The sequence below is a fragment of the Polaromonas sp. CG_9.5 genome (assembly GCF_035984465.1).
GTDB lineage: Bacteria > Pseudomonadota > Gammaproteobacteria > Burkholderiales > Burkholderiaceae_C > Polaromonas.
The window spans coordinates 109,128-164,755 of sequence record NZ_JAXCHR010000008.1; the positions used below are offsets into that span (position 1 = coordinate 109,128).

The 55,628-nt window shown below is 59.1% G+C and carries 56 protein-coding genes and 1 tRNA gene (2 of these 57 cut by a window edge); 36 read left to right on the plus strand and 21 right to left on the minus strand.

The features are described from left to right. From RCH06_RS08475 to RCH06_RS08485, 3 genes are all read right to left on the minus strand, one after another. On the minus strand, positions 1–383 hold the 5' end (the start) of the coding sequence (locus RCH06_RS08475; RefSeq protein ID WP_327081012.1) for an inositol monophosphatase family protein. It extends 637 nt beyond the left edge of the window; the window shows 383 of its 1,020 coding nt (coding positions 1–383); it begins with the start codon at positions 381–383; its stop codon lies beyond the left edge, outside the window. A gap of 157 nt (positions 384–540) precedes the next feature. Next, positions 541–669, minus strand: a complete 129-nt coding sequence (locus tag RCH06_RS08480; RefSeq protein WP_327081013.1) for a hypothetical protein — start codon at positions 667–669, stop codon at positions 541–543. Further along, positions 624–1,526 (minus strand): DUF3829 domain-containing protein, encoded by a 903-nt coding sequence (locus tag RCH06_RS08485; RefSeq protein ID WP_327081014.1) that lies wholly within the window; start codon positions 1,524–1,526, stop codon positions 624–626. Before RCH06_RS08485 ends, RCH06_RS08480 begins: the two co-directional genes overlap by 46 nt. A 286-nt stretch (positions 1,527–1,812) precedes the next feature. Here RCH06_RS08485 and RCH06_RS08490 point away from each other — a divergent pair, with 286 nt between their 5' ends. Both RCH06_RS08490 and cysE read left to right on the plus strand, forming a co-directional pair. Continuing rightward, positions 1,813–2,640 (plus strand): RNA methyltransferase, encoded by an 828-nt coding sequence (locus tag RCH06_RS08490; RefSeq protein ID WP_327081015.1) that lies wholly within the window; start codon positions 1,813–1,815, stop codon positions 2,638–2,640. Positions 2,641–2,649: 9 nt separating this feature from the next. Then, positions 2,650–3,429, plus strand: coding sequence for a serine O-acetyltransferase (cysE, locus tag RCH06_RS08495; protein ID WP_327081016.1), 780 nt, complete (start codon positions 2,650–2,652; stop codon positions 3,427–3,429). Between the two features lie 28 nt (positions 3,430–3,457). Here cysE and RCH06_RS08500 read toward each other — a convergent pair whose 3' ends face one another. From RCH06_RS08500 to yjgA, 3 genes are all read right to left on the minus strand, one after another. Next, on the minus strand, positions 3,458–3,838 hold the full coding sequence (locus RCH06_RS08500) for an ABC transporter substrate-binding protein (protein ID WP_327081017.1): 381 nt from the start codon (positions 3,836–3,838) through the stop codon (positions 3,458–3,460). Positions 3,839–3,938: 100 nt separating this feature from the next. After that, the gene (mog, locus tag RCH06_RS08505) at positions 3,939–4,541 is read right to left on the minus strand and encodes a molybdopterin adenylyltransferase (protein ID WP_327081018.1); all 603 of its coding nucleotides are present in this window, start codon (positions 4,539–4,541) and stop codon (positions 3,939–3,941) included. Beyond that, positions 4,538–5,143, minus strand: a complete 606-nt coding sequence (gene yjgA, locus RCH06_RS08510; protein ID WP_327081019.1) for a ribosome biogenesis factor YjgA — start codon at positions 5,141–5,143, stop codon at positions 4,538–4,540. Before yjgA ends, mog begins: the two co-directional genes overlap by 4 nt. 25 nt (positions 5,144–5,168) lie before the next feature. On the opposite strand from yjgA, the gene pmbA reads away from it, so the two are divergent. Then, positions 5,169–6,578, plus strand: a complete 1,410-nt coding sequence (pmbA, locus tag RCH06_RS08515; protein ID WP_327081020.1) for a metalloprotease PmbA — start codon at positions 5,169–5,171, stop codon at positions 6,576–6,578. Between the two features lie 582 nt (positions 6,579–7,160). Beyond that, positions 7,161–7,703 carry a DUF4399 domain-containing protein gene (locus tag RCH06_RS08520; RefSeq protein ID WP_327081021.1) on the plus strand — a complete coding sequence of 181 codons (543 nt, stop codon included), beginning with the start codon at positions 7,161–7,163 and terminating at the stop codon, positions 7,701–7,703. A 51-nt stretch (positions 7,704–7,754) separates the two neighbouring features. Here RCH06_RS08520 and RCH06_RS08525 read toward each other — a convergent pair whose 3' ends face one another. The 6 genes from RCH06_RS08525 to RCH06_RS08550 form a co-directional block, all read right to left on the minus strand. Beyond that, the gene (locus RCH06_RS08525) at positions 7,755–8,216 is read right to left on the minus strand and encodes a GatB/YqeY domain-containing protein (protein ID WP_327081022.1); all 462 of its coding nucleotides are present in this window, start codon (positions 8,214–8,216) and stop codon (positions 7,755–7,757) included. Between the two features lie 112 nt (positions 8,217–8,328). After that, complete coding sequence (rpsU, locus tag RCH06_RS08530; RefSeq protein WP_327081023.1) at positions 8,329–8,541, minus strand: 30S ribosomal protein S21; 213 nt, start codon at positions 8,539–8,541, stop codon at positions 8,329–8,331. A gap of 229 nt (positions 8,542–8,770) precedes the next feature. Then, complete coding sequence (locus RCH06_RS08535; RefSeq protein WP_327081024.1) at positions 8,771–10,012, minus strand: NAD(P)/FAD-dependent oxidoreductase; 1,242 nt, start codon at positions 10,010–10,012, stop codon at positions 8,771–8,773. 132 nt (positions 10,013–10,144) lie between these two features. Beyond that, positions 10,145–10,936: a uroporphyrinogen-III C-methyltransferase gene (cobA, locus tag RCH06_RS08540; protein WP_327081025.1), complete on the minus strand. Its 792-nt coding sequence runs from the start codon at positions 10,934–10,936 to the stop codon at positions 10,145–10,147. Then, positions 10,933–11,838, minus strand: a complete 906-nt coding sequence (ybiB, locus tag RCH06_RS08545) for a DNA-binding protein YbiB (protein WP_327081026.1) — start codon at positions 11,836–11,838, stop codon at positions 10,933–10,935. Before ybiB (RCH06_RS08545) ends, cobA begins: the two co-directional genes overlap by 4 nt. Positions 11,839–11,873: 35 nt before the next feature. Then, positions 11,874–12,281 carry a hypothetical protein gene (locus RCH06_RS08550; RefSeq protein WP_327081027.1) on the minus strand — a complete coding sequence of 136 codons (408 nt, stop codon included), beginning with the start codon at positions 12,279–12,281 and terminating at the stop codon, positions 11,874–11,876. A gap of 77 nt (positions 12,282–12,358) precedes the next feature. Between RCH06_RS08550 and RCH06_RS08555 the strand changes: the two genes are divergently transcribed. Further along, complete coding sequence (locus RCH06_RS08555) at positions 12,359–13,441, plus strand: TRAP transporter substrate-binding protein (protein WP_327081028.1); 1,083 nt, start codon at positions 12,359–12,361, stop codon at positions 13,439–13,441. A 228-nt stretch (positions 13,442–13,669) separates the two neighbouring features. Here RCH06_RS08555 and RCH06_RS08560 read toward each other — a convergent pair whose 3' ends face one another. The 5 genes from RCH06_RS08560 to nirB form a co-directional block, all read right to left on the minus strand. Then, positions 13,670–13,840 (minus strand): hypothetical protein, encoded by a 171-nt coding sequence (locus RCH06_RS08560; protein ID WP_327081029.1) that lies wholly within the window; start codon positions 13,838–13,840, stop codon positions 13,670–13,672. Next, positions 13,837–14,742, minus strand: coding sequence for a DNA-binding protein YbiB (gene ybiB, locus RCH06_RS08565; RefSeq protein WP_327081026.1), 906 nt, complete (start codon positions 14,740–14,742; stop codon positions 13,837–13,839). The genes RCH06_RS08560 and ybiB (RCH06_RS08565) overlap by 4 nt, the downstream gene beginning before the upstream one ends. Before the next feature lie 43 nt (positions 14,743–14,785). Next, on the minus strand, positions 14,786–17,665 hold the full coding sequence (locus tag RCH06_RS08570) for a nitrate reductase (RefSeq protein ID WP_327081030.1): 2,880 nt from the start codon (positions 17,663–17,665) through the stop codon (positions 14,786–14,788). Between the two features lie 38 nt (positions 17,666–17,703). Further along, the gene (gene nirD / locus RCH06_RS08575; RefSeq protein WP_327081031.1) at positions 17,704–18,126 is read right to left on the minus strand and encodes a nitrite reductase small subunit NirD; all 423 of its coding nucleotides are present in this window, start codon (positions 18,124–18,126) and stop codon (positions 17,704–17,706) included. 62 nt (positions 18,127–18,188) lie between these two features. After that, the gene (nirB, locus tag RCH06_RS08580) at positions 18,189–20,636 is read right to left on the minus strand and encodes a nitrite reductase large subunit NirB (RefSeq protein WP_327081032.1); all 2,448 of its coding nucleotides are present in this window, start codon (positions 20,634–20,636) and stop codon (positions 18,189–18,191) included. Positions 20,637–21,101: 465 nt separating this feature from the next. On the opposite strand from nirB, the gene RCH06_RS08585 reads away from it, so the two are divergent. Together RCH06_RS08585 and RCH06_RS08590 are read left to right on the plus strand one after the other, a co-directional pair. Beyond that, on the plus strand, positions 21,102–21,740 hold the full coding sequence (locus RCH06_RS08585; RefSeq protein ID WP_327081033.1) for a DUF937 domain-containing protein: 639 nt from the start codon (positions 21,102–21,104) through the stop codon (positions 21,738–21,740). Positions 21,741–21,857: 117 nt separating this feature from the next. Continuing rightward, positions 21,858–22,298 carry a CBS domain-containing protein gene (locus RCH06_RS08590; RefSeq protein WP_327081034.1) on the plus strand — a complete coding sequence of 147 codons (441 nt, stop codon included), beginning with the start codon at positions 21,858–21,860 and terminating at the stop codon, positions 22,296–22,298. A gap of 179 nt (positions 22,299–22,477) precedes the next feature. Here RCH06_RS08590 and RCH06_RS08595 read toward each other — a convergent pair whose 3' ends face one another. From RCH06_RS08595 to RCH06_RS08610, 4 genes are all read right to left on the minus strand, one after another. Continuing rightward, positions 22,478–23,290 carry an ABC transporter ATP-binding protein gene (locus RCH06_RS08595; protein ID WP_327081035.1) on the minus strand — a complete coding sequence of 271 codons (813 nt, stop codon included), beginning with the start codon at positions 23,288–23,290 and terminating at the stop codon, positions 22,478–22,480. 28 nt (positions 23,291–23,318) lie between these two features. Further along, positions 23,319–24,269: a nitrate ABC transporter permease gene (gene ntrB, locus RCH06_RS08600; protein WP_327081036.1), complete on the minus strand. Its 951-nt coding sequence runs from the start codon at positions 24,267–24,269 to the stop codon at positions 23,319–23,321. 46 nt (positions 24,270–24,315) lie between these two features. Further along, entirely contained in the window at positions 24,316–25,560 is a 1,245-nt protein-coding gene (locus tag RCH06_RS08605; RefSeq protein ID WP_327081037.1) for a CmpA/NrtA family ABC transporter substrate-binding protein, read from the minus strand. A 343-nt stretch (positions 25,561–25,903) separates the two neighbouring features. After that, entirely contained in the window at positions 25,904–26,536 is a 633-nt protein-coding gene (locus RCH06_RS08610) for an ANTAR domain-containing response regulator (RefSeq protein WP_327081038.1), read from the minus strand. Positions 26,537–26,919: 383 nt separating this feature from the next. On the opposite strand from RCH06_RS08610, the gene RCH06_RS08615 reads away from it, so the two are divergent. From RCH06_RS08615 to nuoN, 29 genes are all read left to right on the plus strand, one after another. After that, the gene (locus RCH06_RS08615) at positions 26,920–28,038 is read left to right on the plus strand and encodes a LuxE/PaaK family acyltransferase (protein ID WP_327081039.1); all 1,119 of its coding nucleotides are present in this window, start codon (positions 26,920–26,922) and stop codon (positions 28,036–28,038) included. After that, positions 28,035–29,495 (plus strand): acyl-CoA reductase, encoded by a 1,461-nt coding sequence (locus RCH06_RS08620; RefSeq protein ID WP_327081040.1) that lies wholly within the window; start codon positions 28,035–28,037, stop codon positions 29,493–29,495. The genes RCH06_RS08615 and RCH06_RS08620 overlap by 4 nt, the downstream gene beginning before the upstream one ends. 30 nt (positions 29,496–29,525) lie before the next feature. Next, the gene (locus tag RCH06_RS08625) at positions 29,526–30,281 is read left to right on the plus strand and encodes an ABC transporter ATP-binding protein (protein ID WP_327081041.1); all 756 of its coding nucleotides are present in this window, start codon (positions 29,526–29,528) and stop codon (positions 30,279–30,281) included. Then, positions 30,278–31,057, plus strand: coding sequence for an ABC transporter permease (locus RCH06_RS08630; protein ID WP_327081042.1), 780 nt, complete (start codon positions 30,278–30,280; stop codon positions 31,055–31,057). Before RCH06_RS08625 ends, RCH06_RS08630 begins: the two co-directional genes overlap by 4 nt. Further along, positions 31,054–32,088 (plus strand): ABC transporter substrate-binding protein, encoded by a 1,035-nt coding sequence (locus RCH06_RS08635; RefSeq protein ID WP_327081043.1) that lies wholly within the window; start codon positions 31,054–31,056, stop codon positions 32,086–32,088. Before RCH06_RS08630 ends, RCH06_RS08635 begins: the two co-directional genes overlap by 4 nt. Then, positions 32,085–32,882: a 3-oxoacyl-ACP reductase gene (locus tag RCH06_RS08640; protein WP_327081044.1), complete on the plus strand. Its 798-nt coding sequence runs from the start codon at positions 32,085–32,087 to the stop codon at positions 32,880–32,882. The genes RCH06_RS08635 and RCH06_RS08640 overlap by 4 nt, the downstream gene beginning before the upstream one ends. Before the next feature lie 62 nt (positions 32,883–32,944). After that, on the plus strand, positions 32,945–34,006 hold the full coding sequence (tsaD, locus tag RCH06_RS08645) for a tRNA (adenosine(37)-N6)-threonylcarbamoyltransferase complex transferase subunit TsaD (protein WP_327081073.1): 1,062 nt from the start codon (positions 32,945–32,947) through the stop codon (positions 34,004–34,006). A gap of 85 nt (positions 34,007–34,091) precedes the next feature. After that, the gene (locus tag RCH06_RS08650; protein WP_327081045.1) at positions 34,092–35,357 is read left to right on the plus strand and encodes a branched-chain amino acid ABC transporter substrate-binding protein; all 1,266 of its coding nucleotides are present in this window, start codon (positions 34,092–34,094) and stop codon (positions 35,355–35,357) included. A 15-nt stretch (positions 35,358–35,372) separates the two neighbouring features. After that, entirely contained in the window at positions 35,373–36,593 is a 1,221-nt protein-coding gene (locus tag RCH06_RS08655) for a pyridoxal phosphate-dependent aminotransferase (RefSeq protein ID WP_327081074.1), read from the plus strand. Positions 36,594–36,731: 138 nt separating this feature from the next. After that, positions 36,732–36,998, plus strand: coding sequence for a 30S ribosomal protein S15 (gene rpsO / locus RCH06_RS08660; protein WP_327081046.1), 267 nt, complete (start codon positions 36,732–36,734; stop codon positions 36,996–36,998). Between the two features lie 275 nt (positions 36,999–37,273). Continuing rightward, positions 37,274–39,382, plus strand: a complete 2,109-nt coding sequence (gene pnp, locus RCH06_RS08665) for a polyribonucleotide nucleotidyltransferase (RefSeq protein ID WP_327081047.1) — start codon at positions 37,274–37,276, stop codon at positions 39,380–39,382. A 78-nt stretch (positions 39,383–39,460) separates the two neighbouring features. Further along, entirely contained in the window at positions 39,461–40,447 is a 987-nt protein-coding gene (locus RCH06_RS08670; protein ID WP_327081048.1) for an NAD(P)H-quinone oxidoreductase, read from the plus strand. Between the two features lie 24 nt (positions 40,448–40,471). Continuing rightward, a complete protein-coding gene (tpiA, locus tag RCH06_RS08675) occupies positions 40,472–41,230 on the plus strand; it encodes a triose-phosphate isomerase (protein ID WP_327081049.1) in 759 nt (252 codons plus the stop codon). 33 nt (positions 41,231–41,263) lie between these two features. Further along, complete coding sequence (secG, locus tag RCH06_RS08680; RefSeq protein WP_327081050.1) at positions 41,264–41,674, plus strand: preprotein translocase subunit SecG; 411 nt, start codon at positions 41,264–41,266, stop codon at positions 41,672–41,674. A gap of 116 nt (positions 41,675–41,790) precedes the next feature. Next, positions 41,791–41,875 (plus strand) — tRNA-Leu (locus RCH06_RS08685). Between the two features lie 124 nt (positions 41,876–41,999). Then, positions 42,000–42,359 carry an NADH-quinone oxidoreductase subunit A gene (locus tag RCH06_RS08690; RefSeq protein WP_327081051.1) on the plus strand — a complete coding sequence of 120 codons (360 nt, stop codon included), beginning with the start codon at positions 42,000–42,002 and terminating at the stop codon, positions 42,357–42,359. Positions 42,360–42,398: 39 nt separating this feature from the next. Then, on the plus strand, positions 42,399–42,878 hold the full coding sequence (locus RCH06_RS08695) for a NuoB/complex I 20 kDa subunit family protein (RefSeq protein ID WP_131418809.1): 480 nt from the start codon (positions 42,399–42,401) through the stop codon (positions 42,876–42,878). Continuing rightward, entirely contained in the window at positions 42,878–43,489 is a 612-nt protein-coding gene (locus tag RCH06_RS08700) for an NADH-quinone oxidoreductase subunit C (RefSeq protein WP_442799627.1), read from the plus strand. The genes RCH06_RS08695 and RCH06_RS08700 overlap by 1 nt, the downstream gene beginning before the upstream one ends. Before the next feature lie 26 nt (positions 43,490–43,515). After that, the gene (locus RCH06_RS08705) at positions 43,516–44,769 is read left to right on the plus strand and encodes an NADH-quinone oxidoreductase subunit D (protein ID WP_327081052.1); all 1,254 of its coding nucleotides are present in this window, start codon (positions 43,516–43,518) and stop codon (positions 44,767–44,769) included. A 16-nt stretch (positions 44,770–44,785) separates the two neighbouring features. Then, on the plus strand, positions 44,786–45,271 hold the full coding sequence (nuoE, locus tag RCH06_RS08710) for an NADH-quinone oxidoreductase subunit NuoE (protein WP_327081076.1): 486 nt from the start codon (positions 44,786–44,788) through the stop codon (positions 45,269–45,271). Between the two features lie 4 nt (positions 45,272–45,275). Then, entirely contained in the window at positions 45,276–46,697 is a 1,422-nt protein-coding gene (gene nuoF / locus RCH06_RS08715; RefSeq protein ID WP_327081053.1) for an NADH-quinone oxidoreductase subunit NuoF, read from the plus strand. 19 nt (positions 46,698–46,716) lie between these two features. Next, on the plus strand, positions 46,717–48,861 hold the full coding sequence (gene nuoG, locus RCH06_RS08720) for an NADH-quinone oxidoreductase subunit NuoG (RefSeq protein WP_327081054.1): 2,145 nt from the start codon (positions 46,717–46,719) through the stop codon (positions 48,859–48,861). Further along, positions 48,858–49,937, plus strand: coding sequence for an NADH-quinone oxidoreductase subunit NuoH (gene nuoH / locus RCH06_RS08725; protein WP_327081055.1), 1,080 nt, complete (start codon positions 48,858–48,860; stop codon positions 49,935–49,937). The genes nuoG and nuoH overlap by 4 nt, the downstream gene beginning before the upstream one ends. A gap of 126 nt (positions 49,938–50,063) precedes the next feature. Then, positions 50,064–50,561 (plus strand): NADH-quinone oxidoreductase subunit NuoI, encoded by a 498-nt coding sequence (gene nuoI / locus RCH06_RS08730; protein WP_327081056.1) that lies wholly within the window; start codon positions 50,064–50,066, stop codon positions 50,559–50,561. Positions 50,562–50,605: 44 nt separating this feature from the next. Further along, the gene (locus RCH06_RS08735; protein WP_327081057.1) at positions 50,606–51,271 is read left to right on the plus strand and encodes an NADH-quinone oxidoreductase subunit J; all 666 of its coding nucleotides are present in this window, start codon (positions 50,606–50,608) and stop codon (positions 51,269–51,271) included. Beyond that, positions 51,268–51,576: an NADH-quinone oxidoreductase subunit NuoK gene (gene nuoK / locus RCH06_RS08740; RefSeq protein ID WP_131418801.1), complete on the plus strand. Its 309-nt coding sequence runs from the start codon at positions 51,268–51,270 to the stop codon at positions 51,574–51,576. The genes RCH06_RS08735 and nuoK overlap by 4 nt, the downstream gene beginning before the upstream one ends. Before the next feature lie 7 nt (positions 51,577–51,583). Further along, the gene (gene nuoL / locus RCH06_RS08745) at positions 51,584–53,608 is read left to right on the plus strand and encodes an NADH-quinone oxidoreductase subunit L (protein WP_327081058.1); all 2,025 of its coding nucleotides are present in this window, start codon (positions 51,584–51,586) and stop codon (positions 53,606–53,608) included. A 30-nt stretch (positions 53,609–53,638) separates the two neighbouring features. Then, positions 53,639–55,114 carry an NADH-quinone oxidoreductase subunit M gene (locus RCH06_RS08750; protein WP_327081059.1) on the plus strand — a complete coding sequence of 492 codons (1,476 nt, stop codon included), beginning with the start codon at positions 53,639–53,641 and terminating at the stop codon, positions 55,112–55,114. 18 nt (positions 55,115–55,132) lie between these two features. Further along, positions 55,133–55,628 carry the beginning of an NADH-quinone oxidoreductase subunit NuoN gene (gene nuoN / locus RCH06_RS08755; RefSeq protein ID WP_327081060.1) on the plus strand. Its footprint extends 1,007 nt past the window's final position, so only the first 496 of its 1,503 coding nucleotides appear in the window; the start codon lies at positions 55,133–55,135; the stop codon falls past the right edge of the window.

Sequence of the window (55,628 nt, forward strand, 5' to 3'; positions counted from 1 at the left end):
TCGTTGCGCATCGGGTCATAGACCACGGCCTGCTCGATTTTTCCGCGCACCGACAGCGCAATGCTGACGCAGTAAAACGGAAAGCCGTGGATGAAGTTGGTGGTGCCGTCCAGCGGGTCGATGATCCAGACGAATTCGGAATCTTTCGCCCCATGCTCGCTGCCCGATTCTTCGGCCAGGATGCCGTGGCCGGGGTAGGCGGTGAGCAGCGTTTCGATGATCGCGGTTTCAGCGGCCTGATCGACTTCGGTGACGAAATCGTTGGTCTGCTTGAGCGAAACGCGAACCGCCTCAACATCAAGTGCAGCGCGGTTGATGAGGGCGCCGGCGGCGCGCGCAGCCTTGATGGCCACGTTAAGCATGGGGTGGAGATTGCTGGACATAAAAGGTAGTAAAGAGCGGCCAGGAAAAACAGCCAAGGCTGCTGCCCGGTAACCGGACAAGCAGAAAACCGGCTATTTTACCGGTTCACTGTCTGGCTGCAAAACGACAGGTTGCCGGCGGCGATGGCCTGGCTAACCCAGGCCGCGCCGGCACGGGTCAGTCGATGCCGTTGGCGCTTTCCACGGCCCGGTTGTATTCCTTGACCATGTCGTTGTAGTCTTCGGCCTTTTTGGACTGCTTCATGTCGCGGTAAGCGCCCACCAGCGACACCAGATTGGAGGCCATGCTTTCATGGCCGGAGTCGGGCCGGGGTTCTTGCCCTTGGCCGCCGCATACAGTTCGAGCTGCGCGGTGAGGGTTTTTTCAAGTTCCGCCACCAGCGCATCGCCCTCGGTGTATTTGGCAGCGCTCTTGATGTCGCTTTCAGTGTGGAAAAGGTTGATCAATTCCTCGCCTTGTCCCAGCGCCAGTTTGCTGTTGTAGCCCAGCAAGTCACCGCTGGCTTTCAGGCGGGCCAGCATTTCGGTATTACGCTTTTTCTGCTCCTGACTCAGCACTTCGTTGAACGATTTCATGGCCGACATGCTGGCTTCAAAATGGGTGCGCAGCGACGCATCTTCGGATTTGCCACGCGCCAGGTTGTCGTTTTTATAAGTCTTGGACTCGTAATAAATATTCAACGCCTTGAGCTGCACCACCAGCTTGTCCAGCGCGCCAATCAGCTGGTCAGCCGACTGGTTCAGCGCTTCCTGGCCACCTGATGCCAGCGCGCGGCCTTTTTTGAACTTGTCCAGCGCAATTTCTACCCAGCCGTCAGTAATGGAAATACTGTCGGTTGCGGTGCGTTTTGGAATGTTGTCTTTGAGGTAGCCCTCATACGTTTCGGGCAAGCCAAAAGTGCCAATCAGCTTGTTGTAGGCGTCGGTGTAGGCATTCATTTTCTGGCTGGCTTGCTGCTCGGTGTTGCCCGCTGGCTTGGCATTTGCCGCTGGCGCAGGTGCGCTGGCGACAACTGGGGCACTGGAGTTGCTGCCAGCGGCAGGGGTCTCAACGCCACTTTTTCCGCAGGCTGCCAGCAATACGGCGCTGGCTAGCAAGCTGCCCAACAGGGCGGGACGGTAAGTATTTCGGATCGGGCGCATGGACTATTTCCTGTTGTTGAATGTGATGCCAGCCGGGGCACGCTGCAAAGGGCGCCGCCCGGCCGGCAGAATCGAAAAGCTAACGGCTGATTTTTGTCCGATTCGTAGGATGAAACCGGATTGATGCGCTTGAAGCGTCGCGATTTGCCTGCGCTGTTTTGGCGCCTGTTTAGGCCGCAAAAAGACCGGCGACAATCAGCCTATGCCGCTTTGGCGCACCGCACATGCACCGGCCCGGCGAATGCCTGCCTGCCTTGTTTCCATTTTTTGAGTTGCTGTTTCCGCCATGAAAACCCGTTTTGTCCTGATCAACACCAGCCACGCCGGCAATGTGGGCGCCACCGCCCGCGCCATGAAAACCATGGGCTTTGACGACCTGGTGCTGGTCGCGCCGCGCTGGGCCAATGTGCTGCGGCGCGAGGAAACCATCCAGCGGGCCAGCGGTGCGCTTGATGTGTTAAACAACGCCCGCATCGTCGAAACGCTCGACGAGGCGCTGGACGGCATGGTGCATTTATGCGCCACGGCCATGACGCCGCGCGACTTCGGCCCGCCCACGCTGGCCCCCCGGCCGCATTTTGCCGAGCTGCTGGCGCGGCCCGAAGTGCTATCAGAACAGGAGCTTCTTGCGCCCGTCCATCAAGCGCTCAAGCCCGATTCGGTTGCTTTTTTGTTCGGTTCCGAGCGTTTTGGCATGCAAAACGACGATGTGTACCGCTGCCATGCAGCACTCAGCATTCCGACCGACCCCAAATTCGGCTCGCTCAATCTGGGCGCAGCCGTGCAGCTGATTGCCTACGACTGGCGCGAGGCGCTGGGCGGCTTTGGCGTGCAGGCGGCGACCACCGAACCCCGGCTGGCCGATGCAGCCGCCGTGGCCGGCATGCTCGGGCATTGGGAGCAGGCGCTGGCCGACATCGGCTTTCTGGATCCGGCGTCGCCCAAAAAACTCATGCCGCGCCTGAACCAGCTGTTTAACCGCGCGCAGCTCAGCCCCGAAGAAATTCACATCCTGCGCGGCGTGGCCAAGGCCATGATGCGGCATGCGCCGGATAAAACGTTGCCTGCTCCGGACAAAGCGTCCGCGCCAGCGAACACGCCTCTCACGCCATAAACTCCTTTTATGTTTTCCAGACTCCGCTCCGACATTCAGTGCATTCTTGAACGTGACCCCGCTGCCCGCACCCGCTGGGAGGTGCTGACGTGTTACCCCGGCCTGCATGCGCTGGTGCTGCACCGGCGTGCGCACTGGTGCTGGACGCATGATTTCAAATGGCTGGGGCGTTTTATCTCGCATATTTCGCGCTGGCTCACGGGCATTGAAATTCATCCGGGCGCACAAATCGCCGGCTGCGTGTTCATCGACCACGGCATGGGCGTGGTGATTGGCGAAACCGCTGAAATCGGTTCGGGTTGCACGATTTACCACGGCGTGACGCTGGGCGGAACGGCCCTGTACAAAGGCGCCAAGCGCCATCCGACATTGGGGAAAAATGTCGTGGTGGGCGCAGGTGCGCAAGTGTTGGGTGGATTTTTGGTCGGTGACGGCGCCAGAATCGGCTCCAATGCCGTGGTCGTCAAGCCCGTGCCCGCTGGGGCGACGGCAGTCGGCAACCCGGCCCGTGTCATCCAGGCGGGCGCCGATGTCAAGCGCGAAGAGGCCGCCAGCCAGATGGGGTTTTCAGCCTATGGCGTGACGCAAAACGACGACCCGCTGAGTCAGGCGTTGCGCGGCCTGATCGACAACGCTTCCGGTCAGGAACACCAGATTGCGCTGCTCTGGCAGGCGATTGAAAAGCTCTCGACCCTGCCGGCTGCACAGCACCGGGATTGCGTTCCCGAAGATGCTGCGCTCAAAGCCAACTTTGAAGCCGACAAGCTGAACCAGCTGGTCGGCAAATAGCCGGCTGACGCGCCGACCCTGATAAGGCTTATTTGGCGGCTGCGGGCGCGGAGGCCGCCGCTGCTGCTTTTTGCGCGGCGGCTTTTTGTTTTTCTTCCGGGTTCATCGCGCCGGCAATGGCGCTTCCGGCCATCGTTCCGACCACTGCACCCACGGCCATTGAACCCATGGTGCCCATCATGCCCGACCCGGCTGCTGCAGGAGCGGCAGCAGGCGCTGCTGCGACAGGCGCTGCGGCCGGAGCCGGTGCTGCGGCGGGAGGCGCTGCTTTGGCAGGCGCGGGGGCTGACGTGCGCGGCGCAGACTTCATGCCACCACCCATGCGTTTGGCATTAGCCAGTGAAGGCAGCGTCAGGGAAGCGACCGCCAGAGCGACGATGGAAAGGCTGGTGCGAAAAGAAGCGTTCATGAAATCACTCAGGTAAAAAAACCAAACAAAAATGCCAGAGTCATGGCGACTCGGCTTTTTCCGCTGCCTGCACGGTGTGCGCCTGCAGCGTTGTCGGCTTTTATACCGCGCGAAGTGCGTTCTTGGGCCTAAAGGCCTTGCAAACCGACGGGTCGGTTTCCAGATACGGGCCGCCAATCAGATCGATGCAGTAAGGCACGGCTGCAAAAATGCCGGCAACCACCGATTCGCCGGCCTCGTTCTTCAAGCCTTCCAGCGTTTCGGCGATGGCCTTGGGCTGGCCGGGTAGATTCAGGATCAGGCTCTGGCCGCGAATCACCGCGACCTGCCGCGACAAGATCGCCGTCGGAACAAATTTCAGGCTGATCTGCCGCATCTGTTCGCCAAAGCCTAGCATTTCCTTGTGCGCCACGGCCAGCGTGGCCTCCGGCGTCACGTCGCGCAGGGCCGGGCCGGTGCCGCCGGTGGTGAGCACCAGACAGCAGCCCGATTCGACCAATTCAATCAGCGCGGCGCTGATGCCCGCCTGCTCGTCGGGAATCAGCCGTTCTTCAAACGTGATCGGGTTGAGCAGCGCGCGTGTCAGCCAGTCTTTCAGGGCGGGCAGGCCCTTGTCTACGTAGACCCCGCTGGAGGCCCGGTCGCTGACCGAGACGATGCCGATTTTTACGCCATCGTGCGCTGTGGGGCGGGCGCTATTCATGCCTCGGGTTCCTTCGCCATCGTTTGCTTGACCAGCTGGAAAATTTCGCGATAGGCTTTGTTGTGACGTGGTGCTTCGCCCGGTGTTTCAGGCTTGGCGATGTCTTTGCGGGCCTGGCGAATCAGTGCGCGCAGCTGCTGCGAATCGGTGGCCGGGTATTCGTCGAGCCACTGGCTCAGCGCCTCGTCGGCAGCAATCAGCTTGTCGCGCCACTGTTCGGCCAGGTGCAGCGCCAGCGTCAAATCAGCGGAGCCGTTGGCCTGCTCGTCAATGGCCGCGCGAATGGGCGTCATGTCCAGCGGGCGCATCAGCTTGCCGATAAATTGCATCTGGCGACGCCGCCCTTCAAAGTTGGTGATGCGTTTGACCTGCGTCAGCGCATCGAGCAGCTTTTCGGGCAAGTCCAGACGCGCCATCAGGTCGGTGCGCAGGGTCAGCAAAGCTTCGCCGAGCGCTTGCTTTTCGTCGGCTTCGGCTTTGAGCTGGGTTTTGCTGGGCGGCCCCACTTCTTCGAGGGCGATTTCTTCGGGTTTCACGAACCGGCCGTTGGACCAGTAGCCTTTGATGGCCTTGGCGACAGGCTTTGTATTTTTGATGTTCATGGCAGTCAGTATCATAGCTACCCATATGACCCAAAAATCCACAGTCCGTCCATCCCGCACCACTTCGCGCACCAAAACCAGCCAGCCGGAAGCCGGTTTTAGTTACAGTCGCGGTTTTTTTGAAGAGCTGGTTGACACCGCACTGAGTCACGCCAAAAAGCTGGGCGCCACCGATGCCGCCGCCGAAGCGTCAGAAGGCTTCGGTTTGTCCGTCAGCGTGCGCAAGGGCGAACTGGAGACAGTTGAGCGCAACCGCGACAAATCGCTGGGCATTACCGTCTATGTCGGCAAAAAACGCGGCAATGCAGCCACCAGCGATTTTTCAAAAGCTGCCATCCAGCAGACCGTGAAAGCCGCCTACGACATTGCAAGTTTTACTGCAGAAGATGCCACCTCAGGCTTGCCTGACGAGCAGGACATTTCCCGCCATCATCCCGAGCTAAACCTGTTTCACCCGTGGGCCATCAACTCGGAAGAAGCCGCCCAGCTGGCGCTGCAATGCGAAGCCGCCGCCTTTGCCACTTCCAAGTTGATCACCAACAGCGAAGGCGCAGGCGTATCGGCGCAGCAAAGTCATTTTTTCAGCGCCCACAGCGGGGGGTTTCGTGGTGGTTATGCCAGTTCGCGCCACAGCATTTCAGTGGCACCGATTGCCGGCAAGGGCAAACAAATGCAGCGCGACGCCTGGTACAGCTCGATGCGTGACGCCAGCGAGCTGGCGCCTCCTGAAGCCGTTGGCCGCTATGCCGCTGAACGCGCACTGGCGCGCCTGAAAGGCCGGAAAATTCCGACCACCGAATGCCCGGTGCTGTTTGAGTCGCCGTTGGCGGCTGGCCTGTTGGGTGGGTTTGTGCAGGCGATCAGCGGCGGCGCGCTGTACCGAAAAAGCACCTTCCTAGCGAACAGCCTGGGCAAGATGGCATTCCCCAAACACATCGACATCCACGAAGACCCGCATTTGCTCAAGGGCAAGGGCAGTTCGCCGTTTGATGAAGAAGGCGTCAAGACCAGCGCCCGCCAGGTGGTGGAAGCCGGGCGCGTGGCCGGTTATTTCTTGAGCACCTATTCCGCCCGCAAGCTCGGCATGCGCACCACGGGCAATGCCGGCGGTTCGCACAATCTGGTGATGAGCAGCCGCAAGACGGGCGCGGGTGACGACCTCGAAGCCATGCTGCGCAAGCTGGGCCGGGGCTTGTTTGTCACGGAACTGATGGGCCAGGGCGTGAACTATGTGACGGGCGACTATTCGCGCGGCGCATCAGGGTTCTGGGTTGAAAACGGTGAAATCGCCTTTCCTGTAGAGGAAATCACGATTGCCGGTAATTTGAAAGACATGCTGATGGGCATTCAGGCCGTGGGCGCAGATGCCTACAACTACGGCGCCAAAACCGTAGGCTCCATTTTGGTGAACCGGATGAAGGTCGCTGGCAGCTGAAAATCTGTATTTTTAAAGGAATAGGTGCTTTTGCGCACGCCAGTTGTGCGCTAGCAGCTATTTAATTAATAGCAATTTGTAGCAGTGGCTGCATCAGTCAAAGCACTGTTTGCTGATGCTTCTTTTGAACATATTTGGAGTTCTCCGGCACATCAGATGCGCAGTCTGGAGCGGGTGACGACTTGAAATAACCCGTCAAATAGCCCAGTTATTGAAGCCGCTTTATTTTGCAAAAGTAAAAAAATGTAATCTCACCGCTTGCCTATCTTGGCGCTCACGAAGAGATTAAATTGTCAATAAAACACACACTGATTGCAGCGCTCGCAGGCTTGGCACCTTTGCTTTGCCTGGCGCAAGCCAGTCCGGCACCGGCTACCGCCAGCGCTTCCCCAAACAGCGCCCATACGCTGTTCAAGTGGCAGGCCAGTCCGGCTCGCCAGGGGGCCGAAGCGTATTTCACCAATCTTCAGAACGGCGCAAAAATTGAAACGCCTTTTCGGGCCACTTTTGGCCTGACCGGCGGCTGGGGGTCTGGCGCCGATCAGCGTGCCGCAGGACGGAAAAAGCGGCCACCACCATTTGTTGATCAATCGGGATCTTCCGCTCGACTTTAAAAAGGCCTTGCCTTTTGATGACCAGTACATGCACTTTGGCAAAGGCCAGATGGAAACGGTGTTGACGCTGGAGCCCGGCACCTACACCTTGCGACTGCTGCTGGCAGACAGCACCCACTTGCCGCATTTTGTGTACAGCAAGCCGCTCAAAATCACGGTGACGCGCAAGAACAAGGACACTGATCCGGCCACGCTGATCAAAAAAGGCATCAGCCTGCCCAATATTGCCGCCAATGCCGAGCTCAAGCCCCCGTTTACGGTGCAGTTTCAGGCGTCAGGCTTGAACGTCGCCCATCTGCAGCAAAAAGAAAAGGATACCGGCCATTTCCGCCTGACAGTGTCGCCGCAGGACGGAGGAAAACCGGTCGAAATGGACTTCACGAATGGCGAGACCGAGACGCTCCTGGCACCCCCCGCCGGGGCCTATGTGCTGAAGCTGGATTTCATGAACAACACGGCAGCAGGAAAAACGCTGGCTGAATCGGTTTCCACGCCGATACGCGTGCAGTAATCGGTACGGCTTGCCGCAGGCAGAAGGGCGTCCAAGCCGCCCTTGCTACGCTCAAGCTGCCAGCGCCGCTTTCACCGCGCTAGATACCTGGCCCATGTCGGCCTTGCCGGCCAGCCGGGTCTTGACGGCGCCCATGACCTTGCCCATGTCGCCGGGACCGACGGCGCGGCCCAGTTCAGCGGCCAGCGCAGCGACGATGGTTTTGACTTCAGCCGTGACTTCCTCAGCGCTCATGCGGGCGGGCAAGTAGGCCTGCAGCACCAGCATCTCGGATTTTTCCTTGTCGGCCAGCTCCTGACGTTGGGCTTTTTCAAACGCTTCGATGGAGTCCTTGCGCTGCTTGATCAGCTTGTCCACGATGGCGATGGCCATCACGTCATCAACCACCACGCGCTCGTCCACTTCCTTTTGCTTGATGGCCGCCAGCAGCAGCCGGATCGTGCCCAGGCGCTCGCTGTCCTTGGCACGCATGGCGGTTTTCATGTCTTCGGTGATTTGTTCTTTGAGGGTCATGGCGGTGGCTCCTGAAGGGTTTTGAATTGAAATTTGCAATGGATTGCGGAAAACAAAAAAGCCCGCAGAGCGTCCTCTTGCGGGCTTGAGCTGCCGTGAGGCAAGTACTGGATCAGTACAGCTTCTTGGGCAACTGCATGGCGCGAATGCGCTTGTAGTTACGCTTGACGGCGGCTGCCTTCTTGCGCTTGCGCACGGCGGTTGGCTTTTCGTAGAACTCTTTGGCGCGCAGTTCGGTCAGCAGGCCGAGTTTTTCGATGGTGCGCTTGAAGCGGCGCAGTGCCACGTCAAAGGGTTCGTTGTCTTTTACGCGAATGGTGGTCATTGATGAATCGATTCAAAAGATGCACTTTTCATTGATCTGATCAGGATCAGGCCAGGTGCGGGTTTGCTAGCAAAGCCTGCGATTATAGCAGGCGGTAAAAGGCCCCCACGGTCGTTCGCTTCGCGTAACTCCCTGCCCCCCGAGGGGGCCGCTGCGCCTGCGGTCTGGCAGAGCCAGTCCCGCGGCCCCCGCTGGCATGGAAAAGTGCATTCCGATAGTAGATTGCTTTTCAGCTGTTCACCCGTGCCGCCAGCGCCTGTGCGCAGGCAAAGCCGCTGGCCCAGGCCCACTGAAAGTTGTAGCCGCCCAGCCAGCCGGTTACGTCCACCACTTCGCCGATGAAATACAGCCCTGGCTGCTTCGATTCCAGGGTTTGCGACGACAGGTCGCGGGTGTCCACGCCGCCCAAAGTCACTTCGGCTTTTTTGTAGCCTTCCGAGCCGTTGGGCGTGAGTTGCCAGTCGCTCAACCGCTCTGCCAGCGCCAGCAGCGCCTTGTCGGGGATGTCGCTGATCGGGCGTTGCAAAGCGGCATCTTCGCTGACCCAGGCATCGGCCAGGCGGCCGGGCACCAGACTGGCCAGTTCGTTGGCGATCAGCTTTTTCGAGCTGGCCTTGGCGCGCAGCAGCAGGGCGGGCAAGTCCACGCCGGGTGCCAGATTGATGCGCACCGGCTGGCCTTCGCGCCAGAAGCTGGATATTTGCAGCACCGCCGGGCCGCTCAGGCCCCGGTGCGTGAACAGCAGGTCTTCAGCAAACACCACGGCTTTTTTGCGTTGCTTGGGGCTGGCGTCAATCGGGCCGGTTTCGATGCGCACCGGCAGCGCCAGACCGGCGAGTTGCGCGTAAGGCGTCCAGCCTGCGCCGTCAAAAGTCAGCGGCACCAGCCCGGCCCGGGGCTCCACCAGGCGCAGGCCGAACTGTTGGGCGATGCGGTAACCGAAATCGGTCGCGCCGATTTTGGGAATCGACAAACCGCCGGTGGCAATCACCACTTGCGCCGCTTCAATCAAGCCGTGACTGCTCTCGATTTGATAGCTGGTAACGCCCGCCTGTTCTGCATAAAGCACGCTTTTGATACGGCAAGGCTGCCAGCGTGTGACCTGGCCGGCATCGCATTCAGCCAGCAGCAGGTTGATGATGTCTTCCGCTGAACGGTCGCAAAACAGCTGGCCCTTGTGCTTTTCGTGGAAGGGCACGCCGTGGCGCTGCAGCAGTTCGATGAAATCCTGCGGCGTGTAGCGTGACAGGGCGGAGCGGCAAAAATGCGGGTTTTCGCTCAGGAACTGGGCGGGCGTGGCGTCACGGTTGGTGAAGTTGCAGCGGCCACCGCCCGAAATGCGGATTTTTTCGGCGACTTTCTCGCTGTGGTCAACCAGCAAGACCTTCAGGCCGCGCTGGCCCGCCTGGCCGGCGCAAAACAGGCCGGCAGCGCCCGCGCCAATCACCACTACATCGAATTTATGAGTCAAATCGGCCTCTTGCGCAGTCAGGATGGGCGCAATCAGCTATTAAAAATATAGCGTTTTGGTGCATGCTGCCGCTGCGTTTCATGAAACACGGGAGTGTAGCTGCGCCCGGGCGCGCAAGCCTGCCTGGCGTTTTCAGGCGCTGTGGCGCACCTCGGGATGCGCGGCGGCTTGTGCCAGGCCGCTGACGACATCGCCCACGACGATGACCGACGGGCTGGCGATACCAGATGTTTTGATCTGTTCGGCCAGCGCGCCCAGCGTGGTGGCGATGTGGCGCTGCGTGGCCAGCGAGGCGTTCTGGATCACGGCGACCGGCGTGGAGGCTGGCAAGCCGGTCAGCAACTCGTCCTGAATGTGGCCGGCGCCGCTGACACCCATATAGATCACCAGCGTCAGCCTGGCGCTGTAGGCGGTGGCGGCCAGGGCGCGCCAGTCGGTGCCGCTGTCGCCGGGTTTGGCGTGGCCGGTGATGAACACCACGCCGTGCGCATGCTGGCGGTGTGTCAGCGGCACGCCCAGCGAGGTCACGGCGGCCAGCCCGGCCGTGATGCCGTTGATCACCGCCACTTCAATGCCGGCTTCGCGCAAGTGCTCGACTTCTTCGCCGCCCCGGCCAAAGATAAACGGGTCGCCGCCCTTGAGCCGCACCACGGTTTCGCCTTCTTGCACGGCGGTCAGCATGAGTTTTTCAATGAACGACTGCGGTGTGGATTGGCAGCCGCCGCGCTTGCCGACCAGCACGATGCGCGCATCCGGCTGTGCAAAAGCCACAATTTCGTCGCTGACGAGGTCGTCGACAAACAGCACGGTGGCGCGCTGAATGGCTTTGAGGGCCTTGAGGGTGAGCAGTTCCGGGTCGCCGGGGCCAGCGCCGACCAGCGTGCAGGTTCCGTAGCCGGTGCGAGGGATGTTGTGGTGGTTCATAGGTGCTTGATCAGATGCACGATGTGTGCCACCTGCTGGGAAATCGAAGGCGGGATTGGGCTGCTGCCGGCCAGTACCGATTCAATATAGGCCGCTGTGCTGGCCGCATCAATGGCTTTGGGCAGATCGGGCACTGAAGGCAGCGTGCCCCTCAGGCCTTCTTCGTTCAGCACGCGCTGCCCGCCGATAAAGCCCTGCATCTGCGGCAAGCGGCGCGGATCGGCCACGCCTTCGCCTTCGGTGCCGCGCAGCAGCAGCGCATTGGCCTGCACGCGTTCAAACGTAGCGGCCATCGACACCGCATATTCCGGATGCGTGTAACTGCTGACCACCAGCGACTTGCCCTGCGCCGGGTTGATCAGCTTGACCAGGCTGTGCGCCGGATTGCGCAGGCCCAGCACGCGGCGCACGTCCAGCAAGCGCTTGAGCGCCGGGCTGAGCAGCTGGGTCGGCGCAAACACCACTTCGCCGGGCGCTATTTTTCTGATAGCTGCCAGCGCAGGCACACCCAGCACCGCCAGCACTTCGGATGAAAAAACCCGGCTCGATTCGGTCGGCGTGCCATGCACCAGCACGCTCAGGCCCTCACGCGCCAGCAGCAGCGCCAGCAGCGGCGTCAGCACCGGCAGCTTGCGCGCACCGTTGTAGCTGGGCAGCACCACCGTGGCACTGTCGCTGGCCGGCACGCGCTCGAGGCGCTGGTACACAGCGTCCATGAAGCCGGCCATTTCGTCAGGCGTTTCGCCCTTGATGCGCATGGCGATGCAAAAGCCGCCGACTTCCAGATCGCTGACCGTGCCGTCCAGCACCTGGCCCAGCAGGTCGGCCGCCTGTGATCGGGGCAGGGCGCGCGCGCCGTCTTTGCCGCGCCCGATTTCCTTGAGGTAGTGACTGATGCTCATGGCCGGCATTGTGCGTGAAGGCAGATAACTTGCCGTTATGAGCTTAAGCCTGCAGCTTGGCCCGGCGCGGCAACCGCTTGCTGCAGCGTATTGACAAAACTCGCCTTGCCTTCGGGCGCGGGGGAAATGCTGTTTTCATCCCGGCGTGCCTTGTCGGTGACTTGATCTTTCCAGCGCGGCCACTGGCGCATTGGCTGCTTCAGCAGGGCGCGGCGGATGCTGATGATGTTCAGGTCACGCCGCTGCGCCAGTTTGCGGTGCTTGTGTGAGCGAGCTTGTGACGTTGCACAGGCAGCCTGCATTCGCAAGCACTTATCGGCGCGCACGGGAGGGGTTGCGTTTTTTATCCCTCTACGGGTAAAAACCGGGCGGCTTGCGCTGCAAAACTGACAAAATGCAAAAGTCCCGCTGCCCGCAGTTCTGGTTAATGCCGAAGTCAGCATTTCAAGACATCTTGAAATGGCGGCAGGGCAGACTACGGCGAAACAGGCAATCGTTAACCTTTCAAGAGAGAAAATTTATGGATCGTCGATCACTCATCAAAAACGCCGGCATTGCTGGCGTACTGGCTGCCGGCATTGCGCCTGCGGTGCATGCCCAGACTACCGTTCGCTGGCGCATGGCGTCGAGCTTCCCCAAATCGCTCGACACCATTTTTGGCAGCGGCGAAAAGTTTGCCAAGACCGTCAAGGCCCTGTCCGGCGGCAAGTTTGAAGTGTCCGTGCATGCCGGCGGTGAATTGATGCCGCCGTTCGGCGTGGTCGATGCCATTCAAAACGGCACCGTTGAAATGGCCCAGACCGCGCCTTACTACTTTTCTGGCAAAGACCCGATCTTTACCTTTGGTTGCGCGGTGCCTTTTGGCCTGACCGCCCGCCAGATGGATGCCTGGATGGAGCATGGCAACGGCCGCAAGCTGATGGATGCGTTTTACGCCAAGTACAACATCAAGAGCCGCAGCGCCGGCAACACCGGCACCCAGATGGGCGGCTGGTATCGCAAGGAAATCAAGAGCGTTGCCGACCTGAAAGGCCTGAAAATGCGCATGGGCGGCGGCCTTTTCGGCGAAGCCATGCAAAAGCTGGGCGTGGTGCCGCAGAACATGCCCGCTGGCGATGTCTATCAGGCGCTTGAAAAAGGCACGCTGGACGCGGTGGAGTTTGTCGGCCCGTACGACGATGAAAAGCTCGGCTTCAACAAGGTGGCACCGTACTACTACTACCCCGGCTGGTGGGAGGGTGGTGCTGAACTGGAATTCTTCATCAACACCAAAGCCTACGCCGCCTTGAGCCCGGAGTTTCAGGCTATCGTCGATGCCGCTACTGACGTTGCCGCCCGTGACATGACCGCCAAGTACGATGCGGTCAACCCGATTGCCCTGAAGCGCCTGGTGGCTGCCAAGACCCAGCTCAAACCTTTCCCCAAAGAAATCATGGATGCGGGTTTTAAGGCGTCGATGGAAGTCTTTGCAGAACACGAAGCCAAGTCACCCGAGTTCAAGAAGATTCACCAGGACATGCGCGCTTTCCAGCGTGACCAGTTGCTCTGGGCGCGCTTCTCCGAGTTCCGTTTTGACAGCTACATGACTGGCGTCAAGCTGTAAATTTGTAGTGCAAGGGCTGCATGGCTTGCAGCCCGGCAGGGCAGGCGCAACCGGCGGCGCCTGCGCCAATTACCGTCACATCGAATTTATGAGTCAAATAAGGCTCTTGCGCAGGCAGGGAGAGCGCTGGAAGCTATTAAAAACATAGCGTCCGGCGCGCACTTCAGCTGTATTTCATGAAATACCGGACTGTAGCCGCGTCAAGGTGTCCAAGCGTGCCCCAATTTTTCAGGCGCTGTGACGCGCCTGGAAATGCGCGGCTGCTTGCGCCAGACCACTGACCATATCGCCCGTGAAGGTGACCGACGGGCTGGCGATGCCGGATGTTTTGATGGCTTGGGCCAGCGCACCCAGCGTGCAGGTTCCGTAGCCGGTGCGAGGGATGTTGTGGTGGTTCATAGGTGCTTGATCAGATGCACGATGTGTGCCACCTGCTGGGAAATCGAAGGCGGGATTGGGCTGCTGCCGGCCAGTACCGATTCAATATAGGCCGCTGTGCTGGCCGCATCAATGGCTTTGGGCAGATCGGGCACTGAAGGCAGCGTGCCCCTCAGGCCTTCTTCGTTCAGCACGCGCTGCCCGCCGATAAAGCCCTGCATCTGCGGCAAGCGGCGCGGATCGGCCACGCCTTCGCCTTCGGTGCCGCGCAGCAGCAGCGCATTGGCCTGCACGCGTTCAAACGTAGCGGCCATCGACACCGCATATTCCGGATGCGTGTAACTGCTGACCACCAGCGACTTGCCCTGCGCCGGGTTGATCAGCTTGACCAGGCTGTGCGCCGGATTGCGCAGGCCCAGCACGCGGCGCACGTCCAGCAAGCGCTTGAGCGCCGGGCTGAGCAGCTGGGTCGGCGCAAACACCACTTCGCCGGGCGCTATTTTTCTGATAGCTGCCAGCGCAGGCACACCCAGCACCGCCAGCACTTCGGATGAAAAAACCCGGCTCGATTCGGTCGGCGTGCCATGCACCAGCACGCTCAGGCCCTCACGCGCCAGCAGCAGCGCCAGCAGCGGCGTCAGCACCGGCAGCTTGCGCGCACCGTTGTAGCTGGGCAGCACCACCGTGGCACTGTCGCTGGCCGGCACGCGCTCGAGGCGCTGGTACACAGCGTCCATGAAGCCGGCCATTTCGTCAGGCGTTTCGCCCTTGATGCGCATGGCGATGCAAAAGCCGCCGACTTCCAGATCGCTGACCGTGCCGTCCAGCACCTGGCCCAGCAGGTCGGCCGCCTGTGATCGGGGCAGGGCGCGCGCGCCGTCTTTGCCGCGCCCGATTTCCTTGAGGTAGTGACTGATGCTCATGGCCGGCATTGTGCGTGAAGGCAGATAACTGGCTGTGATGCGCTCAAGCGTGGCGCTGGATTGGAAAGATGCGCCGAACGGGTGCATTTTGAGCCGGCGCTTCGGCTGGCTGGGAGCGGATGCGCCGCTTGAGTTCCGGAATGCACGAACCGCATTGCGTGCCGCATTTGAGCGTTTGCTGCAAAGATGCCAGTTGTGCTTCGGCGGTGCTTTGGGCCGTGTCTGCGTGCGGGTGGCAGGCGGCCAGATGCGCCTCAATGGCCAGGTCGGTGACCTGCAGGCAGCTGCAGACTGTTTTGCCGCGCGACTGCACGGCCACCGGCGGCTTGGCACCCGGCAGCAGCAACAGCCGGCCATAGGCCTGCGCGGGAAGTGCTTCCTTGAGCAGCGTAGCCATCCAGCTTTCGGCACTGGTGTCGCCGGCCATCACAAAGCCGGTCAGCTCGGCTTGACTGCCATGGCGGGCCAGCCGGACGGTGCGGTGCTGGCCTTTTTTGCGGTCGGCATAACGCAGGGAATAGCTGCCATCGAGACCCAGAATTTTTTCGATCTCCGCCAGCAGGGCCGTGGGCGGCGCTTCATGGCCGGCAGCGCGAAACAGCACGCCGGTGCGCGCAGGGCTGTCTGCCAGCGCGGCGCTGCTGGAAAACGGCACGCAACTGGTGAAGGCAAATGCAGCCATCAGCGGTTTGAGCTGTTCGCGGGCGGTCAGCGCATCGGCTTCGGGCAGCCAGGCCATCGCCAGCAGCGACCACGGCAATTCAGCCTTCAATATCTTGACGGCGGTGTGTTTGAGTTCGGGCTGTTTGGAGCTTGGGCAATAGGCTGACGTGCTCAAGGCATTGACGCCCGCCAGCGGCTGGCCAATGCTGGACAGACCGCCCAGGTATTCGCTGCCCCAGTGCATCGCCATGAACGCCTGGCTGAGCGCGACTTCAGGCGACGCCTGTACCGGCACCACAAGGGAGCCGCGTCTGGAGGTCACATGCACCAGATCACCCTCTTTGAGCAGCCGGCGCGCCATGTCTTGCACGTTCATCTGTACGCTGGCTTCCGCTACATGGCCGAACAGCCGGCCCAGCGTGCCGGTGCGGCTCATGCCGTGCCACTGGTCGCGCAGCCGGCCAGTGGTCAATGCGAACGGATAGCGCGATTCGCGGGGTTCGGCGACGGGCCGGTACACGGTATTGACGAAATTCGCGCGGCCATCAGGCGTGGGGAAGATGCCGTCTTCATACAGCCGGACTTTGCCCGCTGTTTCACCTTCCGGCATCGGCCATTGCAGCGGCGATTGTTCCAGCAAGGCGTAGCTCATGCCGGTGATGTCCAAATCACGGCCACGCGTCAACTCGCGGTGCTCGTTCCAGACGGTTTCGACGCCTTGGGCCGGGGCAGTGAGTGAATACGGGAAAAGGGCGACGGGGCTTTTTTTGGGCAAAAGCCGTTCGAGTTGTTGGGCAAATTCAGTCGCAATTGACCAGTCATGCCGCGTTTCACCGGGCGCGGCAATGGCGGGCCGCACGCGGCTGATGCGGCGTTCACTGTTGGTCACGGTGCCGGTTTTTTCGCCCCAGGTGGTGGCCGGCAGCAGCAAATCGGCAAACGCACAGGTCGCCGTGGTGGCAAAGGCTTCCTGCACGATGACCAGCTCGGCCCGCTGCAGCGCGCGCCGCACGGTGGCCTGGTCGGGCATCGACTGCGCCGGATTGGTGCACGCAATCCACAGCGCCTTGATTTCACCGTCGGCGGCGGCCTGAAACATCTCGACGGCGGTTTTTCCCGGTTTTTCGGGCACCTCTGGAACGCCCCAGTGCGCGGCGACTTCGGCGCGGTGCGCGGGGTTGCCCAGATCACGGTGGCCGCTGAGCAAATTGGCCATGCCGCCGACTTCGCGCCCGCCCATCGCATTGGGCTGGCCAGTCAGCGAAAACGGCCCGGCACCGGGTTTGCCGATCTGCGCGGTGGCCAGGTGCAGGTTGATGAGCGCGGCGTTCTTGGCCGTGCCGCTGCTGGATTGGTTCAGGCCCTGGCAATACAGGCTGAGCGTGGCGGGCGAAGTGGCAAACAGCCGGGCGGCTTCAAACAGGTCTTCTTTTTTGATGCCGCAGGTTTGCGCCACCAGGTCGGGCGTGCAGTCACGCACGGTGGCTTTGAGCGCCTCGAAGCCGCTGGTGTGGGCGGCCATCCAGGCGGCATCAAGCCAGCCTTCCCACAGCATGATATGCAGCATGCCGTTGAACAGCATCACATCGGTGCCGGGCTGAATGGGCAAAAACAGGTCGGCGATTTCGGCGGTGTCGGTGCGGCGCGGGTCTACATAAATGATGGTCAAAGCCGGGTTGGCGGCCTTGGCGTCTTCAATGCGCCGGAACAGCACCGGATGCGCATAGGCGGTGTTGCTGCCGACGATGAAGATGCACTGCGCGTGCTTCACGTCGTCATAGCAGCTGGGCGGCGCATCCGAACCCAGCGTTTGCTTGTAGCCGGCCACGGCGCTGCTCATGCACAGGCGCGAGTTGCTGTCGATGTTGTTGGTGCCAATCAAGCCTTTGGCCAGCTTGTTGAAGACGTAATAGTCTTCGGTCAACAGCTGGCCCGAGATGTAGAAACCGACGGCGTCGGGGCCGTGTTCGCGGATGATCTGCGCGAAGCGTGTGCTGGCAATATCCAGCGCGTTGCCCCAGGTGACGCGTTGGGGCGCGTCGCCCCGGTTTGCGCGCCGCATCGGATACAGCAGCCGCGTCTGCCGCGTGACGGCGCTTGATGCGGTCAGGTGCAGGGTTGAGCCCTTGGTGCACAGCCGCCCAAAATTGGCCGGATGGTCCGGGTCGCCGCGCACACCGGTGATGTCCCGGCCCTGCGACGCGATGATCACGCCACAGCCGACGCCGCAATAGGGACAGGTTGATCGCGTTTCAGTCATGGCGGCTCCTCGCAGGCGTGGGTCAAAAAAAGGCAGGTCTAGGCGCTGTGCGGGGCCTGCACGGCAAACGTCTGGTCGCCGACTGCGCCGGTCGAAGCTCCCGGCCCGGCCCGGGGCGGCAATAAATCAATCGCCAGTGTGGCCAGCTCGGCCGTGTCGAGGAATACCTGGCCGGCATCGACCTTGCAAGCGAACCGGGGCGTGCAGCCTTCGTCGGGCGCACGGGCGCAGCCGTCGGCCAGGCCGATGGTCATGTTGTGCAGCGGGCAAGCCACGGTTTCGCCAAAGACGATGCCCTGGCTCAGCGGGCCGCCCTTGTGCGGGCAGCGGTCAAGCAGCGCAAAGACCTTGTCTTCGCTGCTGCGGAACACGGCCACATCCATGCCCTGCGGGCGGGCCACCCGGCGCGCACCGAGCACCGGAATGTCGTTGACGCGGCAAATCGTTGTCCATTCAGTCATTGCTATTCCTTTTGTAGCTGGTGGTGTACGTGGAGCGTGCGCTGGAGGTGCTTTTCATTGAATTATTGGACGGCAATCGGCATGAACTGACGCGTGTCCACTGCCGCGTCCTTGAAGTCAAACCATGGATCGGGCTCGCCATCAAGCGCAAACTGGAGTTGCTCCCACAGCGCCTTGCGGCCCTCGTGGTCGTCGAGGATTTTTTTCTTCACATAGTCCAGGCCGACGCGGTTGACGTAATGCACGGTGCGCTCCAGGTACCAGCCTTCCTGGCGGTACAGCTCGCAAAACGCGCCGGTGTATTCGAGCACTTCGGCGGCGGTTTTGACCTTGACCAGAAAATGCGCCACCTCGGTCTTGATGCCGCCGTTGCCAGCCACGTACATTTCCCAGCCCGAATCGACGCCGATGATGCCGACATCCTTGATGCCCGATTCGGCGCAATTGCGCGGGCAGCCGCTGACGGCAAACTTGACCTTGTGCGGCGCGTACATGCGCCACATGGCGCGCTCCAGCATCTTGCCCATCTCGGTCGAATCCTGCGTGCCCATGCGGCACCATTCGCTGCCGACGCAGGTTTTGACTGTGCGCAGCGCCTTGGCATAGGCGTGGCCGCTGGGCATGCCGATGTCCTTCCAGACATTGACCAGGTCTTCTTTTTTCACGCCCAGCAAATCAATGCGCTGCCCGCCTGTGACCTTCACGGTCGGAATGTTGTATTTGTCCACTGCGTCAGCGATGCGGCGCAACTCGCTGGAGTTGGTTTCGCCGCCCCACATGCGCGGAATCACGCTGTAGGTGCCGTCTTTCTGGATGTTGGCGTGGCTGCGCTCGTTGATGGCGCGGCTTTGCGGGTCGTCTTTGGCTTCTTTGGGCCACGTGCTGGTGACGTAGTAATTGATGGCCGGGCGGCAGCTGGCGCAGCCGTTCGGTGTGCGCCATTCCATGAAGGCGTACACGTCGGCAATCGCCAGCAGTTTGTTGGCGCGAATCGCATCGCGCACCGCCTGGTGGCCGTGGTCGGTGCAGCCGCACATCGCCTTGAGCCGGGGCGTGGCCGAGTAGTCGCCGCCGGCGGTGAACATCAAAATCTGCTCGACCAGGCCGGTACACGAGCCGCAGCTGGCGCTGGCCTTGGTGTGCTTGCGCACTTCGTCAAGCGTGAACAGGCCTTTGTCCTTGATCGCCTTGCAGATCGCGCCCTTGGTCACGCCGTTGCAACCGCAGACCTCATCCGTATCCGCCATGGCGGCGGCTTTGCTGTGGCCTTCGTGGCCGGTGTCACCGATGTTGGATTCGCCGAACATCAGCTTGTCGCGGATGCCTTCGATGCTGCGGCCGTCGCGCAGCAGCTTGAAGTAGTAGCTGCCATCGACCGTGTCGCCGTACAGGCAAGCCCCGACCAGTTTGTCGTCCTTGATCACCAGCTTTTTGTACACGCCGCCAAACGGGTCGGACATGATGATTTCTTCCGCGCCGTCGCCGCCCATGAAGTTGCCGGCGCTGAACAGGTCGATGCCGGTGACTTTCAGTTTGGTCGAGGTGAGCGAGCCGGTGTAGCGGCCAATGCCGAACTGCGCCAGGTGGTTGGCCAGCACCTTGCCCTGCTCGAACAGCGGCGCGACCAGCCCATAGGCAATGCCCCGGTGCGCAGCGCATTCGCCCACCGCGTAAATGCGCGCATCGGTGGTGGTTTGCAGCGTGTCGCTGACGACGATGCCACGGTTCACATACAGGCGCATTTTTTCCGCTAAGGCAGTGTTGGGACGAATGCCGACGGCCATGCAGACCAGATCAGCGGGAATCTCCATGCCGTCCTTGAACTTGACGGCCTTGACGCGGCCGTCGCTTCCCCCGATCAGTTCCTGCGTCTGTGCGCCAATCAAAAACTTCATGCCGCGCTCGGCCAGCGACTTTTGCAGCAGCTTGCCTGCCACGTCGTCGAGCTGGCGCTCCATCAGCCAGTCGCCGACATGCACCACGGTGACTTCCATGCCGCGCTTCATCAGGCCATTGGCCGCTTCCAGGCCCAGCAGGCCGCCGCCGATGACGACCGCATGCTTGTACAGCGTGGCCGCGTCGATCATGGCCTGCGTGTCGGCGATGTCGCGGTAGGCCAGCACGCCTTTCAAATCCTTGCCCGGAATCGGCAGGATGAACGGGTTGGAGCCGGTCGCCATGATCAGCCGGTCGTAGTCGGCGCTGACGGTTTCGCCCGTGGCATTGACGGCATGCACCACGCGGCGCACGCGGTCGACGTGGGTCACCGTCCAGCCGGCGTGCAGCGTGATGTGGTTGTCCGTGTACCAGGACCAGTCGTTCAGCACGATTTCGTCCAGCGTCTGCTCGCCGGCCAGCACCGGCGACAGCAAGATGCGGTTGTAGTTCGGGTGCGGCTCGGCACCGAACACCGTGATGTCGTAGAGGTCGGGCGCAATCTTCAACAGTTCTTCCAGCGCACGCACGCCGGCCATGCCGTTGCCAATCATCACCAGTCTGGATTTTTTCATCGTGCTCTCCGCAGGCAGTTTGCAAAAACAAAAAAGGCGTCCGCACGGAGCAGCCAAGGCGCGGGGCCTGCTTATCCGTGGGGACGCCATCGTCCTGTCTGCCCAATCCGCCATTGCACCGGGCCTACACGCCGCCAACTTTGGCAGCGGTGTGGTTTACGCAAGGGTTGTGCCAGCTGTGGGAATGCTGTGAATTTAGATAAAAACAGCCGCTTGCGCACGGCAGCAGGGGACACGCAGCTATCAAAAGCAAAGCGAATTGCGAACCCGCCATCACCGTGTTGGTGCATTCGTGACTTGAAATTGTGCATTGCAGCATGCCGAATTTTTGCTGGCTGCCAGCGTCTCTAGCCATACACAAGGGGTTGAGCGCAGGCCACTTTTGCAATCATCGCCTTGCCATTACCATGACGGCTTGCCAGCAATGATTTAAAACCCTTGTCCCCCAACCCAAAGGATTGACCCATGCTTTCTTCTTCCTCTTCCCTTGTCGATGAACTGATGGCGCAGCTCCAGGGTGCGCCGCTGCAGCAACTGGCGCAGCAACTTGGCACCGGCACCGAGCAAGCCCAGGAGGCGGTCGGCGCTGCGCTGCCGCTGATGCTGGGTGCCATGAGTCACAACGCAGCCCAGCCGCAAGGTGCCGATGCCCTATTAGGCGCTCTGCAGCGCGACCACAGCGCGGGCGGCGGCCCGGACCTGGGTGGCCTGCTCGGCTCGCTGCTGGGCGGCGGCGCTTCGGCGGGCAATGCCGGTGCGGCCAGCGACGGCGCGGCCATCCTCGGGCATATTTTTGGCGGCAACCAGCAGCGCGCTGAAACCGGGCTGGGCCAGGCCACTGGCCTGGGTGGCAGCAATGCAGGCCAGTTGCTCAGGCTGCTGGCGCCCATCGTCATGGCTTTTCTGGCGCAGCGCATGAACGCAGGCGGCATGAATTCCGGCGACCTGGGCCAGACGCTGGGCCAGGAGCGCGAACGGACTCAGCAACGGGGCGGACTGGGCGGCGGTTTGCTGGGCAGCCTGCTCGACCAGGACGGCGACGGCCAGCTGGGCATGGGTGATTTGATCAAGGTCGGCGGCAGCCTGTTCGGTGGGCGGCGCTGAAAATCAACTGCGCATAATGAACTGCGACCAGAGCCCGGGCCTTGCCTTCGCGCCAAGCCTGGCCTGAAACTCATCTCACTGCCAAGTCCAGATCATTTCAAAGAAGGAGGTAAATCCATGACCGCTGTAGCCAAGATTCTCCAGACCAAGCTTGATAACACTGTCCATGCCATCGGGCCGGACGACTCGGTGTTCGATGCGCTCCAGCGCATGGCTGACAAGGGCATTGGTGCCCTGCTGGTCACCGAGGGCGATGCGGTGGTCGGCATCCTGACCGAGCGCGACTATGCCCGCAAGATTGCCCTGAAGGGCCGCAGCTCGGCGCTGACGCTGGTGCGCGATGTGATGACCACCTCGGTGATGTTCGTCAAGCCCAGCCAGACCAGCGAGGAATGCATGGCGCTGATGACCGACAATCGGCTGCGCCACCTGCCGGTGATGGAAGGCAACCGGCTGATGGGCTTGATTTCCATCGGCGACCTGGTGAAAGACATTATTTCCGAGCAGAAATTCGTCATTGAGCAGCTGGCGCAATACATCTCGGGCCAGCACAGCTGAAACGCCTCTGGGGCCGCGTTGCGACGCGGTTTTTATGCAAAAAGTGCTTGTTGTGCAAGCTGCGTGTGCGCTAGCAGCTATTTTTTAAGGAGCAAAAAATCCTTTCTCTAGGCGCAGGACAGTACTTTCAGCGGGCGCTGCAAGCACCGACGTGCTGCCCTGAAACCGGCCTTTAGGGGTCAGGCCACTTTTTCCACATGCGCCTGGCGCGTGTACAAAAAGTCGATCACCGCCTTTCGGTAGTGCAGGTATTGGGTGCTTTCAGCCAGTTCAACCCGACTGCGCGGGCGCGGCAAGTCCACGCTCAGCACCTCGCCAATCGTGGCCGACGGCCCGTTGGTCATCATCACGATCTTGTCGGACAGCAGCACCGCTTCATCGACATCGTGCGTCACCATCACCACCGTGCTCTGCGTGTTGGCAACGATCTGCAGCAGCTCGTCCTGCAGCTTGGCGCGAGTCAGCGCATCCAGCGCGCCGAAGGGCTCATCAAGCAGCAGCACTTTGGGCTCCATCGACAGCGCGCGCGCAATGCCGACGCGCTGCTTCATGCCGCCGGAGATTTCACCGGGCCGCTTTTGCGCCGCTGCACTCAAACCGACCATTGCCAGCACCGCATCGGTGCGATTTTTGAGCTGCGCCTTGCTTTCAGTCGCCGAAAACACCCGCTCGACTGCCAGATAGACGTTCTCAAAGCAGGTCAGCCAGGGCAGCAGCGAATGGTTCTGGAACACCACGGCACGCTCGGGGCCGGGGCCGGCGATTTCGCGGTTGGCGCACAGCAGCACACCTTGGCTCGGCTGGGTCAGGCCGGCAATCAGGTTGAGCAGGGTGGATTTGCCGCAGCCCGAGTGGCCGATGAGGGCCACGAATTCGCCCTTGGCGACTTTCAGGTTGACATTTTGCAGCGCGCAGAACGGGCCTTTTTGGGTCTTGAAGGTTTGTTCGACGCCCTGGATGTCGATGTAGGCGGGATTGACGGGGGTGTTCATGGTCGTGATCCTGGAGTGGGTTGGCAAATCAGCTCTTGACTTCTTCAAACGTAAACGCCGTGGCCAGCTTGATCAGCGCGTACTCCAGCATCAGGCCGACGATGCCAATCACGAAAATCGCGATGATGATGTTCTTGACGTTCAGGTTGTTCCACTCGTCCCAGACCCAAAAACCAATGCCGACGCCGCCGGTCAGCATCTCGGCAGCGACGATGACCAGCCATGCCGTGCCCACGGCCAGCCGCACGCCGGTCAGCATGTAGGGCAGCACCGAGGGGAACAGGATTTTGGTGACGATTTTCCATTCGGACAGGTTCAGGACGCGGGCCACGTTCATGTAGTCCTGCGGCACGCGCTGCACGCCGACGGCGGTGTTGATGACCATCGGCCAGATGGAGCAGATAAAAATCGTCCAGATGGCCGCCGGGTCAGCGCCCTTGAACACCAAGAGGCCAATCGGCAGCCAGGCCAGTGGCGACACCGGCCGCATCAGGCTGATGAGCGGGTTGAACATGCGGCTCAAGAAGGCGAAGCGGCCAATCAAAAATCCGGCCGGAATGCCGACGATGGCCGCCAGGCCAAAGCCCAGCGCCACGCGCTGGAGCGACGACAGCACGTTCCAGCCGACCCCCTGGTCGTTCGGCCCGTTGCGGTAGAACGGGTCGCTGAACAGCACGACCGCCTGCAAGAAGGTGTCTTTGGGCGACGGGATGCTGCCCTTGGTGGTCATGGACACCAGTTCCCAGACCAGCACCAGCAGTCCTAGCCCGAGCAGCGGCGGCAGGACGCGCAGCCACAGCGCCGAAAAATCCCGCCGGGGTTTTGCGGACAAGACTACAGCCGTCTTGTCAAGGTCTTTTACGGGCTTGGCGCTTGTTCCGTCTGCGCCTGCAGCTATCGAATGCGTAGCGCTTCGTTCCGCACCGAAAGCGACTGGCGGGGCGCTTTCGCGCGGACTGTGAAATACGGCACTGACCATGGCGTCACCTCTTCGTTGGGGTTTCAATGAAATTTCAGGAGCGGTTTCAGGCGTGAATCTTGAAGCTGTCGGCGTACTTTTTCGGGTCTTTGCCGTCCCAGACCGTGCCGTCGATGAGTTTGCTGGTGCGCATCACGTCTTTCGGAACATTCACCTTGGCGGCGCTGGCGGCCTGCTTGTAGATGTCGATCCGGTTGATCTGCTTGGCGACCGCCAGGTAGTCCGGGTGCTCCTTCATCAGGCCCCAGCGCTTGTGCTGCGTCAAAAACCACATGCCGTCGGACAGGTAGGGAAAGTTCACCGCGCCGTCGTTGAAGAACTTCATGTAGTTCGCATCCTCCCAGGTCTTGCCCATGCCGTTCTGGTAGCGGCCCAGGATGCGCTGGTTGATGGCGTCCACGCTGGTGTTGACGTAGGCTTTGCCTGCGATGGTTTCGGCCATCTTGTTTTTATTCGCCGCGCTGGCGTCAATCCATTTGCCGGCCTCCAGAATGGCGGCGGTCACGGCGCGGCAGGTGTTGGGATATTTCTGCGCGAAATCGGCGGTGGTGCCCAGTACCTTTTCAGGGTGGTCTTGCCAGATGTCCTGCGTGGTCACGGCGGTCACGCCAATGCCGTCCATGATGGCGCGCTGGTTCCACGGCTCGCCGACGCAAAAGCCGTCCATGCTGCCAATGCGCATGTTGGCCACCATCTGCGGCGGCGGCACGGTGATGACCTTGGCGTCTTTCATCGGGTTGATGCCGTTGGCGGCCAGCCAGTAGTACAGCCACATCGCATGCGTGCCCGTCGGGAAGGTCTGGGCAAAGGTGTATTCGCGCTTTTCACTGGCCATGAGTTTTGCCAAGCCGGCACCATCGACGGCGCCCTTGTCCGCGAGCTTTTTGCTCAGCGTGATGGCCTGGCCGTTGTTGTTCAGCGTCATCAAGACGGCCATGTCCTTCTTCGGGCCAGCGGTGCCCAAATGCACACCGTAGATCAGGCCGTAGAGCACATGGGCAAAGTCGAGTTCGCCGTTGACCAGCTTGTCGCGCACGCCGGCCCAGCTGGCTTCCTTGCTCGGGATGATGGTGACGCCATACTTTTTGTCGATGCCCAGCACCGACGCCATCACGACAGAGGCGCAGTCGGTCAGCGGAATGAAGCCAATCCTGACCTCCTTTTTCTCCGGCGCGTCCGAGCCTTGGGCATAAACGGCAGCGCGCAAGGCGGGGCTGACGCCCACGACACCGACGGTGGCAGCCTGCAGCACGCTGCGGCGGGTCAGGGAAGATTTGAGCAAGTCCGTCATGTCAGCAACTCCTGGAAATGAAAACTACAAAACAAAAAAAGGCGTTCGACCGGAGCCGTCACACGGGGGGTGTGAGGGCAGGGGACGAACGCCTTTGTTCTTGGACTTTGCGCTTCGCCGTTGAAGCGCAAAGTCCGGTGCTGGATTCATTGCAAAAGCTGTGCCAACCGGGGCTGATGGCTTGGCCAGAGCTTGAAATTTTCATCAAATCAGGCTGTAGTGCTTGTCCTGCTTGCGCAAACAGCTATTAAATAAATAGCATTTCGGATTTTTGGTGGATCAAAGGTTGATTGTCCTGGAGGCGCACTGTGGTTGTGCACTGCACCATTTCGGCCTGGGCCGCCTAGCCAAGCAGGTCGGCCACATCCAGCATGCGCTGCGCCACGTCGCCCAGCCGCAGGCCCTTGTCCATCGCGGCCTTGCGCAGCTTTTCATAGGCGAGTTGCTCGCTCAAGCCGTGGCGTTGCATCAGCAGGCCCTTGGCCCGGTCAATGACCTTGCGGTCTTTCAGTTCGGTGCGCGCCTCGGCCAGTTCGCGGCGCAAGCCCTGCTCGTGCTCAAAGCGCGCCATCGCCACGTCCAGAATGGGCCGGATGCGCGCGGGCTCCAGCCCGGCGACGATATAGGCGCAAACGCCCGCCGCCACGGCGTCCTTCACATGCCGGGTGTCGTCGTCATTGGTGAACAGCACAATGGGCCGGCGCTCGTCGCGCGTAGCCATCACCACATGCTCAAGCGAGTCGCGGGCATCGCTTTCGGCGTCGACGATGATCATGTCGGGCTGCAACTGCGCCAGCCGCTCGCGCAAAAAGGTGTCGGCCGGCAGCGTAGCGACCAGGTTGAAGCCGCCTTCAAGCAGGCCGATGCGCAACTGGCGTGAGCGCTCGGCGAACGCCACGGCAGCCTCGTCACCGGCATCGGCAACCATCAGGTCCGGTGCAATGACCACCAGGCGCAGGGAATGGGGCAATGTCATGCTTCTTGACTAGCAAAATTTATGCCGATGGTTGGTTTGGCTGTGGAAGCAACAGCCTTGCATTCGCGGTGGCAGGGCATTTAGGCACGCTGTTTTGCATTGGCCACAACCTCTGCGCTACTGCGCACTCAATCCTCACCGGCAGTGGTTGGGGGCAAGCATCGCCTCGCACGAAGCGGCAGGTCGTTGCGCTTAGAATCGTTCCCGCTTCGGGGTGCAGTCCTGGCCAGTGAGGGCAGGGCGGCTGAGATGGTTTCACCAAACCCGCGAACTTGAATCGGGTCATGCCGACGTAAGAAGAGCTGTCAGGACAGGGTTCACGCCCTGGCCATCACGACTTCAGGAGCACCCTGCCACCGCAGACTTTTGAAGGAATGACGACCATGGATGCCCTTGACACTGCAACACCCGCCCGCTCGCCAGCGCTTGCCGATTCCATCGTTGACGGCGTGCTGGCCTTCATGGCGCAGGATGGCGTCACTGACGAGGCTTTCAACGCCCAGGCCTTGGCGCTGTTCGCCTACCAGTTTGCCCACAACGCACCGTTCCAGCGCTTTTGCCGGCAGCGCGGCAAGACACTGCGCACCGTCAAGACCTGGCAGGACATTCCGGCCGTTCCCATCAGTGCCTTCAAGGCTCTGAGCCTGAGCTGCCAGCCGCCCGCCAGCACCGACCGCGTGTTCATGACCAGCGGCACCACGCAGGGCGACGTCAAGGGCAAGCACCACCATCCGACGCTGGCGGTGTACGACGCCTCGATGCGCGCCAACTTCGCCCGGCGCTTCATGCGCGGCCAGAGCCGCATTGCCATGGGCATCCTGTTTCCGACCGAAGCGGTGATGGCCAACTCTTCGCTGGCGCACTACCTGGCGCTGGCGCTGCAGAGCTTTGGTGCGGACGGCAGCCGCTACTTCATCGACGCTGCCGGACTCGACACGGCGGGCGTGTGCGCGGCGCTGGCGCAGGCCGAGGCCACGGGCCAGCCCTATGCGCTGCTGGGTGCGTCCTACAGCCTGGTGCACCTGATGGATGCGCTGGAAGCGCGCGGGCAAAATTTTGCCTTGCCAGTTGGCAGCCGGGTGCTGGACACCGGCGGCTTCAAGGGCCAGTCACGCGAGATTCCCATGGCGCAGTTTTATGCGCAGCTGACGGCGCTGCTGGGCGTGCCGCCCGAGAACTGCATCAACATGTACGGCATGACCGAACTCAGCACGCAGTTCTATGACGATGGCAACGCGGTGCTGCCGGCGGTCAAGTCGGGTCCGCACTGGATACGCTCGCGCCTGGTCAACCCCTTGAGCGGCGCGGAAGTGGCGCATGGCGAGCAAGGCGTGCTGGCGCACTGCGACCTGGCCAATTTCAACTCGGTGACGACCATCCTCACCGAAGACGTCGGCGTGGCGGTCACGGGCGGATTTTTGCTGCTCGGCCGCGCTGAAGGCACGCAGGCCAAGGGGTGTTCGCTGGCGGTGGAAGAGTTTTTGCAGGCCGCGCGCGCATGACAACATTGCACGCCGTGGCCGGTTACCTGCCGGGTTTCAAGGCGGACGAGCTGGCATGGCAGACGCTGCATTTCGGGACCGGCGGCGAGCGGCTCGAAGTGGCCGTGCCAGTCTTGAGCCAGGCGCAATGGGCAGCACTGGCCGAGCGCGTCAAGCAAGGCAGCCGCGCTTACCTCAAGACGCGCAGCGTGTCGCAGATCATCGCGCTGGTCGATCGCGCCATCGCGCGGCTGCTGGACCGCAGCGACCCGTATCGCCAGCAGGCCGACCGGCTGCTGCCGCTGGTCACCGGCTACGACGCCGAGACGGTGCGGCTGGGCCTGACCAGTTACCTCAAGACTTTTCGCCAGCCGCAGCTGCAGCGCTTCGTGGCCGAGGACTTTGCCAACCCCAAGCTGCTCGATGAATTCCAGCCGCGCCCCAAGGGCGGCTTTGCCAAGGCGGTGGGGCCGGAGTTGCTGGTGCATGTCTGGGCCGGCAATGTGCCGGGTTTGCCGCTGTGGAGTTTGATCTCAGGCTTGCTGGTCAAGGCGGGCAGCATTGGCAAACTGCCCAGCGCCGAGCCGCTGTTGGCCGGCTGGTTCGCCCAACTGCTGGTGGAACTGGACCCGGCGCTGGCCGACTGCCTGGCGGTGGGCTGGTGGAAGGGCGGCGACGCGCCGCTGGAGCAGGCGTTGTTTGCGCAGGCCGACCTGGTGTTGGCCTATGGCGGCAATGGCGCGCTGCAGGCATTGCGCGCGCAGGTGCCCATCACCACGCGCTTTCTGGGGTATGGCCACAAGCTCAGTTTTGGCATGGTGGCCCACGCCGCGCTGGATGCGCGCAAGGCCTTGGTCACGGCGCAGCAGGCGGCTATCGACGTGGTGCGCTACGACCAGCAGGGCTGTTATTCCCCGCAGCTGTTCTATGTCGAGCGCGGCGGCAAGGTGTCGCCGCAGGACTTCGCGCACTACCTGGGGCAAGCCATTGCCAGCCTTGAGTCCCGGTTTCCGCGCCGCACGCTGCCGCTGAATGAGGCCAGCGAGGTGGCGCGATGGAGTCAGGCGCAGGAGCTGCGGCTGATGACGCAGCCCGGTGCCAGCCTGATCGGCGATGCGGATACGCCTTGGCGCGTGGCCTATGCCGATCAATTGCAAGGGTTGGAGCCCAGCGCGTTGAACCGCACTGTGCTGGTGGTGGCGGTGGACGACCTGGCGCAGGTGCTTCCCGAGATTGCCCGCAGCCGCGTTTATCTGCAGACCGTGGGGCTGGCCGCTGCGCCTGCCGAGCTGTTTGCGCTGGCCGAACAACTGGGGCAGGCCGGCGTGACGCGAATCTGCGCGCTGGGCAGCATGACCTCGCCCGAGGCCGGCTGGCACCACGACGGACGTTTCAATTTGCTCGATTTGATTCAGATGGTCGAGATTGAACAATCGGCTGAACTGGCTGCTGAAGGCTTTGCGCCTTATGTTGATTAACGCCGCGCGCCCAACACGCCAGCACCCGGCATGAGCTTTCTGGACATGGCGCAGGTGAGCTACACCTACCCGGGCTGGCCGGCCGTGGTCGACCGGGTGGACTGGCGCATCGCGCAGGGCGAATTCCATTGCCTTGTCGGCCGCAGCGGCTGCGGCAAGACCACGCTGCTCAAACTGGCTGCCGGCCTTCTGCAGCCGAGTGCCGGGGTGATTCGCCTGCAGGGCGTGCCGCACACCCGGCCTGGCCCCGAGCTGGGCTTTGTCTTTCAGTCGCCGACGCTGCTGGAGTGGCGCACCGTGCTGGACAACGTGCTGCTGCCGCTGTCGCTGCGCCATCCGCCCACGCCGCAGGACGTGGCCAGGGCGCGCGAACTGCTGTCGCTGATGGGCTTGCTGGACTTGCAAAACCATTACCCGCGCCATCTGTCAGGCGGCCAGCAAAGCCGGGTGGCGATTGCCCGCGCGCTGGTCGGCGAGCCCGCCATGCTGCTGCTCGACGAGCCGTTTGCCGCGCTCGACGCCATCACCCGCGAAGACCTGCAGGACGACTTGCTGGCGCTGTGCCGCCTGCGCCAGACCACGGTGTTTTTCGTCACACATGACATCCGCGAAGCGGTGTATCTGGCCGACCGGGTGGCCGTGATGGCAGGCGGGCGCATCTGCCAGGACCTACAGGTGGCGCTACCCCGACCGCGCAGGCGCGACGTGCGCTACAGCCCGGCCTTCAATGCGCTGTGCGCGCAGCTCAGGTCGGGCATGGATGCCGGTGGCGAGGGCGCGTCATGAGCGCCCGCCGGGCCCATTTTTTTGCCTGGCTGCTGTTGGCCGCCGGGCTGCTGGGCTGGGAAGTGCTGGCGCGCCAGCTCAAGCTGTCGGCGCTGGTGCTGCCGCCGCCCTCGCTGGTGTTTGATGCGCTGTACAAGGGCTTGCTGTCGGGCTACTTGTGGCCGCATATTGCGCAGACGCTGCTGGAACTGGTGCTGGGGCTGGCGGCCGGCTGCGTGCTGGGCTTGGCCGGCGGCGTGGCGCTGGGTGAATCGCCCAGCCTGCGGCGATTGTTGATGCCTTATGTCATCACCAGCCAGGTCGTTCCCAAGCTGGCGCTGGCGCCGCTGTTCATTGTCTGGTTTGGCTTTGGCATGACCTCGACGGTGGTGATCACCGCGCTGGTGTGCTTTTTTCCGTTGATGGAAAACACCATGACCGGCCTGGGTCAGGTCGATCAATCGCGGCTGGAGCTGTTTCGCATGCTGGGCGCCACGCGCTGGCAGACGCTGCTGCGGCTCAAGCTGCCCTCGGCGCTGCCCGGCATGCTGGGCGGCTTTCGCGTCGCTGTGGTGCTGGCGCTGGTCGGCGCCGTCGTCGGTGAGTTCATCGGCGGCAGTTCAGGCCTGGGTGCGCTCATCATTGCCTCGCAGGGCATGATGGACACGCCGCTGATGTTTGCCGTGCTGGTGCTCATCACCTTGCTGGGCCTGCTGCTGTACCAGTTGTCCCTCGTGCTTGAAAAACGCCTGCTGGCGTCGCGTATCACCCTGCTTCCCAAACAAACTCCATCATGAAAAAAATCTTGAATCCTTCGCTTGCCCGTCGTTCATTTGCGCAGTTGGCTGCGGCCGCCACGGCTTGCGCTTTGCTGGGGCTTGGCCTGGCGGGCACCGCATTCGCCGCGCCGCCCGCCAGCCTGGAAAAATTCGTCGTCGCCGGCTGGAGCAAGCCGATCACTGAAGTGACCAACTTGCTGGTCGATGAAGACAAGGGTTTTTTCAAGGCCAAAGGCATTGCGCTGCACTACGTGCCGGGTGCGGGTGGCGGCGACGCGCTGCGCAACCTGCTGACCGGGCAGGCCGATATCGCCTTCACCGACCCGGGTTCCTTTTTCTTGGCGCTGGAAAAAGGGGAAAAGCTGCGCGCCATCTATGACATCTATCCGCAGAACGTCTTCAATGTGGTGTCGCTCAAGGGCAGCAACATCAACAAGCCGGCGGACCTGAAAGGCAAGAAGATTGGCGTCTACAGCCTGTCCAGCGGCACGCGGCAAAACCTGCTGGTGCTGCTGCACCAGGCCGGCCTGCGCGAGTCGGATGTGACCATCGTGGTAACGGGCCTGCTCAATTTCGCGCCGCTGATGCAGGGCCAGGTGGATGCCACAGCTGCTACCGACACCGGCTTGCTGGTTGGCCGGCAAAAAGGCCTGGCCGATGTCAACGTGATGGAGGTGAAAGATTATCTGAACGTTTCCAGCGACATGTTTGTGGTGCGCGAGGAGACTTATCAGCAGAAAAAGCCGCTGCTGCGCCAGTTTCTGGCGGCTTACCGCGACAGCGCCGCCTGGATGATCAGGCAACCTGACGAGGCCGCAGCGCTGGCGGTGAAGTATGCGATTGATGGCAAGGATGCAGCGGTCAATCGTGAAGTCATCGGCCTGCGGAACCTGGCCAGTGTGTCGGCGACGACGCGCAAAAACGGGCTGGGCGCTTTTGACCTGGCGGTGCTGCAAAAAGCAGCCGACACCTACCTTGCGTTGGGGCTGGTGCAGCGCCCCATCAAGGTCTCGGAAGTGGTGAGCCAAGACTTGCTGCCCGCGCCATGAATACCGCAGCCCACGGTGCAAATGCCCTGAAATTCCAGGGCCAGGTGGTGCTGGTCACCGGCGCCAGCCGGGGCATCGGTGCGGCCATAGCGCTGGCTTTCGCGCGCGAAAGCGCGCTGGTGGTCGTCAACTACTTAAGCAACGAGGCGGCTGCCAATGCGGTGGTGGCACGCTGCCAGGAATTGGGCGGCGATGGCCTGGCGATTCAGGCCGATGTCTGCTCCGAAGCAGCCGTCCAGGCCATGGTGGCGCAGGTATTGAACGAAGTCGGCCGCATTGACGTGGTGGTCAACAATGCCTTCAAGGCTTTCACCTTCGACGCGGAGCAGCGCAAAATGTTTTGGGAACTGGCCTGGAGCGACTACGAGGCGCAGCTGGACGGTGCGGTTCACGCCGCCTACAACGTCTGCCAGGCCGTGCTGCCGCATTTCAGGCAACGCGCCCGGGGCAGCATCATCAATATGGTGAGCGACCTGGTCGAGCGGCCTTCCATTCCTTACCACGACTACACCACGGCCAAGTCTGCGCTGGTCGGCTTCAGCCGCAACCTGGCCGTCGAGCTGGGGCCGTTGGGCATTCGCGTCAACTGCGTCGCGCCCGGACTGGTCTACCCCACGTCGGCCAGCCAGTACACGCCAGAAGAGGTGAGGGCGATGATCGTGGGCCAAACCCCGCTGCGCCGGGTGGCCACGCCCGACGATGTGGCCGGGCCGGTGCTGTTCCTCGCCTCGGACTGGAGCCGCTTCATGACGGGACAGGTGCTGTTTGTCGATGGCGGGCTGGTGATGAAGTAGGCTGGGCAATCACGTCTTCAGGGTCAAGCGCTTGACCTAAACTAGCCGCCATGTTTGAAAAAATGCTGGTTCTTGGAATTGAGTCGAGTTGCGATGAAACCGGCGTGGCACTGGTCGATGCCAGTGGCAGCGGCGTGCCGCGCCTGCTGTCGCACGCTTTGCACAGCCAGATCGTCATGCACCAGCCCTTTGGCGGCGTGGTGCCCGAGCTGGCCAGCCGCGACCATATCCGCCGCGTGTTGCCGCTGACGCAGGAGGCGATGCAGGGCGCGCAGCGCACGCTCGCCGATGTCGATGTGATCGCCTACACGCGCGGCCCGGGCCTGGCCGGTGCGCTGCTGGTGGGGGCTGGCGTGGCCTGCTCGCTGGCGGCTGCGCTTGGCAAGCCGGCGATGGGCGTGCACCACCTGGAAGGCCATCTGCTGTCGCCTTTTTTGAGTGCCGATCCGCCTGAATTCCCGTTTGTGGCGCTGCTGGTGTCGGGCGGGCACACGCAGTTGATGCGGGTTGATGGCGTCGGCAGTTACGAGCTGCTCGGTGAAACGATTGACGATGCAGCCGGTGAGGCTTTCGACAAGTCGGCCAAGCTGATGGGCATGCCGTATCCCGGCGGGCCGCATCTGGCCCGGCTGGCGATGAGCGGCGACGGCACGGCTTTCAAATTGCCCCGGCCCCTGCTGCACAGCGGCAATCTTGATTTTTCGTTCGCTGGCCTGAAGACTGCCGTGCTGACGCAGGCCAAAAAACTTGGCGACGACCTGGAAAGCCGCAAGGCCGACCTGGCCGCTTCCACGCAGGCGGCGATTGTGGATGTGCTGGTGAAGAAAACGCTGTCCGCCCTGTCACAAACCGCGCTCAAGCGGCTGGTGGTAGCGGGCGGCGTGGGTGCCAACGCCTTGCTGCGCAGCCAGCTCAATGCCGCTTGCCGGCAGCGCGGCATTCGCGTGCATTACCCCGAGCTGGCGTTTTGCACTGACAACGGCGCGATGATCGCCATGGCTGCCGGCATGCGACTACAGGCCGGACTGGTCGATTTGCAAAGGCTCCAGGACCGCTACACCTTTGACGTGAAACCGCGCTGGAATCTTTCCGAGATCCAGCCCGCACCCGTCCCGGCAGGCTGAACGCTTTGCCATTTCACCGGGCTTCACTACGCCCGGCTGGCGTCGTATTCTGACGCCAACAACACAGGAATTTTTCTCTTTTTTTATGCAAATTCTTTTCAAGCACACCGCTGCCGCCCTGGGGTTGGGCCTTTCATTGCTGGCCCAGGCGCAGCCCGTTTCCCAGCCGCCGGTGCGCATCGCGCTGATCGAAAGCCTGTCAGGTTCCTTTGCCAACACCGGAGAAGCCGTGTTCCGCAACCTGGTCTGGGCCACCGAACGCGTCAATGCGCGTGGCGGCGTCAAGCTGGCTGACGGCACGCACAATTTGGTGGTGGAGCGCTATGACAACAAGGGCCAGAACGAGGAATCGCTGGCAGCCCTGCGTTCGGCGATTGACGACGGCGTGACCGTCATCGCGCAGGGCAATTCATCGTCGGTGGCGGCGGCGCTTATTGACGCCATCAACAAGCACAACGAACGCGAGCCGGGCAAGCGGGTGCTGTTTTTGAACTATTCGGCAGTCGACCCGATCCTGACGAATGAGAAATGCAGCTACTGGCATTTCCGCTTCGACGCCCATGCCGACATGCGCATGGCCGCGCTGATGGACGTGTTCAAGGACGACAAAGCGATTAAAAAGGTGTACTTGATTGGCCAGGATTACAGTTTCGGCCAGGCGGTGCTGCGCGAAGGGCGCAAGCAGATTGCCGCGCAGCGGCCCGATGTCCAGATCGTCGGCGACGAGCTGCATCCGATTGGCCGCGTCAAGGATTTCATTCCGTATGCGGTCAAGATCAAGTCCAGCGGCGCGCAGGCGGTGCTGACCGGCAATTGGGGCAACGACCTGACGCTGCTCATCAAGGCGGCCAAAGAAGTCGGCTACGACGGCAAGTTCTACACCTTCTACGGCAATGCATTGGGCGTGCCCGCTGCGCTCGGCGATGCCGGGGTCGGCAAGGTGATTGCCGTGGCTGACTGGTTCCCCAACACGCCGGGCGCGGCTTCGGAGAATTTCTACCAGTCGTTTCGCCAGCGCTTTCCCCGGCCGCAGGACGACTATGTCCACATGCGCATGCAGCTGATGGTGGAAACGCTGGCCCAGAGCCTGGAGAAAGCCGGCAGCAGCGAGGCAGGTGCCGTCGCTGCGCAGATGGAAAAGGCCTCAGTGAATTTTTCCGGATTCAAGGGGACTATGCGTGCCGCCGACCACCAGTTCCAGCAGCCACTGGCCGTCGCCTTGATGGGCAAGCAGGGAACGCCGGGCGTCAAATTTGATGTTGAAGGATCGGGCTATGGTTTTCGCGTCATCAAAGCCATTTCAGCGCAGCGCGCCGAGCAACCGACTACTTGCCAGATGATTCGCCCCTGAGCGTTCGTCCCATCCATTTCACTTGTTTCAACCTCAAAAAAGGCGCACATGCGACAGACCGTCCTGAATCTTGAAGAATCCATGATCCGTCAGGTGGCGAATGCGGGCATGGGCCGCAGCGATGTGCTGAAGTTCTGGTTTGGCGAAAGTGACGAGGCCACACCGGCCTTTATCCGCGATGCCGCCATTGCCTCGCTGCAGTTGGGCGAGACGTTTTATGCGCACAACCTCGGCTTGCCGGAATTGCGCGACGCCATTGCTGCATATTCCACGGGCTTGCGTTGTGCAGGCGCGGCGGCGATTGGCGCCGACCGTATCGCCGTGACCTCGGGCGGCGTCAATGCGCTGATGCTGGCCGTGCAGGCGCTGGTCGATGCCGGTGACGAGGTGGTGGCGGTGACGCCGGTCTGGCCCAACCTGACTGCCCAGCCGCTGATCATGGGTGCCAGGCTGCGCTGCGTCAGCCTCAAGCCGGTGGCGGGCGAATGGCAGCTTGACATGGCCGAACTGCTCGCCGCCATCACGCCAGCCACCAAACTGTTGATCGTCAATGCACCGAACAACCCGACCGGCTGGACATTGAGCCGGGCCGAGCAGGAAGCCATCCTTGCGCATTGCCGTCAGACCGGCACCTGGATTCTGGCCGACGAGGTCTATGAACGCCTGTACTTTGATCCCACGCCCAATGGCTGCGCGCCCAGCTTTCTGGACGTTGCCGGCCCGGAAGACCGGTTGGTCGTCGCGCACAGCTTTTCCAAGAGCTTCCTGATGACCGGCTGGCGTCTGGGCTGGCTGGTGATGCCGGCGTCGATGACGCCGCACATGGGCAAGCTGGTCGAATTCAACACTTCCTGCGCGCCGGTGTTTATCCAGCGCGCCGGGCTGGTTGCGCTGCAAGGGACGAACAATGTCACGCCGCAACTGGTGGCGCACCTGAAAATCTGTCGCGACACCCTGGTGCCACTGTTGCAGGCGCTGCCCGGTGTTGAAGTGGCATCGGCCAAGGGCGGCATGTACGCTTTCTTCAGGCTGTCCGACCAGGACCGATTCGGTGATTCGCTGGAAACTGCCAAGCGCCTGGTGGTCGAGGCCGGGCTTGGCCTGGCGCCGGGCAATGCCTTCATGGTCAACCCGACGCCAGAGGCGCAGGGCTGGCTGCGCTGGTGTTTTGCCAGCCGCGATGTGGCCAGGCTGGAGCAGGGCGTGGAGCGGTTGCAGCGCTGGCTTGCGCTATAATCCGAGGCTCTGCGTTATGTGCGGCGGCTTGAAAAAGCAGCCCGCACAGCCCGGAAATCACGACGAAATCGGTTATCTCCCAATTGTGGGAACACTGCTTCGCTCGCCAGTCGCAACACCGTTGCAAGAGGAAAACCCATGATCGCAAAATCAATCAAGGCCGAAATTGTCAAGGACAACGCCCGTTCCGCCACCGACACCGGCAGTCCTGAAGTCCAGGTCGGCCTGTTGACCGGCCGCATCAATGAATTGATGCCCCACTTCAAGACCCACGCCAAAGACCACCACGGCCGCCGTGGCCTGCTGCGCATGGTGAGCCGTCGCCGCAAGCTGCTGGACTACCTGAAGTCCAAGGATGCATCCCGTTATATCGCGCTGATTGCCAAGCTTGGCCTGCGTAAATAATCGGTAAACCCATTTAAAAGCGCCTGAGTTAGTTCACTAGCTCAGGCGTTTTGCACTTTAAAACTGCAAAACAACCTGTTTAACCTTCAGTCATGCCTTGAGCGCGACTGATAATTTCGGAGCCAGGCCCAGCGAGCACGCGCTGTGTCATTCCACAAGACAAGCCCTGCAGATTTCCGCTTGCAGGCGTTTTATGGAATGGCATCGTGTTCAGCCAGCCGCCGCTCCGGGCTTTCGGCACCGCCTGACGTGCCTTGAAAAAATGGAGAAAACACATGAGCATTTTCAATAAAGTCACCAAGTCTTTTCAGTGGGGCCAGCACAAGGTCACGATGGAAACCGGCGAAATGGCACGCCAATCCGGCGGCGCTGTGCTGCTGGACATGGACGGCACTGTCGTTCTGGCCACCGTGGTCGCCAAGAAGGATGCCAAGCCCGGCCAGGATTTTTTCCCGCTGACCGTTGACTACCTGGAAAAGACCTACGCTGCCGGCCGCATTCCCGGCAGCTTTTTCAAGCGCGAAGGCCGTCCGAGCGAATTTGAAACGCTGACCTCACGCCTGATTGACCGCCCGATCCGCCCGCTGTTCCCTGAAGGCTTCTTCAACGAAGTGCAGGTCGTTATTCATGTGCTGTCGCTCAACCCTGAAGTCGAAGGCGACATTCCTGCCCTGATCGCTTCGAGCGCCGCGCTGGCGATTTCCGGCATTCCGTTCAACGGCCCGATCGGCGCCGCCCGCGTCGCCTACATCGGCGGCGAGTATGTGCTGAACCCCGGCAAGACCCAACTCAAAGATTCGACGATGGATCTGGTCGTCGCTGGCACCGAAGCCGCCGTGCTGATGGTCGAGTCCGAAGCCAAGCAACTGTCCGAAGAAATCATGCTGGCCGCCATCGTGTTCGGCCATGAGCAGGGCAATATCGCCATCAACGCCATCCATGAACTGGTGCGCGATGCCGGCAAGCCGGTCTGGGCGTGGCAAGCGCCCGCCAAGGACGATGTGCTGATCGCCAAAGTCGGTGCACTGGCCGAAGAAAAACTGCGCGCTGCCTACCAGATTCGCAACAAGCAGGCTCGCACGCAAGCCACGCGTGAAGTGACCGCCTGGACCAAGACGGGCCTGAAAGCCGAAGGCGTTGAATTCGACGGCGTGACCGTTGAAGGCATGCTGTTCGACATCGAAGCCAAGATTGTCCGAAGCCAGATCCTGGCCGGCGACCCGCGTATCGACGGCCGCGACACGCGCACCGTGCGCCCGATTGAAATCCGCAACAGCGTGCTGCCGCGCACCCACGGCTCGGCGCTGTTCACCCGTGGCGAAACCCAGGCGTTGGTCGTGACCACGCTGGGCACGGAGCGCGACGCGCAACGCATTGACGCCCTCAGCGGCGACTACGAAGACCGCTTCATGCTGCACTACAACATGCCTCCGTTCGCCACCGGCGAAACCGGCCGTGTTGGCTCGCCAAAGCGCCGCGAAATCGGCCACGGCCGTTTGGCCAAGCGCGCACTGATCGCCGTGCTGCCAAGCAAGGAAGAATTCCCGTACACCATGCGTGTGGTCTCGGAAATCACCGAGTCCAACGGCTCGTCGTCGATGGCTTCCGTTTGCGGCGGCTGCCTGTCGCTGATGGACGCTGGTGTGCCGATGAAAGCTCACGTGGCCGGTATCGCCATGGGCCTGATCAAGGAAGACAACCGCTTTGCCGTGTTGACCGACATCCTGGGCGACGAAGATCACTTGGGCGACATGGACTTCAAAGTGGCCGGCACGACGTTCGGCATCACCGCGCTGCAAATGGACATCAAGATTCAGGGCATCACCAAGGAAATCATGCAGGTCGCCCTGGCGCAAGCCAAGGAAGCCCGCATGCACATTCTGGGCAAGATGCAGGAAGCCATGGGCCAGGCGAATGCCGAAGTGTCCGACTTCGCGCCGCGCCTGTACGTGATGAAAATCAACCCCGAAAAGATCCGTGACGTGATCGGCAAGGGCGGCGCTGTGATTCGCGCGTTGACCGAAGAAACCGGCACGCAGATCAACATCGAGGAAGACGGCACCATCACCATCGCCTCCAACGACAGCGCCAAGGCTGACGAGGCCAAGCGCCGCATCGCCGAGATCACTGCCGAAGTCGAAATTGGCAAGGTCTATGAAGGCGCGATCACCAAGATTTTGGACTTCGGCGCGTTGGTCAACCTGATGCCGGGCAAGGACGGTCTGCTGCACATCAGCCAGATCGCTCACGAGCGCGTCGAGAAGGTGACCGATTACCTGAAAGAAGGCCAGATCATCAAGGTCAAGGTTCTTGAAACCGATGAAAAAGGCCGTGTCAAGCTGTCGATGAAGGCGCTGCTGGACCGTCCTGTTCATCAGGGTTGATTCTTAGACTGCTATAGATTTTGTAGCTGGTAGCGCATATGCAGTATGCGCCGCCAGCACAAATGACTGGAAAATACCATGAGAGTCATTGAAATCACTTCTTTTGGCCCCCCCGAGGTGCTGCAAGCCGGCACGCGTCCAGACCCTGTGCCGACTGCCGGCGAAGTACTGATCCGCGTGCGCGCCAGCGGTATCAACCGCCCTGACGTGCTGCAGCGCACGGGAAACTATCCCGTGCCGCCCGGCGCGTCCGACATTCCCGGGCTGGAAGTGGCCGGCGAGATCGTAGGTGGCGATGCAGCGGCCATGTTGGCAGCCCATCTGACAATTGGCGACCGGGTTTGTGCGCTGGTGGCGGGTGGCGGCTATGCCGAGTTGTGCGTGGCACCTGTGGGCCAATGCCTGCCGGTGCCAGCCGGGCTGAGCGATATCGAGGCGGCTTCGCTGCCCGAGACATTCTTCACCGTGTGGAGCAATGTTTTCGAGCGCGCGCGTCTTCAAAAAGGTGAAATCCTGCTGGTGCAGGGCGGCTCCAGCGGCATCGGCGTGACCGCGATCCAGATTGCCAAAGCGATGGGCGCGACGGTGCTGGTGACAGCGGGCACTGACGAAAAGTGTGCGGCCTGCGTGGCACTCGGTGCCGACCATGCGATCAACTATAAAACCAGTGATTTCGTCGAGCAGGTCAAGACGCTGACCAAAGGGCAGGGCGTCAATGTCATCCTCGACATGGTCGGCGGCAGTTATGTCGCGCGCGAAGTCGAGTGTCTGGCAGAAGGCGGCCGGCTTGTCATCATTGCCGTGCAGGGCGGCTTGAAGGCTGAATTCAACGCGGGTCTGGTGCTGCGCAGGCGGCTAACTATTACGGGTTCAACCCTGCGTCCCCGTTCGCTTGAATTTAAGACGGCCGTTGCCACGGCGCTGAAGGAAAAGGTCTGGCCGCTGATCGCCAGCGGGGCGATCAAGTCTGTGATCCACGCTACCTTTCTTGCGGACGATGCTTGCAGGGCACATGCGCTGATGGAGTCGAATGAACACATCGGAAAAATTGTTTTAACCTGGTAATTTTCCAGCAACCCAAAGAACAATATGAAAAAGCTGATTGCAGGAAACTGGAAAATGAACGGCAGCCTCGCTGCCAACGAAGCGCTGCTGACAGCGCTTGCTGCCGGGCTGGGCAAAATCCCGTCATGCGAAATTGCTGTTTGTGTACCTGCTTGTTATTTGCCCCAGGTTCAAGCTTTGAAATTGACTCATTCCGCACTGGGTGCTGTCGAAGTGGGTGCACAGGATATTTCTGCGCATGCTTCAGGCGCGTATACCGGCGAGGTCAGTGCAGACATGCTCAAGGACTTGGGTTGCCGTTATGTGATCGTCGGTCATTCCGAGCGGCGACAGTACCACGCTGAAACTGATGCGCTGGTGGCTGACAAGGCCAAATCTGCGTTGGCAGCGGGCATCACGCCCATCGTTTGTGTCGGTGAAACGCTGGATGAGCGTGAAGCTGGGCGCACCGAAGAAGTGGTGAAGCGGCAACTGGCGGCTGTAATCCATGCCAATGGTCATTGCATCAGTGAGGTGGTGGTGGCGTATGAGCCGGTATGGGCTATCGGCACCGGCAAGACAGCGTCGCCAGAAGAGGCGCAAGCCGTGCATGCTGTGCTCAGAGCGCAACTCAAGGCGGCAACCGATCAGTCGGCTCGTATCAAAATTCTCTATGGTGGCAGCATGAATGCGGCTAACGCGGCGACTTTGCTCGCTCAACCCGATATTGATGGCGGGCTGATTGGCGGAGCTGCGCTGAAACCCCAGGATTTTTTAAAAATTATTGCTGCTGTCCCGGTCTGACGGGCATAGTGCGCTACTAAATTAGGAGTAATGATGAATATTTTATTGACTGCTGTTCTGGCTGTACAAATGCTTTCGGCGCTGGGCATGATTGGCCTGATTCTGGTGCAGCACGGCAAAGGTGCTGACATGGGGGCCGCGTTTGGCAGCGGCGGTTCGGGTAGCCTGTTTGGTGCCAGCGGAAGCGCCAATTTTCTTTCGCGTACCACAGGCATTCTGGCGGCGCTATTTTTTGCCTGTACGTTGATGTTGGCCTATTTTGGCAACGCTCAGCCGCGCACAAGTTCCAGCGTACTGGAAGGGGTCGCCGCTACTGCACCTGTAGTTCCTGCTTCGGGAGCAGCACAAATTCCTGGCACCGTCGCCCCAGCTTCGACCAGCGTTCCAGTTCCGGTTCCTGCCGCCTTGCCAGCCTCCGGTGCAGCCCAAATCCCTACGAAATAAGGTGTTAAAGATGGCGCTTTAAGCCAAAAGCGCAAGAATTTCAGGGTAAACTCTATGACTGTCTGGAAGGCGAAAAACTGCAAATTTTTCTCAAGCGTTCCAGGCAAAAAAATATCGCGGACGTGGTGAAATTGGTAGACACGCTATCTTGAGGGGGTAGTGGCGAAAGCTGTGCGAGTTCGAGTCTCGCCGTCCGCACCAAAATGATAAGCATCGGCAGTAGCGCTATAGCGCCACTATCGGCTCAAACGGTAAACTTGTGCAAGTCTTGCAGAACATCTGCAAAGCTCATCGCACAAGCGGCTTTTCAGAAGTTGAATCCACGATGAACCTTGATCAATACCTTCCTGTCCTCCTGTTTATTCTTGTGGGTACAGGTGTCGGTATATTGCCGATGGTGCTAGGCCGTCTTTTGGGTCCGGTGCGGCCTGACAGCGAAAAAAATTCCCCTTATGAGTGCGGCTTTGAAGCTTTTGAAGACGCACGCATGAAGTTTGATGTGCGCTACTACTTGGTCGCCATCCTTTTTATTCTTTTTGATCTGGAAATCGCTTTTCTCTTTCCTTGGGCGGTGTCGCTCAAGGAAATTGGTCCATTGGGTTTTTGGTCGGTCATGGTTTTTCTAGGCATTCTGGTTGTAGGCTTTGTCTATGAGTGGAAAAAAGGTGCGCTGGACTGGGAATAAGAAAAAGCCTTAAAAGGTTTTTGACATAAAGGTACGGGTATGTCACTCGAAGGTGTTTTTAAAGAAGGCTTCATGACCACGAGTTACGACTCGGTGGTCAATTGGGCCAAGACGGGTTCGCTTTGGCCCATGACCTTTGGTCTGGCATGCTGCGCTGTTGAAATGATGCATGCAGGTGCCGCGCGTTACGACATTGACCGTTTTGGCATGCTGTTTCGTCCCAGCCCGCGTCAGTCGGATTTGATGATTGTGGCCGGCACGTTGTGCAACAAAATGGGGCCCGCTTTGCGCAAGGTCTACGATCAAATGGCTGAGCCGCGCTGGGTAATTTCCATGGGTTCATGCGCTAACGGTGGCGGTTATTACCACTACAGTTACTCCGTGGTTCGTGGCTGTGATCGTATCGTCCCGGTGGATGTCTATGTTCCAGGTTGCCCTCCTACGGCTGAAGCGCTGCTTTACGGAATCATCCAGCTGCAGCAAAAAATTCGTCGTACCAACACCATTGCGAGGGCTTGATAGTGCTGTCTTCTCCGCCTGTTTCTGTATCGCAGCTTGGTGAAACTATCGCCTCGGTTTTGGGTGTAAAGGCCAAAAGTGTAAAAATTTCACTGGGTGAAGTTACGGTAGTTGTGATGGCAGGCGACTACTTGTCTGCAGCTGTTTTGCTTCGTGATGCTGAAGGCTGTAAATTTGAGCAGTTAATGGATCTTTGCGGGCTGGACTACTCCGAATACAAAGAGGGTGAGTACGATGGACTGCGCTACTGTGTAGCGGTGCATCTGCTTTCGGTTAGCCTGAATCAACGCGTAAGGCTCAAGGTATTTTGTCCGGATGATGATTTTCCGGTTGTTGATTCGGTTAATGGCATATGGAATTCGGCCAATTGGTTTGAGCGGGAAGCGTTTGATCTCTACGGCATTGTCTTTCAAGGACATAACGATTTGCGTCGCATCCTGACTGACTATGGTTTTATCGGACATCCATTTCGCAAGGATTTTCCGACGACAGGTCATGTGGAAATGCGTTATGACGCCGAGCAAAAACGTGTGATTTATCAGCCTGTCACCATTGAGCCGCGCGAAATCACGCCCCGAGTGATTCGCGAGGATAACTACGGCGGCCTTTAATAAACGGTCCCCGCAAGAGATAAGACATGGCTGAAATTAAAAACTATACGCTCAATTTTGGACCCCAGCATCCGGCAGCGCATGGCGTTTTACGCCTTGTGCTTGAACTTGACGGAGAAGTCATACAGCGCGCCGACCCGCATATTGGATTGCTGCACCGCGCGACCGAGAAGTTGGCCGAAAGCAAAACCTATATTCAGTCCCTGCCGTACATGGACAGGTTGGACTATGTGTCGATGATGTGCAATGAGCACGCATATTGTCTCGCCATCGAGAAATTGATGGGTGTTGAGGTTCCGATTCGCGCGCAGTACATCCGGGTGATGTTCTCAGAGATCACTCGTTTGCTCAACCACTTGATGTGGCTGGGTGCGCACGGGATCGATTGCGGCGCGATGAACATGTTAATTTATTGCTTTCGCGAACGCGAAGTGCTTTTCGACATGTACGAGGCAGTGTCTGGCGCCCGTATGCATGCAGCGTATTTCCGCCCGGGCGGTGTCTACCGTGACATTCCCGAAAGCATGTCGCAGTACAAGGTCAACAAGATTCGCAATGCCAAGGCGATTGATGCCCTGAATGAAAACCGCCAGGGTTCCTTGCTTGACTTCATCGATGACTTCGTAGCTAAGTTCCCCAAGCTGGTCGATGAATACGAAACCTTGCTGACAGATAACCGTATCTGGAAACAGCGTACTGTTGGTGTTGGCGTGGTGTCGCCCGAGCGCGCACTGAATTTGGGCTTTACCGGCCCAATGCTCAGAGGTTCTGGTTTTGCTTGGGATTTGCGTAAACAGCAACCCTACGAAGTCTATGCCCAGATGGATTTCGACATTCCGGTAGGTAAAACCGGCGACTGCTATGACCGCTACTTGGTGCGTATCGCAGAAATGCGCCAGTCCAACCGCATCATCAAGCAGTGCGTCGACTGGTTGCGCGTCAACCCTGGCCCGGTGATCACCAGTAACCACAAGGTGGCACCTCCCAACCGCGAATCCATGAAGTCAAACATGGAAGAACTGATTCACCATTTCAAGTTGTTCACTGAAGGTTTCCATGTGCCTGAAGGCGAGGCATATGCCGCCATCGAGCACCCCAAGGGAGAGTTCGGTATTTACATTGTCAGCGACGGTGCAAACAAACCGTACCGTCTGAAGATCCGCCCGCCCGGCTTTTCCCATCTTGCGGCCATGGATGAAATGGCGCGTGGCCACATGATTGCCGATGCGGTTGCCGTAATTGGCACGATGGATATCGTTTTCGGTGAAATTGATCGCTAACCGCATGACTTCTCCCATGATTTCTGAACAAACCAAAGCGCTTTTTGACCGTGAAATCGTCAAATACCCGTCTGACCAGAAGCAGTCGGCCGTAATGGCTTGCCTGCAGATCTTGCAGGTAGAGCACGGCTTTATCAGTGCTGAAAGTGAAAAGTTGGTGGCCCAGTATTTGAGCATGGCGCCCATTGCAGTCCATGAAGTCACGACTTTCTACAACATGTACAACCAACGCCCCGTGGGCAAGTACAAGTTTAATGTCTGCACGAATTTGCCTTGCCAGTTGCGCGATGGCGCTAAGGCGCTACACCATCTGGAACAAAAACTCGGCATCGTCATGGGTGAAACCACGGCAGACGGTTTGTTTACATTGCAGCAGTCCGAATGCCTGGGCGCTTGTGCCGATTCCCCGGTGATGCTGGTAAACGATATTCATATGTGCAGCTTCATGAGCAACGAAAAACTAGACCAGCTTGTTGATGGTCTCAAATCAGCGGAGGCTTGAGTCTATGACGCTCCCATCACATTCGGGCGACAACGCAGCTACCCAGTCAGTGCTGTCGCAATTTGCCGCCACTGGCGTGCAGACCTGCTTTCATGGCCGTCACATCAACCCCCAAATTCTTGCCAATCTTGACGGCAACAACTGGCAACTAAGCGACTATGAAGCGCGCGGCGGCTACCAGGCGTTGCGCAAGATTTTGGGCCAGGACGGCGGCGTAGGCTTGACGCCTGACCAAGTGATTGCCGAGGTCAAGGCGGGTGGCTTGCGAGGACGGGGTGGTGCAGGATTTCCGACTGGTCTAAAGTGGAGCTTCATGCCTCGCCAGTTTCCCGGTCAAAAATACCTGGTTTGCAATTCGGATGAAGGCGAGCCAGGCACCTGCAAAGACCGCGACATCATGCAGTACAACCCGCACAGCGTGATCGAAGGCATGGCAATAGCCGCTTATGCCATGGGCATCAGTGTCGGCTATAACTATATCCACGGTGAGATTTTTGCCACTTACCAGCGGTTTGAAGCGGCGCTGGATGAAGCGCGTGCCGCAGGCCTGTTGGGCGATGGCATTCTGGGCAGCAGCTTTAATTTTCAACTCCATGCCTCGCACGGTTTCGGTGCCTATATTTGTGGTGAAGAAACCGCCCTGCTGGAGTCGCTGGAAGGCAAGAAGGGCCAGCCGCGCTTCAAGCCGCCGTTTCCTGCCAGCTTTGGCTTGTATGGCAAGCCCACCACCATCAACAATACCGAAACCTTCGCTGCCGTGCCGTGGATCATCCGAAATGGAGGCGCTGCCTACCTGGAGTGCGGCAAGCCAAACAATGGTGGCACCAAGATTTATTCCGTGTCTGGCGATGTCGAATTGCCGGGAAACTACGAAGTACCGATGGGCACGCCATTTGCCAAGTTGCTCGAACTGGCTGGGGGTGTTCGCAAGGGCCGCACACTCAAGGCTGTGATTCCAGGTGGGTCGTCGTCACCCGTGTTGCCAGCCGCCATCATGATGGAATGCACGATGGACTACGACTCGATTGCCAAGGCAGGCTCTATGCTGGGTTCTGGTGCGGTGATCGTGATGGACGATACCCGCTGCATGGTGGAGTCCCTTAAACGCCTGTCCTACTTTTACATGCACGAGTCCTGCGGTCAATGTACGCCATGCCGTGAAGGCACGGGCTGGTTGTGGCGCATGGTCGATCGCATCCATAACGGACTGGGCCGCCAGAGTGATCTTGACATCCTCAATTCGGTGGCAGACAACATTCAGGGTCGCACTATTTGCGCCCTAGGCGATGCTGCAGCCATGCCGGTGCGCGCCATGATCAAGCATTACCGTCATGAGTTTGAAGCCATGATCCAGAAAAATACGTCGCAAATGGCTGTGCCAACAGGTGCAGTTCAGGCGGCAGGTCGTACTGCAGCGCAAGCCTGAACTGCGGGAAAGAAAAAATATGGTTGAAATAGAAATCGACGGCCAGAAAATGGAAGTGCTCGAAGGCAGCACGGTGATGCATGCTGCTGAAAAAGCCGGCACCTATATTCCGCATTTTTGCTATCACAAGAAGCTGAGCATTGCGGCTAATTGCCGTATGTGCCTGGTCGACGTTGAAAAAGCTCCCAAGCCGATGCCAGCTTGTGCTACGCCTGTCACGCAGGGCATGGTCGTGCATACCAAGAACGACAAAGCGATCAAGGCCCAAAAAGGCGTGATGGAATTTCTGCTGATCAATCATCCTCTTGATTGCCCTGTCTGCGATCAGGGTGGTGAATGTCAACTGCAGGATCTTGCCGTGGGTTATGGTGCCGGTGAGTCACGTTACGCGGAAGAAAAACGCATCGTCTTTCACAAGGATGTCGGCCCCTTGATCTCCATGCAAGAGATGAGCCGCTGCATTCACTGCACCCGCTGCATACGCTTTGGACAAGAAATGGCCGGCGTGATGGAGCTCGGCATGTCACATCGTGGCGAACATGCCGAGATCGAAACCTTTGTGGGCATGTCGGTGGACTCCGAACTCTCGGGCAACATGATCGACTTGTGCCCGGTCGGTGCGCTGACGAGCAAGCCGTTCCGTTACAGCGCCCGCACGTGGGAATTGTCACGCCGCAAGTCGGTCAGTCCGCACGATTCGACGGGTACCAACCTGATTGTTCAGGTAAAAAACAACAAGGTCATGCGTGTATTGCCGCTTGAAAACGAAGCGATTAATGAATGCTGGATCGCAGACCGCGACCGCTTTTCTTATGAGGCTCTTAATACCGATGATCGCTTGCTGAGTCCCATGCTCAAGCAGGGTGGCGAATGGAAAACGGTCGATTGGCAAACCGCACTTGAATATGTCGCGAATGGCCTGAAACAGATCAAGAGCGAGTACGGTGCTGAAAGCATAGGCACGCTGGCCAGCCCGCACAGCACACTTGAAGAGTTGCATTTGGCTGCATCGTTGATGCGTGGCCTGGGCAGCGAGAACATCGACTACCGCTTGCGTAATGCCGATTTTTCGTCTTCCTCATCAGTTCGTTGGCTTGGTACTTCGATCGCTTCACTGTCTCAGTTGCAATCTGTGCTGGTGGTCGGTTCCAACCTGCGCAAGGATCATCCGCTGTTTGCATTGCGAATTCGGCAGTCTGTCCGCAATGGGTGTGCGTTGAGTGCTATTAATTCAGCAGCGGAGTTGGCGTCTGCAGATGCCTGGGCTATGCCGCTTGCGAACACGATGTTGGCATCGCCTGAGGACTGGGTGCAAGCGCTGGCTGATGTTGCTGCTGCGATTGCAGCAGAAAAAGCTATTTCCGCGCCTGTATCCGGTCAAGCCAGCGATACGGCTGAAGAAATTGCCCTTTCTTTATTACGCGGTGAACGCAAGACTATATTGCTGGGCAATGCCGCAGCGCACCATGCCAATGCTTCCAGCCTGCTGATGCTGGCTAACTGGATTGGCGAACAAACGGGGGCTACAGTAGGTTATCTGACCGAAGCTGCCAACACGGTGGGCGCGCAGTTAGTCAATGCCATGCCGGGTGGTTCGGGCCTGAATGCGGGCCAGATGCTGGATGGCAAGCTCAAAGCAGTCATCTTGCTGAATAACGAACCCGAGTTTGATTCAGCCGCTGGTACCAAAGCCAAAGCTTCGCTAAATTCAGCACAAATGGTTGTTACGCTGAATGCTTTCAAGGCCAATATGAGCTTTAGCGATGTACTGCTGCCGATTGCGCCTTTCACCGAAACGCCAGGTACTTTTGTCAATGCCGAAGGTCGCGTACAGAGTTTTCATGCCGTCGTAAAGCCCTTGGCTGAGACGCGCCCTGCTTGGAAGGTCTTGCGCGTTCTGGCTAATTTGCTTGGTTTGCCTGGTTTCGACTTTGAATCGGCACAGGATGTACTGAAAAAAATCTCTGATGCCAATGAACCCCAGGTGTCTGCAAACCGCTTGAGTAATGCAAGCCAGGGTGAGATTGTCTTGTCCGGTGTCGCCGGCACGGTTCCAGCAGTCGCCAGCATTTATCAACTTGACGGTCTGGTGAGGCGTTCGACTTCGCTGCAACTGACGAACGATGCGCGCCAATCTGCAGCGTTGCAAGGGGCCGGCGAATGATTGATGCAATCTACGCAACAGGCCAAGGTCTGATGGGAGGCATTTGGCCCACTACTGTTTGGCCCATACTCTGGGTGCTGATCAAGATCGTGGCGCTGCTGGCGCCTCTGATGGGATGTGTGGCCTATCTCACTTTATGGGAAAGAAAAGCCATCGGATTCACGCAGGTTCGCTTGGGGCCCAACCGTATCGGACCGTTTGGCCTGTTGCAGCCAATTGCAGATGCCCTAAAGTTGCTGACCAAAGAAATCATCATTCCGACGGCGGCAAACAAGGGTCTGTTTATCCTCGGTCCCATCATGACGATCATGCCGGCGCTCGCGGCTTGGGCGGTAATTCCTTTTGGACCTGACGTGGCGCTGGCCAATGTCAATGCTGGTTTGCTTTTCATTATGGCTATTACGTCGCTTGAGGTGTATGGCGTCATCATTGCCGGCTGGGGTTCGAACTCCAAATATGCCTTTTTGGGCGCGATGCGCGCTTCTGCACAAATGGTGAGTTATGAAATCGCCATGGGTTTTTGCCTGGTAGTCGTGTTGATGGTGTCGGGAAGCCTGAACATGACCGATATTGTCATGAGCCAGGGTTCCGGTATGGCTGCCAGCAGAGGACTGACTTTCCTGTCATGGAACTGGTTGCCTTTGTTGCCGATTTTTGTGGTGTATTTCATTTCCAGTTTGGCTGAAACCAATCGTCATCCATTTGACGTGGTTGAAGGCGAGTCCGAGATCGTGGCTGGCCATATGGTTGAGTATTCAGGCATGTCGTTTGCCATGTTCTTCCTGGCTGAATACGCCAACATGATATTGGTATCGGTTCTTTGCGTGCTGCTCTTCCTTGGTGGCTGGTTGTCGCCGATTGACCATGTAGTGTTCAACTGGGTGCCAGGCTGGATTTGGCTGGGTCTGAAGACCTTCGTGATTGTCACCATATTTCTCTGGGTTCGATCTACCTTTCCACGCTTTCGCTACGACCAGATCATGCGTTTGGGTTGGAAGATATTCATACCCGTGACCTTGATCTGGCTGGTCGTCGTTGGAGCCTGGATGCAGACCTCTTACAACATCTGGAAATGAATTTATGGGCTCCCATGCTCAAATTTTTTTACTCTCCCTTGCAGGGAAGAACTTTGAATTGAGTCGGCCTAATGCTGCGGCTATCAGTCCGCAAATTTACATTTGCCAGCTCGTCAGGAAATCATCATGAGTGCAGTTGCCTCCGTCAAGGATTTTGTTTCAAGCTTTATGCTGACCGAACTGCTCAAGGGCATGGCCCTGACCGGCAAGTACATGTTCAGCCGCAAGATTACGATTCAGTTTCCCGAGGAAAAAACGCCATTGAGTCCGCGTTTTAGGGGTTTGCATGCGCTGCGCCGGTATGAAAATGGCGAGGAGCGCTGTATTGCCTGCAAGTTATGCGAGGCGGTATGCCCGGCAATGGCCATTACCATTGAGTCTGATGTGCGTGAAGACGGCAGCCGTCGCACTTCGCGTTATGACATTGATCTGACCAAATGCATTTTTTGCGGCTTCTGTGAAGAGAGTTGCCCAGTCGATTCGATTGTTGAGACCCATGTTCTTGAATACCACGGCGAAAAGCGCGGCGACTTGTATTTCACCAAGGAAATGCTGCTGGCTGTAGGCGACCGCTATGAAGCTGAAATTGCTGCAAACAGGGCAGTCGATGCCAAATACCGCTGATTAACCACGCTTTATAGCTCGCTCAAGAAAGAATTCACCCCAACATGGACGCTAAAACAGGTCTTTTTTATGTGTTTGCTGCGGTGCTGCTATTTGCAGCTTTCCGTGTCATTACAGCCCGCAATCCGGTGCATGCAGCTCTTTTTCTAGTGCTTGCATTCTTTCAGGCGGCGGCCGTGTGGATTTTGCTCAAGGCAGAGTTTTTGGCAATTACGCTGGTGCTGGTTTATGTTGGTGCCGTGATGGTGCTTTTTCTTTTTGTGGTCATGATGCTGGATATCAATCTGGACAGTGTTCGCAAAGGTTTCTGGAAACATTTTCCGCTGGCCGGCGCTGTGGGCGCTGTTATCGCGCTGGAAATGTCTTATGTTCTGATGGGGGGGTTTCGTGAGCCTCCGCAAGGCGCTTCCGCGCCAGTAGCGGGGCAACTTGGCGCTCAGGTTTCCAATACCAAAGAGTTGGGAAAGGTGCTGTATTCCCAATATATATACCCGCTTGAAATCGCGGCAGTGATCTTGCTGGTGGCCATCATCGCCGCCATCGCTCTGACATTGCGTGAGCGCAAGGATTCCAAACGGACCAATCCCGCAGACCAGGTGCGCGTCAAGGCGAAGGATCGGGTCAGGCTGGTCAAGATGCCATCAGTGGTAGCTGTTCCCGCTACTGCAGCAATCAGCACTCCCGTATCAGTTGAGGAAAAAAAATCATGATGCTTACATTGGGACATTTTCTCTCGCTGGGGGCTATGCTTTTTGCACTTTCCGTCATCGGAATTTTTTTGAATCGTAAGAACCTGATTGTTTTGCTCATGGCAATCGAGTTGATGCTGCTTGCGGTCAACATGAATTTTGTGGCTTTTTCATATTATTTAAACGATATGGCTGGTCAGGTTTTTGTGTTTTTTATTCTGACTGTCGCTGCGGCTGAATCGGCTATCGGGCTGGCTATTTTGGTGCTGCTGTTCCGTAACAAGTCCAGTATCAACGTCGACGAACTCAACACGCTTCAGGGTTAATAACAAGATGAGCCAAACCCTTTCTGCATCAACGTTGCTTGCCGTTCCGCTGGCACCTTTGGCTGGCGCGCTGCTGGCCGGTATTCTGGGTACCACGTTCGGTGGTAACTGGATAGGCCGTCGCCTGGCGCACACGATCACCATATTGGGTGTATTTGTGGCCTTCATTCTCTCGGCCATGACACTTCAAAGCGTTGCTATTGATGGTGCCCGCTTTAATGAAACGCTCTACACCTGGATGACGGTGGGCAACCTGAAAATGGAAGTCGGTTTTCTGGTCGATGGCTTGACCGCAATGATGATGTGCGTGGTGACTTTTGTCTCACTCATGGTGCATATCTACACGATTGGCTATATGGAAGAGGATGCGGGCTACAACCGCTTCTTTGCCTATATCTCGCTATTCACTTTTTCCATGTTGATGTTGGTGATGAGCAACAACATGCTGCAGTTGTTCTTTGGTTGGGAAGCTGTGGGATTGGTGTCCTATTTGCTGATTGGTTTCTGGTTCAACAAGCCCAGCGCAGTTTTCGCCAACATGAAGGCTTTTTTAGTTAACCGGGTTGGCGACTTTGGTTTTATTCTTGGAATCGCATTGATTGCCGCCTATGCCGGCACACTCAATTACGGTGAAGCCTTTGCCAAGGCTGACGAACTCTCCAAACTGACGATGCCCGGCACTGGCTGGATGCTGATTACTGTCATCTGCATTTGCCTTTTTATCGGCGCTATGGGCAAGTCGGCCCAGTTTCCATTGCACGTATGGCTGCCAGACTCAATGGAAGGTCCGACTCCAATTTCGGCGCTGATTCACGCCGCAACCATGGTGACCGCTGGAATTTTCATGGTGGCACGTATGTCACCGCTGTTTGAGTTAAGCGACACGGCGCTGAGTTTCATCATGGTGATTGGTGCCATTACCGCGTTGTTTATGGGCTTTTTGGGCATTATCCAGAACGACATCAAACGCGTGATTGCTTATTCCACCCTGTCGCAGCTGGGTTACATGACTGTGGCGCTGGGTGCTTCGACTTACTCAGTCGCAGTGTTCCACCTGATGACGCATGCATTCTTCAAGGCGCTGCTGTTTCTGGCTGCAGGCTCGGTCATCATCGGCATGCATCACAACCAGGATATCCGCTGGATGGGCGGTGTGCGCAAGTACATGCCGATCACCTGGATTACTTTCCTGCTGGGGTCGCTCGCCTTGATTGGTACGCCGTTGTTTTCGGGTTTTTACTCCAAGGACAGCATCATCGAAGCTGTGGGTGAAAGCCATCTATGGGGCAGCGGATTTGCGTATTTCTCCGTGCTGGCTGGCGTTTTTGTGACGGCCTTTTATTCCTTCCGTTTGTATTTTCTGGTGTTTCATGGCAAAGAGCGCTATGACCAAAATCCCGATGCTCATCATGATGCGCATGACGCTCATGGTCACCACGACGAGCATCATGAACCGCACGAATCCCAATGGGTTGTCACGCTGCCGCTGATTTTGCTGGCGATTCCATCCGTGCTGATTGGCTTCATGACGATTGAGCCTATGCTGTTCGGCGATTTTTTCAAGGATTCGATTTTTGTCAATCTTGAGCGGCATCCCGCCATGGAAGAATTGGCCAAGTTGTTTCATGGACCCGTGCAGATGGCTATTCATGGCTTGACTGCGCCTCCTTTCTGGCTTGCCCTGTCGGGCGTCGTGCTGGCTTACTACATGTACATGGTCAATCCTGCGTTGCCAACTGCGATCAAGCGCAATCTGAATCCTGTCTACAAACTGCTTGAAAACAAGTATTACCTCGATTGGTTTAATGAAAATGTGCTGGCTCGCGGCATGCGTGCAACGGGAACGCTTTTCTGGAAAGTGGGCGACCAAAAGCTGATCGATGGTGTGTTGGTTAATGGTTCCTGGAAACTGGTGGGCTGGATTTCGGGCATGGTCCGACGCTTGCAATCGGGTTATATCTACCACTATGCTTTTGGCATGATTATTGGTGTCTTTGTGTTGATGACGTACTTCGTCTGGCTCAATCAATAAAACAATCTACAAGAAGAAAGAAGCGAAAAAATGGGATTGTTGAGCCTAGCCATCTGGATGCCAATTGTTTTTGGTGTTGGTTTATTGGCATTGGGTCGGGACGGTCAGGCACGCACAGTGCGCTGGATCGCACTGATTGGTGCAGTTGCCAGTTTTCTGATTACCCTGCCTTTGTACGACGGCTTTCAGCTGGGCACCTCGGCCATGCAGTTTGTCGAGAAGGGCAGTTGGGTACAGCGCTTTAATATGAACTACCACATCGGCGTAGATGGCATCTCGCTGTGGTTCGTGTTGTTGACGGCGTTTATCAATGTGATTGTCATCATTGCCAGCTGGGAATCCATCACAACACGTGTAAACCAGTACATGGCTTCGTTTCTCATTCTGAGCGGCCTGATGATTGGCGTGTTTACTGCACTGGACGGTATGCTGTTCTACGTGTTCTTTGAGGCCACCTTGATCCCGATGTACCTGATCATCGGTATCTGGGGCGGGCCCAACAAGATTTACGCCGCCTTCAAGTTTTTCTTGTATACGCTGCTCGGCTCATTGCTGATGCTGGTCGCACTGATCTTTTTGTACAACAAGTCGGGCGGCAGTTTTGACATCCTGACATGGCATCAATTGCCTTTGAATGGCACTGTCCAGACGCTGCTTTTTTTCTCTTTCTTTGCAGCCTTTGCTGTCAAGGTGCCGATGTGGCCCGTCCACACCTGGTTGCCTGACGTTCACGTTGAAGCGCCTACAGGCGGTTCCGCCGTGCTGGCAGCCATCATGCTCAAGCTGGGTGCCTATGGATTTTTGCGTTTTTCCATGCCAATTGCACCGGACGCCTCCCGTGAATGGGCCTGGCTGATGATTACGCTGTCTCTGGTTGCGGTTATCTATGTGGGCCTGGTTGCGCTGGTCCAGCGGGACATGAAGAAACTGGTGGCCTATTCATCGGTGGCGCACATGGGTTTCGTGACGCTAGGATTTTTCCTCTTTAATGACCTCAGTGTGTCTGGCGGCATTGTGCAAATGATTGCGCATGGTTTTGTCTCGGCGGCCATGTTCCTTTGCATTGGCGTGCTCTATGACCGCGTGCATTCACGCGAGATTGCCAGTTATGGTGGCGTGGTCAACACCATGCCCAAGTTTGCGGCGTTTGCACTGTTGTTCGCCATGGCCAACTGCGGCTTGCCTGCAACCGCTGGTTTTGTGGGCGAATGGATGGTAATCCTGGGTGCGGTCAAGGCCAACTTCTGGATTGGCGCCGCAGCAGCAAGTGCCTTGATTTCCGGCGCAGCTTACACCCTCTGGATGTACAAGCGGGTTTACTTGGGGCCTGTGACCAATGAAAACGTGAAAACGATGTTGGACATCAACAGCCGTGAATTCCTGATGCTTGCCTTGCTGGCTATTGCCGTGCTTTACATGGGCATTTATCCGAAGCCGTTTACCGATGTGATGAATACATCGGTGCTTGATCTGCTCAAGCATGTCGCGCTCTCGAAACTGAACTAAGCAACCCAAAGAATTCAGATGATTGACAAACTCAGTTGGATCGCGGTCTACCCCGAACTTATTCTCTTGGTCATGGCGTGCGTGATTGCGTTGGCTGATCTTTATGTCAAGACGCCGCGCCGTACAGTGACCTATGTGTTGACCCTGTTGACGTTGGCTGCAGTGGCAGTCATGGAAGCTTCTTATGCCATGGGCGGGCAGGTCTTCTACGGGTTTGGCAATATGGTGGTTGTCGATCCCATGGGAAGTTGGCTCAAGTGTTTTTCCAGCATTGCCCTGATGATGACGATTGTCTATGGCCGGCCTTATGCTGCTGACCGTGACATGTTGCGCGGCGGCGAGTTCTTCACACTCAGCCTGTTTGCCTTGCTCGGCATGTTTGTGATGATTTCCGGCCACAACTTCCTTGTGCTCTACATGGGACTGGAATTGATGACGCTGTGCAGTTACGCACTGGTCGCCTTGCGGCGTGACGATGCGCGGGCTACTGAAGCCGCCATGAAATATTTTGTGC

What these genes read in the sequence shown, in the direction of transcription:
- cysE (WP_327081016.1), top strand. Translation starts at nt 2,650, where the DNA reads ATGTTTTCCAGACTCCGCTCCGACATTCAGTGCATTCTTGAACGTGAC.
- RCH06_RS08650 (WP_327081045.1), top strand. Translation starts at nt 34,092, where the DNA reads ATGCAAATTCTTTTCAAGCACACCGCTGCCGCCCTGGGGTTGGGCCTT.
- nirB (WP_327081032.1), bottom strand. Translation starts at nt 20,636, where the DNA reads ATGAAAAAATCCAGACTGGTGATGATTGGCAACGGCATGGCCGGCGTG.
- ntrB (WP_327081036.1), bottom strand. Translation starts at nt 24,269, where the DNA reads ATGGTCAGTGCCGTATTTCACAGTCCGCGCGAAAGCGCCCCGCCAGTC.
- RCH06_RS08570 (WP_327081030.1), bottom strand. Translation starts at nt 17,665, where the DNA reads ATGACTGAAACGCGATCAACCTGTCCCTATTGCGGCGTCGGCTGTGGC.
- nuoI (WP_327081056.1), top strand. Translation starts at nt 50,064, where the DNA reads ATGAGTGCAGTTGCCTCCGTCAAGGATTTTGTTTCAAGCTTTATGCTG.
- RCH06_RS08630 (WP_327081042.1), top strand. Translation starts at nt 30,278, where the DNA reads ATGAGCGCCCGCCGGGCCCATTTTTTTGCCTGGCTGCTGTTGGCCGCC.
- RCH06_RS08605 (WP_327081037.1), bottom strand. Translation starts at nt 25,560, where the DNA reads ATGACGGACTTGCTCAAATCTTCCCTGACCCGCCGCAGCGTGCTGCAG.
- secG (WP_327081050.1), top strand. Translation starts at nt 41,264, where the DNA reads ATGAATATTTTATTGACTGCTGTTCTGGCTGTACAAATGCTTTCGGCG.
- RCH06_RS08620 (WP_327081040.1), top strand. Translation starts at nt 28,035, where the DNA reads ATGACAACATTGCACGCCGTGGCCGGTTACCTGCCGGGTTTCAAGGCG.
- tpiA (WP_327081049.1), top strand. Translation starts at nt 40,472, where the DNA reads ATGAAAAAGCTGATTGCAGGAAACTGGAAAATGAACGGCAGCCTCGCT.
- RCH06_RS08640 (WP_327081044.1), top strand. Translation starts at nt 32,085, where the DNA reads ATGAATACCGCAGCCCACGGTGCAAATGCCCTGAAATTCCAGGGCCAG.
- RCH06_RS08690 (WP_327081051.1), top strand. Translation starts at nt 42,000, where the DNA reads ATGAACCTTGATCAATACCTTCCTGTCCTCCTGTTTATTCTTGTGGGT.
- pnp (WP_327081047.1), top strand. Translation starts at nt 37,274, where the DNA reads ATGAGCATTTTCAATAAAGTCACCAAGTCTTTTCAGTGGGGCCAGCAC.
- RCH06_RS08525 (WP_327081022.1), bottom strand. Translation starts at nt 8,216, where the DNA reads ATGACCCTCAAAGAACAAATCACCGAAGACATGAAAACCGCCATGCGT.
- RCH06_RS08625 (WP_327081041.1), top strand. Translation starts at nt 29,526, where the DNA reads ATGAGCTTTCTGGACATGGCGCAGGTGAGCTACACCTACCCGGGCTGG.
- nirD (WP_327081031.1), bottom strand. Translation starts at nt 18,126, where the DNA reads ATGACTGAATGGACAACGATTTGCCGCGTCAACGACATTCCGGTGCTC.
- mog (WP_327081018.1), bottom strand. Translation starts at nt 4,541, where the DNA reads ATGAATAGCGCCCGCCCCACAGCGCACGATGGCGTAAAAATCGGCATC.
- rpsU (WP_327081023.1), bottom strand. Translation starts at nt 8,541, where the DNA reads ATGACCACCATTCGCGTAAAAGACAACGAACCCTTTGACGTGGCACTG.
- RCH06_RS08485 (WP_327081014.1), bottom strand. Translation starts at nt 1,526, where the DNA reads ATGCGCCCGATCCGAAATACTTACCGTCCCGCCCTGTTGGGCAGCTTG.
- RCH06_RS08500 (WP_327081017.1), bottom strand. Translation starts at nt 3,838, where the DNA reads ATGAACGCTTCTTTTCGCACCAGCCTTTCCATCGTCGCTCTGGCGGTC.
- RCH06_RS08610 (WP_327081038.1), bottom strand. Translation starts at nt 26,536, where the DNA reads ATGACATTGCCCCATTCCCTGCGCCTGGTGGTCATTGCACCGGACCTG.
- RCH06_RS08670 (WP_327081048.1), top strand. Translation starts at nt 39,461, where the DNA reads ATGAGAGTCATTGAAATCACTTCTTTTGGCCCCCCCGAGGTGCTGCAA.
- RCH06_RS08750 (WP_327081059.1), top strand. Translation starts at nt 53,639, where the DNA reads ATGGGATTGTTGAGCCTAGCCATCTGGATGCCAATTGTTTTTGGTGTT.
- ybiB (WP_327081026.1), bottom strand. Translation starts at nt 11,838, where the DNA reads ATGAGCATCAGTCACTACCTCAAGGAAATCGGGCGCGGCAAAGACGGC.
- RCH06_RS08590 (WP_327081034.1), top strand. Translation starts at nt 21,858, where the DNA reads ATGACCGCTGTAGCCAAGATTCTCCAGACCAAGCTTGATAACACTGTC.
- nuoK (WP_131418801.1), top strand. Translation starts at nt 51,268, where the DNA reads ATGATGCTTACATTGGGACATTTTCTCTCGCTGGGGGCTATGCTTTTT.
- nuoH (WP_327081055.1), top strand. Translation starts at nt 48,858, where the DNA reads ATGATTGATGCAATCTACGCAACAGGCCAAGGTCTGATGGGAGGCATT.
- nuoF (WP_327081053.1), top strand. Translation starts at nt 45,276, where the DNA reads ATGACGCTCCCATCACATTCGGGCGACAACGCAGCTACCCAGTCAGTG.
- nuoL (WP_327081058.1), top strand. Translation starts at nt 51,584, where the DNA reads ATGAGCCAAACCCTTTCTGCATCAACGTTGCTTGCCGTTCCGCTGGCA.
- nuoE (WP_327081076.1), top strand. Translation starts at nt 44,786, where the DNA reads ATGATTTCTGAACAAACCAAAGCGCTTTTTGACCGTGAAATCGTCAAA.
- RCH06_RS08585 (WP_327081033.1), top strand. Translation starts at nt 21,102, where the DNA reads ATGCTTTCTTCTTCCTCTTCCCTTGTCGATGAACTGATGGCGCAGCTC.
- RCH06_RS08735 (WP_327081057.1), top strand. Translation starts at nt 50,606, where the DNA reads ATGGACGCTAAAACAGGTCTTTTTTATGTGTTTGCTGCGGTGCTGCTA.
- rpsO (WP_327081046.1), top strand. Translation starts at nt 36,732, where the DNA reads ATGATCGCAAAATCAATCAAGGCCGAAATTGTCAAGGACAACGCCCGT.
- RCH06_RS08635 (WP_327081043.1), top strand. Translation starts at nt 31,054, where the DNA reads ATGAAAAAAATCTTGAATCCTTCGCTTGCCCGTCGTTCATTTGCGCAG.
- yjgA (WP_327081019.1), bottom strand. Translation starts at nt 5,143, where the DNA reads ATGAACATCAAAAATACAAAGCCTGTCGCCAAGGCCATCAAAGGCTAC.
- pmbA (WP_327081020.1), top strand. Translation starts at nt 5,169, where the DNA reads ATGACCCAAAAATCCACAGTCCGTCCATCCCGCACCACTTCGCGCACC.
- RCH06_RS08595 (WP_327081035.1), bottom strand. Translation starts at nt 23,290, where the DNA reads ATGAACACCCCCGTCAATCCCGCCTACATCGACATCCAGGGCGTCGAA.
- RCH06_RS08705 (WP_327081052.1), top strand. Translation starts at nt 43,516, where the DNA reads ATGGCTGAAATTAAAAACTATACGCTCAATTTTGGACCCCAGCATCCG.
- RCH06_RS08560 (WP_327081029.1), bottom strand. Translation starts at nt 13,840, where the DNA reads ATGAACCACCACAACATCCCTCGCACCGGCTACGGAACCTGCACGCTG.
- nuoG (WP_327081054.1), top strand. Translation starts at nt 46,717, where the DNA reads ATGGTTGAAATAGAAATCGACGGCCAGAAAATGGAAGTGCTCGAAGGC.
- ybiB (WP_327081026.1), bottom strand. Translation starts at nt 14,742, where the DNA reads ATGAGCATCAGTCACTACCTCAAGGAAATCGGGCGCGGCAAAGACGGC.
- RCH06_RS08615 (WP_327081039.1), top strand. Translation starts at nt 26,920, where the DNA reads ATGGATGCCCTTGACACTGCAACACCCGCCCGCTCGCCAGCGCTTGCC.
- RCH06_RS08490 (WP_327081015.1), top strand. Translation starts at nt 1,813, where the DNA reads ATGAAAACCCGTTTTGTCCTGATCAACACCAGCCACGCCGGCAATGTG.
- RCH06_RS08550 (WP_327081027.1), bottom strand. Translation starts at nt 12,281, where the DNA reads ATGCTGACTTCGGCATTAACCAGAACTGCGGGCAGCGGGACTTTTGCA.
- tsaD (WP_327081073.1), top strand. Translation starts at nt 32,945, where the DNA reads ATGCTGGTTCTTGGAATTGAGTCGAGTTGCGATGAAACCGGCGTGGCA.
- RCH06_RS08695 (WP_131418809.1), top strand. Translation starts at nt 42,399, where the DNA reads ATGTCACTCGAAGGTGTTTTTAAAGAAGGCTTCATGACCACGAGTTAC.
- cobA (WP_327081025.1), bottom strand. Translation starts at nt 10,936, where the DNA reads ATGAACCACCACAACATCCCTCGCACCGGCTACGGAACCTGCACGCTG.
- RCH06_RS08555 (WP_327081028.1), top strand. Translation starts at nt 12,359, where the DNA reads ATGGATCGTCGATCACTCATCAAAAACGCCGGCATTGCTGGCGTACTG.
- RCH06_RS08480 (WP_327081013.1), bottom strand. Translation starts at nt 669, where the DNA reads ATGGCCTCCAATCTGGTGTCGCTGGTGGGCGCTTACCGCGACATGAAG.